At 36.7% G+C, this 57,671-nt stretch carries 45 protein-coding genes, 1 tRNA gene and 3 pseudogenes (1 of these 49 running past the window's edge); 28 read left to right on the top strand and 21 right to left on the bottom strand.

Annotated features, from left to right (window positions below):
- Positions 1–23: 23 nt before the first annotated feature.
- Together tldD and MF1_RS04490 are read right to left on the bottom strand one after the other, a co-directional pair.
- Complete coding sequence (tldD, locus tag MF1_RS04495) at positions 24–1,442, bottom strand: metalloprotease TldD (RefSeq protein ID WP_161510564.1); 1,419 nt, start codon at positions 1,440–1,442, stop codon at positions 24–26.
- 101 nt (positions 1,443–1,543) lie between these two features.
- Positions 1,544–2,122, bottom strand: coding sequence for an invasion associated locus B family protein (locus MF1_RS04490; protein ID WP_240532101.1), 579 nt, complete (start codon positions 2,120–2,122; stop codon positions 1,544–1,546).
- Between the two features lie 357 nt (positions 2,123–2,479).
- Here MF1_RS04490 and cyoE point away from each other — a divergent pair, with 357 nt between their 5' ends.
- From cyoE to rnhA, 4 genes and pseudogenes are all read left to right on the top strand, one after another.
- Positions 2,480–3,415: a heme o synthase gene (gene cyoE / locus MF1_RS04485; protein WP_161510563.1), complete on the top strand. Its 936-nt coding sequence runs from the start codon at positions 2,480–2,482 to the stop codon at positions 3,413–3,415.
- Between the two features lie 181 nt (positions 3,416–3,596).
- Positions 3,597–4,619 (top strand): 4-hydroxy-3-methylbut-2-enyl diphosphate reductase, encoded by a 1,023-nt coding sequence (gene ispH / locus MF1_RS04480; protein ID WP_161510562.1) that lies wholly within the window; start codon positions 3,597–3,599, stop codon positions 4,617–4,619.
- Positions 4,620–4,655: 36 nt separating this feature from the next.
- A pseudogene (locus tag MF1_RS04475) lies at positions 4,656–5,611 on the top strand (homoserine kinase).
- A gap of 5 nt (positions 5,612–5,616) precedes the next feature.
- Positions 5,617–6,084 (top strand): ribonuclease HI, encoded by a 468-nt coding sequence (gene rnhA, locus MF1_RS04470; RefSeq protein ID WP_011179154.1) that lies wholly within the window; start codon positions 5,617–5,619, stop codon positions 6,082–6,084.
- A gap of 51 nt (positions 6,085–6,135) precedes the next feature.
- Here rnhA and MF1_RS06915 read toward each other — a convergent pair.
- Positions 6,136–6,875, bottom strand: a pseudogene (locus MF1_RS06915) (protein-disulfide reductase DsbD domain-containing protein); the annotation flags it as partial.
- A 71-nt stretch (positions 6,876–6,946) separates the two neighbouring features.
- Between MF1_RS06915 and MF1_RS04465 the strand changes: the two are divergent.
- Positions 6,947–7,531: a YqgE/AlgH family protein gene (locus tag MF1_RS04465; RefSeq protein WP_014923873.1), complete on the top strand. Its 585-nt coding sequence runs from the start codon at positions 6,947–6,949 to the stop codon at positions 7,529–7,531.
- A gap of 47 nt (positions 7,532–7,578) precedes the next feature.
- On the opposite strand, the gene MF1_RS04460 is transcribed toward MF1_RS04465, so the two are convergent.
- The 7 genes and pseudogenes from MF1_RS04460 to MF1_RS04425 form a co-directional block, all read right to left on the bottom strand.
- The gene (locus tag MF1_RS04460; RefSeq protein ID WP_011179156.1) at positions 7,579–10,464 is read right to left on the bottom strand and encodes an EAL domain-containing protein; all 2,886 of its coding nucleotides are present in this window, start codon (positions 10,462–10,464) and stop codon (positions 7,579–7,581) included.
- A gap of 451 nt (positions 10,465–10,915) precedes the next feature.
- A complete protein-coding gene (locus tag MF1_RS04455; RefSeq protein WP_014923874.1) occupies positions 10,916–12,190 on the bottom strand; it encodes a M16 family metallopeptidase in 1,275 nt (424 codons plus the stop codon).
- Positions 12,191–12,248: 58 nt separating this feature from the next.
- A pseudogene (locus tag MF1_RS06910) lies at positions 12,249–13,495 on the bottom strand (PALP domain-containing protein).
- A gap of 588 nt (positions 13,496–14,083) precedes the next feature.
- Positions 14,084–14,449 carry a hypothetical protein gene (locus tag MF1_RS04440; protein ID WP_014923877.1) on the bottom strand — a complete coding sequence of 122 codons (366 nt, stop codon included), beginning with the start codon at positions 14,447–14,449 and terminating at the stop codon, positions 14,084–14,086.
- Positions 14,450–14,690: 241 nt separating this feature from the next.
- Positions 14,691–15,053, bottom strand: a complete 363-nt coding sequence (locus tag MF1_RS04435) for a hypothetical protein (protein ID WP_161510561.1) — start codon at positions 15,051–15,053, stop codon at positions 14,691–14,693.
- Between the two features lie 197 nt (positions 15,054–15,250).
- Positions 15,251–15,598, bottom strand: coding sequence for a hypothetical protein (locus MF1_RS04430; protein WP_161510560.1), 348 nt, complete (start codon positions 15,596–15,598; stop codon positions 15,251–15,253).
- Positions 15,599–16,651: 1,053 nt separating this feature from the next.
- Positions 16,652–17,347, bottom strand: a complete 696-nt coding sequence (locus MF1_RS04425) for an HAD family hydrolase (protein WP_161510559.1) — start codon at positions 17,345–17,347, stop codon at positions 16,652–16,654.
- Positions 17,348–17,703: 356 nt separating this feature from the next.
- On the opposite strand from MF1_RS04425, the gene MF1_RS04420 reads away from it, so the two are divergent.
- Entirely contained in the window at positions 17,704–18,840 is a 1,137-nt protein-coding gene (locus MF1_RS04420) for a site-specific DNA-methyltransferase (RefSeq protein ID WP_161510558.1), read from the top strand.
- A gap of 52 nt (positions 18,841–18,892) precedes the next feature.
- On the opposite strand, the gene mutY is transcribed toward MF1_RS04420, so the two are convergent.
- Complete coding sequence (gene mutY / locus MF1_RS04415) at positions 18,893–19,999, bottom strand: A/G-specific adenine glycosylase (protein ID WP_161510557.1); 1,107 nt, start codon at positions 19,997–19,999, stop codon at positions 18,893–18,895.
- A 158-nt stretch (positions 20,000–20,157) separates the two neighbouring features.
- Between mutY and MF1_RS04410 the strand changes: the two genes are divergently transcribed.
- From MF1_RS04410 to ppdK, 3 genes are all read left to right on the top strand, one after another.
- On the top strand, positions 20,158–20,658 hold the full coding sequence (locus MF1_RS04410; protein ID WP_014923881.1) for a DUF721 domain-containing protein: 501 nt from the start codon (positions 20,158–20,160) through the stop codon (positions 20,656–20,658).
- A gap of 82 nt (positions 20,659–20,740) precedes the next feature.
- Positions 20,741–21,397 (top strand): DsbA family protein, encoded by a 657-nt coding sequence (locus MF1_RS04405; protein ID WP_161510556.1) that lies wholly within the window; start codon positions 20,741–20,743, stop codon positions 21,395–21,397.
- Between the two features lie 170 nt (positions 21,398–21,567).
- Positions 21,568–24,234 (top strand): pyruvate, phosphate dikinase, encoded by a 2,667-nt coding sequence (ppdK, locus tag MF1_RS04400; protein WP_161510555.1) that lies wholly within the window; start codon positions 21,568–21,570, stop codon positions 24,232–24,234.
- A 221-nt stretch (positions 24,235–24,455) separates the two neighbouring features.
- On the opposite strand, the gene MF1_RS04395 is transcribed toward ppdK, so the two are convergent.
- Positions 24,456–25,289, bottom strand: coding sequence for a peptidoglycan-binding domain-containing protein (locus MF1_RS04395; RefSeq protein WP_161510554.1), 834 nt, complete (start codon positions 25,287–25,289; stop codon positions 24,456–24,458).
- A 1,007-nt stretch (positions 25,290–26,296) separates the two neighbouring features.
- Between MF1_RS04395 and MF1_RS04390 the strand changes: the two genes are divergently transcribed.
- From MF1_RS04390 to MF1_RS04380, 3 genes are all read left to right on the top strand, one after another.
- Entirely contained in the window at positions 26,297–26,635 is a 339-nt protein-coding gene (locus MF1_RS04390; RefSeq protein ID WP_161510553.1) for a hypothetical protein, read from the top strand.
- Positions 26,636–27,095: 460 nt separating this feature from the next.
- Entirely contained in the window at positions 27,096–27,473 is a 378-nt protein-coding gene (locus MF1_RS04385; RefSeq protein WP_011179168.1) for a DUF5330 domain-containing protein, read from the top strand.
- 111 nt (positions 27,474–27,584) lie between these two features.
- A complete protein-coding gene (locus MF1_RS04380; RefSeq protein ID WP_011179169.1) occupies positions 27,585–27,995 on the top strand; it encodes a SufE family protein in 411 nt (136 codons plus the stop codon).
- A 100-nt stretch (positions 27,996–28,095) separates the two neighbouring features.
- On the opposite strand, the gene MF1_RS04375 is transcribed toward MF1_RS04380, so the two are convergent.
- A complete protein-coding gene (locus MF1_RS04375; protein ID WP_011179170.1) occupies positions 28,096–28,533 on the bottom strand; it encodes a Ros/MucR family transcriptional regulator in 438 nt (145 codons plus the stop codon).
- A gap of 891 nt (positions 28,534–29,424) precedes the next feature.
- On the opposite strand from MF1_RS04375, the gene MF1_RS04370 reads away from it, so the two are divergent.
- Positions 29,425–31,518, top strand: a complete 2,094-nt coding sequence (locus MF1_RS04370) for a S9 family peptidase (RefSeq protein WP_161510552.1) — start codon at positions 29,425–29,427, stop codon at positions 31,516–31,518.
- A 95-nt stretch (positions 31,519–31,613) separates the two neighbouring features.
- Here MF1_RS04370 and MF1_RS04365 read toward each other — a convergent pair whose 3' ends face one another.
- Positions 31,614–32,216: a superoxide dismutase gene (locus tag MF1_RS04365; protein WP_011179172.1), complete on the bottom strand. Its 603-nt coding sequence runs from the start codon at positions 32,214–32,216 to the stop codon at positions 31,614–31,616.
- Between the two features lie 1,008 nt (positions 32,217–33,224).
- Between MF1_RS04365 and MF1_RS04360 the strand changes: the two genes are divergently transcribed.
- A tRNA-Gln gene (locus tag MF1_RS04360) sits at positions 33,225–33,299 on the top strand.
- A gap of 318 nt (positions 33,300–33,617) precedes the next feature.
- Here the strand turns inward: MF1_RS04360 and MF1_RS06905 are convergent.
- Both MF1_RS06905 and MF1_RS06900 read right to left on the bottom strand, forming a co-directional pair.
- Positions 33,618–34,094 (bottom strand): ATP-binding cassette domain-containing protein, encoded by a 477-nt coding sequence (locus MF1_RS06905; protein ID WP_161510551.1) that lies wholly within the window; start codon positions 34,092–34,094, stop codon positions 33,618–33,620.
- Positions 34,095–34,268: 174 nt separating this feature from the next.
- Positions 34,269–34,676, bottom strand: coding sequence for a 6TM ABC transporter family protein (locus tag MF1_RS06900; RefSeq protein ID WP_244614181.1), 408 nt, complete (start codon positions 34,674–34,676; stop codon positions 34,269–34,271).
- 201 nt (positions 34,677–34,877) lie between these two features.
- Here MF1_RS06900 and MF1_RS04345 point away from each other — a divergent pair, with 201 nt between their 5' ends.
- Complete coding sequence (locus MF1_RS04345) at positions 34,878–35,156, top strand: hypothetical protein (protein WP_161510550.1); 279 nt, start codon at positions 34,878–34,880, stop codon at positions 35,154–35,156.
- A gap of 957 nt (positions 35,157–36,113) precedes the next feature.
- On the opposite strand, the gene MF1_RS04340 is transcribed toward MF1_RS04345, so the two are convergent.
- The 4 genes from MF1_RS04340 to MF1_RS04325 all read right to left on the bottom strand — a co-directional run bounded on the left by MF1_RS04340 (position 36,114) and on the right by MF1_RS04325 (position 40,811).
- Positions 36,114–36,899, bottom strand: a complete 786-nt coding sequence (locus tag MF1_RS04340; protein ID WP_161510549.1) for a DUF1499 domain-containing protein — start codon at positions 36,897–36,899, stop codon at positions 36,114–36,116.
- 615 nt (positions 36,900–37,514) lie between these two features.
- Positions 37,515–38,054, bottom strand: coding sequence for a DUF1254 domain-containing protein (locus tag MF1_RS04335; RefSeq protein ID WP_014923889.1), 540 nt, complete (start codon positions 38,052–38,054; stop codon positions 37,515–37,517).
- Positions 38,047–38,643, bottom strand: coding sequence for a DUF1214 domain-containing protein (locus MF1_RS04330; protein WP_011179176.1), 597 nt, complete (start codon positions 38,641–38,643; stop codon positions 38,047–38,049). The genes MF1_RS04335 and MF1_RS04330 overlap by 8 nt, the downstream gene beginning before the upstream one ends.
- Before the next feature lie 17 nt (positions 38,644–38,660).
- A complete protein-coding gene (locus MF1_RS04325) occupies positions 38,661–40,811 on the bottom strand; it encodes a transglycosylase domain-containing protein (protein ID WP_014923890.1) in 2,151 nt (716 codons plus the stop codon).
- A gap of 366 nt (positions 40,812–41,177) precedes the next feature.
- On the opposite strand from MF1_RS04325, the gene MF1_RS04320 reads away from it, so the two are divergent.
- The 13 genes from MF1_RS04320 (at position 41,178) to MF1_RS04260 (ending at position 57,506) form a co-directional block, all read left to right on the top strand.
- Complete coding sequence (locus MF1_RS04320) at positions 41,178–41,414, top strand: hypothetical protein (protein WP_042995333.1); 237 nt, start codon at positions 41,178–41,180, stop codon at positions 41,412–41,414.
- Positions 41,415–41,432: 18 nt separating this feature from the next.
- On the top strand, positions 41,433–42,101 hold the full coding sequence (locus MF1_RS04315) for a response regulator transcription factor (protein ID WP_011179179.1): 669 nt from the start codon (positions 41,433–41,435) through the stop codon (positions 42,099–42,101).
- The gene (locus MF1_RS04310; RefSeq protein WP_042995335.1) at positions 42,098–43,522 is read left to right on the top strand and encodes an ATP-binding protein; all 1,425 of its coding nucleotides are present in this window, start codon (positions 42,098–42,100) and stop codon (positions 43,520–43,522) included. The genes MF1_RS04315 and MF1_RS04310 overlap by 4 nt, the downstream gene beginning before the upstream one ends.
- Positions 43,523–43,788: 266 nt before the next feature.
- Positions 43,789–44,526, top strand: a complete 738-nt coding sequence (locus MF1_RS04305) for a tetratricopeptide repeat protein (protein ID WP_161510548.1) — start codon at positions 43,789–43,791, stop codon at positions 44,524–44,526.
- A 372-nt stretch (positions 44,527–44,898) separates the two neighbouring features.
- Entirely contained in the window at positions 44,899–45,378 is a 480-nt protein-coding gene (gene ccmE / locus MF1_RS04300; protein ID WP_161510766.1) for a cytochrome c maturation protein CcmE, read from the top strand.
- A 7-nt stretch (positions 45,379–45,385) separates the two neighbouring features.
- Positions 45,386–47,374, top strand: a complete 1,989-nt coding sequence (locus MF1_RS04295; RefSeq protein ID WP_161510547.1) for a heme lyase CcmF/NrfE family subunit — start codon at positions 45,386–45,388, stop codon at positions 47,372–47,374.
- The gene (locus MF1_RS04290; RefSeq protein WP_161510546.1) at positions 47,371–47,829 is read left to right on the top strand and encodes a cytochrome c-type biogenesis protein; all 459 of its coding nucleotides are present in this window, start codon (positions 47,371–47,373) and stop codon (positions 47,827–47,829) included. Before MF1_RS04295 ends, MF1_RS04290 begins: the two co-directional genes overlap by 4 nt.
- Before the next feature lie 184 nt (positions 47,830–48,013).
- On the top strand, positions 48,014–49,525 hold the full coding sequence (locus MF1_RS04285) for a Do family serine endopeptidase (protein WP_161510545.1): 1,512 nt from the start codon (positions 48,014–48,016) through the stop codon (positions 49,523–49,525).
- 80 nt (positions 49,526–49,605) lie between these two features.
- The gene (locus tag MF1_RS04280; RefSeq protein ID WP_011179186.1) at positions 49,606–50,292 is read left to right on the top strand and encodes a response regulator transcription factor; all 687 of its coding nucleotides are present in this window, start codon (positions 49,606–49,608) and stop codon (positions 50,290–50,292) included.
- A complete protein-coding gene (locus MF1_RS04275; RefSeq protein WP_161510544.1) occupies positions 50,289–51,671 on the top strand; it encodes a sensor histidine kinase in 1,383 nt (460 codons plus the stop codon). Before MF1_RS04280 ends, MF1_RS04275 begins: the two co-directional genes overlap by 4 nt.
- A 102-nt stretch (positions 51,672–51,773) precedes the next feature.
- Positions 51,774–54,698, top strand: a complete 2,925-nt coding sequence (locus MF1_RS04270; protein WP_161510543.1) for a bifunctional [glutamine synthetase] adenylyltransferase/[glutamine synthetase]-adenylyl-L-tyrosine phosphorylase — start codon at positions 51,774–51,776, stop codon at positions 54,696–54,698.
- A gap of 1,028 nt (positions 54,699–55,726) precedes the next feature.
- On the top strand, positions 55,727–56,584 hold the full coding sequence (locus MF1_RS04265) for an outer membrane protein (RefSeq protein ID WP_161510542.1): 858 nt from the start codon (positions 55,727–55,729) through the stop codon (positions 56,582–56,584).
- A gap of 397 nt (positions 56,585–56,981) precedes the next feature.
- Positions 56,982–57,506, top strand: coding sequence for a methylated-DNA--[protein]-cysteine S-methyltransferase (locus MF1_RS04260; protein ID WP_042995338.1), 525 nt, complete (start codon positions 56,982–56,984; stop codon positions 57,504–57,506).
- Positions 57,507–57,513: 7 nt separating this feature from the next.
- Here MF1_RS04260 and MF1_RS04255 read toward each other — a convergent pair whose 3' ends face one another.
- Positions 57,514–57,671 carry the 3' end of an ATP-binding protein gene (locus MF1_RS04255; RefSeq protein WP_161510541.1) on the bottom strand. It continues 2,164 nt past the right edge of the window, so only the last 158 of its 2,322 coding nucleotides appear in the window; its start codon lies off the right edge, out of view; it ends in the stop codon at positions 57,514–57,516.

The following is a 57,671-nucleotide window of genomic DNA, read 5'->3' as shown; positions in this document are numbered from 1 at the left end:
AATGAAGTGCATAGAACATAATTTTATGAAAGTGCTGTTCCACCAATTGTCATATTATTGATTCTCAGATGCGGTTGTCCGACTCCAACAGGAACATTTTGTCCTGCTTTTCCGCACATACCGATCCCACTATCAAGTTTGCTATCATTCCCAATCATTGTAATACGTTTCATGGCTTCTGGTCCATTTCCGATAAGGGTTGCACCTTTAATTGGTGCTACAATTTTGCCATTTTCTATTCGGTAAGCTTCGGTACATTCAAAGACGAATTTTCCGGAAGTAATATCAACCTGTCCTCCACCGAATGAGACAGCATAGATACCGCTTTTTAGTGAGGATAAAATTTCTTCAGGTGTTTTATCGCCTCCTAGCATGATCGTATTTGTCATCCGTGGCATTGGTGCATGTGCATAGGATTCACGTCGTCCATTTCCAGTTGGATTAACGCCCATAAGTCGAGCATTTAGCCTGTCTTGCATAAAACCAATAAGTTTACCATCTTCAATAAGAACATTATATCCTGATGGTGTGCCTTCATCATCGACAGTGAGTGAACCACGGCATTTTGGAATTGTACCATCATCAACAATTGTCACACCTTTTGCTGCAATCTGTTTTCCTAAAAGTCCAGCAAAAGCAGATGTTTTTTTACGGTTGAAGTCCCCTTCCAATCCATGGCCTACAGCTTCATGAAGCATAACACCGGGCCATCCATTGGCTAAGACAACATCAAATGTTCCTGCTGGTGCTGCTTCTGCTTCTAGGTTTATGAAAGCCATACGCAAAGCCTCATCAGCAGCCTTTTTCCAATTTTCTTCGCTAATAAATTGGCTAAATGCTTGCCGTCCACCACATCCATAGAAGCCATTTTCACGCCGTTCACCTTCAGCTGCGACCACAGCTATAGAAAGCCGTACAAGAGGACGGACATCACGAACAAGATATCCGTCAGCACGTAAAATTTCGACATGTTGTAGTGAGCCGGAAAGAGAAACAGTAACTTGATGCAATTTATCATTTTTTTCGCGTAAATAGGTATCAATTTTTTGCAAAAGTTTACTTTTTTCTTCAAATGATGGAGTATCCAGGGGATTATGTGGTTGATAGAGTCTTTTGTTTGTTTGTTGAGGTGCTGCGCTATAAGGTCCTCCATGATTATTATAGGTAACAGCTTTAGCTGCTTCACTGGCGCGTTTGAGCGCAGCAGCTGATAATTCACTAGAGTGAGCATACCCAGTAGCTTCTCCTGCAACAACGCGCAGACCAAATCCCATATCTTGATGAAATGAGCCATTTTTAAGCTGTCCGTTATCAAATAAAAGCGTTTCGCTTTCTGTATACTCAAGGTAAAGTTCGCCATCATCAGCATGATGAAGTGATTCTTGCACAAGTGATTGCACTTTAGATGAGGCAATATCAAAATGATCAATCAGGGATTTCATTGTGGTTATCCTATTTTATTTATATCTGAAAGATTTCTATTTTTGAGAAACTATAAAATGAACTTTGAAATGCTTTGATTCATTAATATGTATAAATTTGACTAAGTTGGTAAATTTGTATAGGCATCATTAAGTCCCTGAAGGTCAACGGGGGTTCCGATTCCTTGTTCGGGGGTTGTGAAGATAAAATAGGTTGCTATTTTACCTTTTAAAAAGAGTTGTAATATGTCTTTTTTAAGAACAGCTTCAGCAACGCAATTATCACCGAGACAACGGCGATATTCCATTTTACCTAGATCTTTATCGTCAATTTTAAGTCCAACACCAAGGCGTAGTTCAACGCGAATCGGAACGAAAACACGCATCAAAGCACCTTGATTTTTAGGAAGTTTATAAAACGTAACGCGCAAGGTAATATCAGGGCGATTTTGTGTGTGTACGTTTTGCACAACTTCACATTGTATATTAGGTGTACCTGGTGGCAGAGAACAAACCTTTGTCCATGCGCCGTAGCTTTTTGGGGCAGGGACAGTTTGCATGTTAGATGTTTGTGCGACAGCGTGCTTGATAGAAACATTATAGAGTGTGTAAATAACAGCACAAAAAAAGAAAGTTTTTTTTAGCAATTTATAAAGTACCACAGAAAGCCTTACCTGAATCCACACGATGCTATCGTGCATAGAGTTACATAAAAAGTGAATTTTCGAACTAAAATTATAACACAAAACCATTCTCTACCAAAACATATTAATCCATAGACATGAAAGAAAATAAAAAGTAAAAAACAGTATTTTATAGGAGAAAAAGCTTTTGGCATTGCTTTAGAATGTTTGCTGTAATGTATTTTGTTTTTGTGATAAATTTTAAAATGAAAGAAAAAATGTATTTTTATTACAAATGTTTCTCTCTTTTTTTAATGGATATATGTATAAGAGAGATATCCTCTATGTTTTCAAAATACGCATATTAATTGGTCATTCTCATATGCCAGAAAGTATTTGTTTGTGGACGACAGAGATTGAAGGTCTTTGAGCAGAATGTTTGTTTCAAGAGAATTATCGGATGCAAGTGGTAAATCAATTCCACCAAAATCTGGTATTTATGATTATATCACATTATTAAAACCACGGGTTATGTCACTTGTTGTCTTTACAGCTCTGGTTGGATTAGTTGTATCACCTGTTTCTATAAATCCATTGTATGGTTTTTTAGCAATTTTGTGTATTGCCATAGGCGGTGGTGGTGCGGGGGTTCTTAATATGTGGTATGATGCTGACATTGATGCAGTGATGAAACGTACCAGAAATCGTCCCATTCCTAGTGGTAAAATCAGTTCCAGAAAGGCATTTGTTTTTGGCATGGTTCTTTCTATGCTTTCGGTGTTGATGATGGGGAAACTCATTAATTGGTTTGCAGCATTTTTTCTTGCCTTCACAATCTTTTTTTATATCGTTATCTATACAATTTGGCTAAAACGAAGAACGCCACAAAATATTGTTATTGGTGGTGCAGCTGGAGCTTTCCCACCTATGATTGGATGTGCTGCGGCAACCGGTACAGTGAATATTGAGAGCTTTTTATTATTTTTAATCATTTTTATGTGGACCCCGCCGCATTTTTGGTCTCTTTCTCTTTTTTCGTCTCTTGATTATGGTGCAGCAGGCATTCCAATGATGCCTAATGTACGAGGCGAGCGTTCAACAAAAAAACAGATCTTATTTTACACTATTCTTATGACAATATCCGCCGCTGGACCTTTTATCATCGACTTTGCGGGAATTTTCTATGCTATTTTTTCGACGATTTTGAGCGTTATCTTTATTTATTTTGCCTTTCGTTTGTGGAAAGCTGATACGTATGATGCAACTATTTTGATGGCAAAAAAAACATTTTTCTTTTCGTTATTTTATTTAGCAGCTATATTTGGAATTCTTTTGATTGAATTTCTTGTTTGGTATTTTATTATCCTTTAGTGTAATGAAATTAAAGAGAAACTTTTTAAAGAGCCGTCTGAATGCCGTAAAGGTATTTTATAGAGAGGGGCTGTGACAGAAAAGGATAATATTTTCAATTTTTCTCTTTACACTGTTTATAGAGTGCATAAAAATAGCCTGTTTGGCTATATGATCAAAGTTATAAAATTAAGGTGGGTTTATGTCTGTGCCTTCCCCTTTAATAATACGTCTTTGTAGTCCGCGTGGATTTTGTGCAGGGGTTGATCGCGCTATACAGATTGTCCTTCTTGCATTAAAAAAATATGGTGCTCCAGTTTATGTTCGTCATGAAATTGTGCACAATCGCTATGTGGTTGAAGGATTACAGCAACGAGGAGCCATTTTTGTGGAAGAACTTGATGAGATTCCAGAAGAACATCGCAATCAGCCTGTTGTATTTTCTGCGCATGGTGTCCCAAAATCTGTACCAGAACAGGCTAATCGTTACAATCTGTTTTATCTTGATGCAACATGTCCGTTGGTTTCTAAGGTTCATAAACAAGCGATGCGACATCAACGTCATGGCCGTCATGTTATATTGATTGGTCATGCTGGTCATCCTGAAGTGATAGGAACAATGGGACAGCTTGAAAAAGGAGCTGTTACTTTGATTGAAACGATAGAAGATGCTTTGCATTATCAGCCAGATGATCCAGATAAATTGGGGTTTGTGACGCAAACAACACTTTCTGTTGAAGATACAGCAGGGATTCTTGATGTATTACAGAGACGTTTTCCTGCGTTGGAACCACCGGCTGCCGAATCAATTTGCTATGCTACGACGAATCGCCAAAATGCTGTTAAAGCGGCGGCACTGGGGAGTGATTTATTTTTGATTGTTGGTGCACCGAATTCTTCTAATTCACGACGTTTGGTAGAAGTTGCTGAGAGATTTGGTGCGCGGCAGTCTATTTTAGTTCAACGGGCTGATGAAATTGATTTTGATCGTCTGGGTCCTCTTTCTGTTGTGAGTCTTTCAGCAGGGGCTTCTGCGCCTGAAATTATTGTTGATGAAATTATTTCAGCTTTTCGTGAACGTTATGATGTTACAGTAGAATTGTCTGAAACAGTGGTGGAAAGGGAGACATTTTTGGTCAATCGGGAATTGCGCAATGTTATTTTAACGCCTCAAGATATGGCTTTTGTGAATGGTCAGTCTGAAACGCTAAAAAACAAAAACTAGGATACATAAATGCCTACAATGAAAGCAGAATAATGGCTGGTCTATACAGATATTCATTCAAATGATTTGAAGGCATTTTTGACAGGTTACTCGATCGGTTCACTTCTCTCATATCAAGGCATAGCAGAGGGGATCGAGGGCTCTAATTTCTTGCTTAATACAACAGAAGGTAGATGTATTTTAACGCTTTATGAAAAACGTATTTCAAAAGATGATTTGCTTTTTTGTAGTTTTATGCGGCACTAAAAGAGCCAGGGAATCCCTTGCCCTCAACTGGTTATTCAGAATGATGGGACAACGATCGGTGAATTAGCAGGAGGTTCTGCTACTGTTATTACTTTTTATTTTAGGAAGGGATGTGGGTTCGTCAATCAGATGTCTGTTGTTGCTACGAGGTAGGGGTTAGTTTAGCATAATTACATTTAGCAAGAAAGGATTTTTCACTTATATCTTCGGAATACTCTTTCTCTTGTGGATTGGAAGATTTTATGGAAAAGCTGCCAAACGAGAGAAGATGTGTTGCTTAAAAAATTTGGAAAAAATTGATCCCGAATTAGCTTTTCTAGAAGAAAATTGGCCGTCGAATTTGCCAACAGGCATCGTTCACGCTGATTTATTTAATGATAATGTGTTTTTTAAAATCATAGTCTTTCTTATATTATCGATTTCTATTTTGCTTGTAATGACTTTTTGGCTTATGACTTGGCAATCTGCTTGAATGCATGGTGTTTTGAATATTACATCCCTATAATCTTATCAAAGCACGTGTGCTATTAGAAAATTATCAAAAAATGAGAACATTGGTTCCTTTAGAATTGAACACGATTGTTCCGTTGGCGCGTGGTGCGGCTTTAAGCTTTTTACTCACACGCTTTTATGATTGGTTTAATATACTGCTCGGTAGTTTTGTTGTTAAGAAAGATCCATAGGAATATTGGCACAAGCTTTGTTTTTTAGTAAATACGGGTTCGCTGTGTAAGCTAGGGTTTTGAATTTCATGTTAAATCAACAGAAAGTTGTTGAAATTTATACAGATGGTGCTTGCTCTGGTAATCCTGGAGTTGGAGGGTGGGGAGCGATTTTACGCTGGAATGGTCATGAACGTGAACTTTACAGTGGAGAAGTGCAAACGACCAATAATCGAATGGAATTGATGGCAGCGATTTGTGCGTTGAAGGTACTTAAAGAGGCTTGTTCGGTTGATCTTTATACGGACTCGGTTTACGTGCGCAATGGTATATCCTTATGGCTTGAAAGATGGAAAATGAATAATTGGCGTACGACGTCAAAAAAAACTGTTAAAAATATCGAGTTATGGAAAGCTCTTGAAGATGTTTGTTCTCTTCATACTATTAGATGGCACTGGGTAAAAGGACATGCTGGACATCCAGATAATGAGCGTGCAGATGCACTGGCACGTAAAGCAATTACTGAATATCGCAAAAATGGGTACTTTTCGGCATAGCCTTTTGGGGGAAGCTTTCTCTTTTATCACGGAGTAACGAGAGGGTTTGCTTGCTTGCAGATGGAGTGTGAATGTTCCACTTAAGGCGTGATCTTTAAAGAAAACTGTATAAAAAATTGTTTGGTTTGTTTTCTTTGGTATGAAATGGGTGGGAGCGCTAAAGAGCATATACTCGATGTTCTCACTTATTTTAACTCATTATGTGTTCGTTGGGCAAGGCATCCTGAGCTTTCTTTAACAAGGATAAAAGGAGGTGTTTGTTTTTTGAATGGATGAAGAAAAAGTAAAGTTAATAGTAAACGGAAGGCAAATTTTATTACATAATCCAAGAGTTAAAGAACCAATGAAATTATTACTTGCATTGGAGATAGTAAAAGGCAATAGAACTTTATTTTTAACCTATTGGCCAGTTGTTTTCTGTTTCATAAAGCTGTGGGTGGTGTGGGATAAAATATTTCATAAGAAACCTGTCGCTTGAAATTAAAAAATGGTGCCATACCTGAATTGCCTGGATTACGCCAGTATGTTTTCCATCCAGATTTAAGCATAATTTCAATAATGCCGTTTCTTATTCCAGATAGAGATGGTCTGGTGAGAGCTAGTCTGATGCGTCTTCCATCTGATTTCATACCAAAGTGTTACAAAAAGATATGATTTTTATTTTTTTGAATGCTAACTGAGAAGTTAAGTAATCCTAAAATTAAGAATGTTAAGCTTAAAGTAACTAAAAGTTTTTTATAAAATAAAATTGAAATACTTTGTAAATTTATAAAGATTTGAATTTTTTTCATTTGCGCTTTATTTTCTTTTTGTAGTAACTGTTTTGGATTTTAACATGCAATTTATGGAGAATAACAGATTAATGAAGCAGCGTGATGGCTTTTTAGGTGGGCAATTACTCATAGCAATGCCTGGGATGAATGATAACCGTTTTATTCGTTCTGTAGTTTATGTTTGTGCACATTCTGATGCTGGTGCTATGGGGATTATTCTCAATCAATTGCACCATATTGATTTTCCTGAGCTCTTGCTTCATCTTGGGGTGATAAGCGGCGTTCAAAAAAAACATCTTTCTGAGCCAATAAAAAATTTTCCTGTACGTTATGGCGGACCTGTTGATCCTTTACGTGGTTTTGTGCTCCATTCGGATGATTACACTTGTAAAGAAACTGTTCTTATTGCAGAAAAAATCTGCTTTACTGCAACTATTGATATTTTAAAAGCGATCAGTTGTGAACAAGGTCCTCAACATGCACTTATAGCGCTAGGTTATGCTGGATGGAAACCGGGACAACTCGAGACAGAAATTTCTACAAACGGCTGGTTGATCAGCCCCACATCGCCTAGTTTTCTTTTTGAAAGCGATTTAAGTCGTAAGTATGATGAAAGCTTGATTCGCATGGGAATTAACCCAACCTATCTTGTTTCTGAAATGGGTCATGCGTAGAGAGTGTTACGATTTTCCGAGTTTTTTATTCAACAGTTTTCTCTCTACTATGTCTTTATTTTATAAGGGAAGTGGTTTTGAACGAGAGTGATTAGCTCTTCGATAGCAATTGGCTTAGTAACAAGTGTACTTTGAACATATTTACAGCCTTCTTGGCGCAGGAAGATCGCTTCTTTTTCATTTTCAACGCCTTCTGCGATAATTTGCAAATTAAGATCAATTGCCATATTGATGATGGACTTGAGAACAAGTTTTTTCTTAGGCGAATCGATAGAGATAAGCGAACGATCTAATTTAACCATATCGAATGGATAACGGACGAGATAGGCAAGTGATGAATAACCGGTTCCAAAATTATCCAGTGCCAGATTCATGCCTAGTGTTTTAATTTGTTCAAGAAAGTGCGCCGATTGTTCAGGATTTTTTCTCAAGACAAATTCTGATATTTCTATCATCAAGCTCTCTTTGTTGAGCGGGTGGCGAAGCAGAGTGGAGCGCAATTGATTTATGAAACGAGGATGAATCATTTCTGCACTTGGTAAATTGATTGAAATAAAGAAAGATTGTTGGAGGAATTTTTCTTGTACATTTATAAGATCAATAACGGCATTATCGATGATAAATTGTGCCAAATCCATAACGATTTGTTCATTTTCTACGATCTTGATAAAATCAGAAACATTTAAATTTCCATAATTTGGATGGTGCCATTCTAAAATTGTTTCAAAACCAATAATTTGTCCATCTGATAAATTAAGAATAGGATGGTAGAGGATTTTTATTTCATTACGTTTTATAGCATAATGAATGTCTTGCCCCATGGTGTTATGCCCGAGGTCCAAACTACGAAAATTGGGGCGAAAAGGTTCAATATGATTGCCACCCATTTGTTTTGCGCGGATCATCGCCAGTTCACTATCATTTAAAATATCTTTAGCAGTTGATCTGCTTTCACTCCATGTGACTAGTCCAATTGATGTTGAAAGCGTTATTTTTTTTTCTGTAAGTGAAATAGGTGCTGAGATTGTTTTGTGTAGATGATCTGCAAATGCTGCAATTTTCTGTGGTTCAGTTTCACTGAGTAAAATGATTGCAAAACGGTCTGCGGAAAGACGTGATAAGGTATCTTGAAAGTTAATAAGACGGCTCAAACGGCGTGCTATAATGAGCAGTACAGTGTCGCCAACAGCTATGCCTAATTTACGATTAATTTGACGGAAATTATCAAAGTCAATCATAAAGACGCTTGGTCTAACTTTGATATTTGCTTTAGCCAAAGAGGTATAGTTTTGTAGTCTGTCAAAAAAAATTTGTTGATTAGGGAGTCCCGTTAAGCTGTCGTGAATTGCATCATGCAATAATCGTTCTTCGGCTTTTTTGTGGTTAGTAATATTGACAATGCTCCCAATAACACGCGTAATTTTTCCATCTTTTTGCATAGCTGGACGTGCGCGGAGAGAAAACCAATGATAATAACCACCACCGGCAGAAAGCCGAAAAATTTGATCAATGCGTCCCTTTTTATTTTTTAGAATGATATCCAGGACAGCTTGAAAGCGCTCACGATCATCGTAATGTAAAGCTGAAATCCAGTTGCGCATAGTACCATTGAGTTTTTTGGTTTCAGTTCCAAAGAGGGTCTTCATGTCTGGATGCACAACAATGCGGTCACGTTCGACATTCCAGTCCCAAATAATATTTCCAGCTCCCTTTGCTGCCAGCACTTGTTGTTCAAGGTCGGAAAATATTCCTTCATGGAAAGCGTCATTGGAAAAAGTTTGTTGCATGACAGTAAAGCTAATGAGAAGGACGATGAGCACTAAACCACCTGCTAAAGCTGGTTGGATAATGTCATTATTTAAATATCCTGCTATGCATGCATAGGCTCCAAAACACCAGAAGCTAATGAGTAACCATGTTGGGATAAGCATGATTGCGCGGTCATAGCTTCGGATCGAAAAATAACTGATTAAAACTATACCAAGCACAACGGTGAGGCCAAATGATAAGCGCGCGATTCCAGCTACTCTTGTTGGGTCGTAAATAGCAAATGCTCCTAAACCACAAAGAGCGATAGTCCATGCGATTGCACCATAACTGAAGCGATAGTGCCAGCGATTAAGGCATAGGTAGGTAAAAAGGAAAATGAAGAATGTGGCGGCAAGCGCTACTTCTGTACCAGCACGCCAGATTGGTTGTGTTGTTAATGTAACTGCAAAGAATTTATTTAAAAAGTTGAAGTCGATGCCAATATAAAAAAGAACCGCCCAGGCGACAGCAGCTGTTGCAGGAAAGAGACCTGTTCCACGAATGACAAAAAGGACAGTTAATAGAAGCGCTAAAAGACCTGATATACCAAGAAGAATACCATGATAAAGCGTATAAGAATTAATTGCATCTTTATAAGCTTCAGGTTGCCATAAATAGATTTGTGGCAAATTTGCAGAATTAAGTTCTGCGACAAATGTAATAACAGCGCCAGGGTTAAGTGTAATACGAAAGATATCAGAGTTTACACTGGATTGACGATCAAGAGAAAAACCTTCACTTGGAGTGATGGATTGAATTCGCGCTGATCCAAGGTCAGGCCGAAGAAAACCAGAGTACGCCATGCGATAATGTGGGGCAACGATAAGACGATCAATTTGTTCATTTGTGGGATTTGCAAGAGAAAATACTGCCCAATTTCCAGAAAAATTTTCACTTTTTGCCTGTACCTCAATACGCCATACGATACCATCTGGTCCTGGCACTGTACTTGTTTGAAAGATAGAGTTGTTCGTATGATAAATTTCGATTGCTTTTGAAAGATCAAGAGCGGCATCCTGAGAGGAAATTTTAACAGGCTCAATTGCTTGTACTGATGTAAGGTGGACAAAAAAGCTGACGATTACAACAAAGGTGATATTAATTATTTTACGCAAACTCTTCACAATATTTTACTCTCAGTCTTTGTTTATAATGTTTAATTTTAATTTATCTTTTCAAGAAAATACGTCCACCTTTTATAATTTATTCTACATAACGAGCGGTTATCGTTTCCTTTTGAAAAAGTTATGTGATTTGCACAAAGATAGGTTAGATATCTGTTTGCTTTAATGAAACCTTGAAACCGATGGAATTTTATTTTTGGAGAAAGAAAATTGAAGCCATTGATTTTCAGATTTCACAGATATAATTCTCTTACTAGATCCTTTATCACATGAAGCGTGAATTGAATAGTTTTGTACGGCTCTTTGATAAATATTTTCCAAACTTTCAGGAAGAAGAATTTTTGTGGTAAATTTTGTCATATAATACGTGCATTATTATTTCATCTCCTTTTTAAGGTAACTTTCTCATAGCCATAGATGCACTAAAGCGTTTGAAAAAAATTATTTAGTCTTACTTTATATTGGGTGAAAGTGTTGATGTTAAATCATCAAAATTCATGAGGGAGCCAACAGGTCCGACAGCTGCTAATGTTGGAGTGGAATTGATAAAAAGACGATGAGCTAAATCAGTTAATCTTGCGGGCGTAATAAGCTCTAAGCGTTCAATTGTTTCAGATAGAGGAATTGGTCGGCCATAAAGAAGCATTTGGCGGGCAATGAGATTGGCTTGGCTAGATGGATTTTCCTGTGACATTGTAAGGCTAGCACGATATTGTGCTCGTGCTCGTTGAAGTTCACTCGCATGGATGTTTTTGCTTGCCTTAGAGAGCTCATCGAGAATCACAGGAAGAAGTTCTTTGAGTCCCTCTTGTCCGGTGGCTGCGTGAACGCCAAAGAGTCCGGTATCTGAAAACCCCCAATGAAAAGCATAAATAGAGTAGCATAATCCACGTTTTTCTCTCACTTCTTGGAAGAGGCGCGATGACATGCCTCCACCAAGAATAATTGAAAGAATTTGGGCAGCATAAAAATCACGCGCATGATAGGCGCGTCCTTCGAAACCGAGAACAACTTGCGTATCCATTAAATCGCGATATTCACGAAAATCGCCGCCAACATAATTGGCAAGGTTAGTGAGGGGTGCTATTGAGTGGGAACGAAAAGTGCGAAAATGACTTTCGACTTTTTGCAGGAAATTTTCGTGCTCTACAGCGCCTGCCGCAACTACAATCATACGGTCTGCGCTGTATTGTTTATCCATAAAACTATGGAGGTCAGCAGATGTAAATGATTGAACTGTTTTAGGGGTTCCTAAAATAGAGCGACCAAGAGATTGATGACGAAAGGCTGTTTCAGTAAAGTGATCAAAAACAATATCATCAGGTATATCACGAGCGGCACCAATTTCTTGAAAAACCACTTGTTTTTCCCGTTCTAATTCATCTTCATCAAATTTTGAATACATCAAAATATCGGCTAAAATATCAATGGCAAGCGGGATATCATTTTTGAGTACGCGTGCAAAATAGGCAGTTGTTTCCGTACTTGTGGTGGCATTGATTTCACCACCGACATCTTCAATATCAGTTGCAATCTGAAAGGCTGTACGGTTTTCCGTTCCTTTGAAGGCCATATGTTCAAGAAGATGAGCGATGCCATGTTGCGAGAAGGTTTCATTGCGTGAACCGACTTTAACCCATATTCCGAGCGCTACACTGTCAATTTGTTGCATTGTATGTGTGGCGATAGTCAAACCATTACTTAGGCGACTGATATCTACACCCATGTGTTTACGACTCCGTTAAACAAGCCAAATACCTCATTATAAAAGTATTGGAATATTTTTAATTTGAATTAATGCAGCTAACCTTAATAAGATGCAGCAATTTTAAAGAAATGTAATCTTTTACTATTTTTTCATCATTAGCAAGACCTATGAAGCATTTTTCGCGTTCCATAAAATCGTTTCAAGATGGCAATGGAGTATCAATTCCACAGGGATTTTTGATTGCATCAGGAAATTTGGTAGGATGAGCAGTCGCAAGGACGATCATTGGAATATGTGTTTTTTTGTTTTCCCGAGTTACTCTTAAGGGCAGCAGCTGTACGTGGATCAGCGAAATAGCCGCTTTCTTGATAAATATTATCAATTGTTTGCGCTGGTTCAACTATACTACTTTTTCCGGCAGAAAACAGGGGGGAAATACTTTTGAAGTGTTTTTCATTAAGATTAAAATGTCTTGATTTTTGCAAATTTTCCATTGCATTGCGAATTTCATACTGGATCATGATTGCTACTTTCAAACATCAAGCGTTCAAAATTAGAAGAGACTTGAATATACATAGAAGGTGATATTATGTGGGTTATTGGCCGTATTTCATAAGTGCCGCTGGTCAATGTGCGTGCGAGGATGTCATTATCATTCGTCGGAATGATCAATTGTGCAATGGGTAACTCCATACCGGTAGCAACATAACCCGCAAAAATATCACCGAAATTTCCAGTACAAACAGCAAATGAGATAGGTCTGTCAGGAGCACTTAGGAAGAGTGTAGATGAAGATAGTAAACAATTTGCGCCATCATACACGCCCTTTAGCAAACAAAATAAAAATTTCTGAATGTTCTTTTCCAGTGAAGGCTTAGGCTTGTTGCAGCACTACTTGTATTACCTGATGTGGCCACCAATAATCACTGCGTGCCTATTTTTTAGTGAGAATGTAATCCATCAGTTTAGAAAGAAATTCATTGCCACATTTTTAAATGCCAAAATAGGATCATGAAAAAATTCAAGAATAAATTCATCTGCACCAGTTTGCAGCAAAAGATAAGTTGCTGGATGACGAAAATAGTATGAGATTCGGCAATCATATTCTTAAAAGGTGTATATTCAATCTTATTACTCAAAGGGTCAAAGAAGTGTTTTAGCGGTTTTTGTGTAAGATTATCCACGGAGCGCTCGTAATGCATCAAGTGATAATTGAGGAAATTTTTCTGGAAGATAAGGAGCTCCATCGCTCGCTAACTCAGCCATGATAGTTTTAGTAAAGCCTAAAACAGAAGCCTCATCTTTCGTGCTGATATATTTCATATTTTTAACAATATTTAAATTATTAAATGAGTGAAAGTTTGTTTGCTTATGCTTATAAATAGTTAAAAGCAATGGCATTGGCTATTTCGAGAATTGAGATATAAAACACCAAATATTCAGGAAAAGTGTGTCATAGTTCAAGAGATTTATCTCTGTTATTCGTTCATTTATTTTAAATTTATGCTGCTTTATTTAGGTTCTTGAATATTGGGAATTAAGATATAGGATAGTATTTTGTGAAGAGCTTTTTTTGCAGAAACGCAATTGCTCGTGTCCATTTTTTTCTTTATTTTATTAAAGACTTATATGAAAATCAAGTTCTTCCAGCTATGATTCATATTAGATGGTTTATGAGGAAATTTCATGGCGTGTATACACTATGCATTTGAAGTTATCTTTTTCAGTATAAATATCAATTTTTATGCCGATATTAGCATTGTGCTACATAGCATTGTTGATAATGAGAAAATTTATCGATAAAAAGCACAAAAAACAGCTTCCCAATTACTTTAGGGAAACTGCAATTTAAATACTCTCTTTATTTAATAAGAGAAAAGATAATCGGATAGATTTGGGGATTGTTTAACTTTACTTATTACCGGCTATCCAACCGATTACCGCGCTGAATATAGCCATAACAAATCCACTCAATGCTCCAAAACCTAAAGCTCCTGCTGAAGTAAAAACTCCTAATTTGAGGGGCGTAAACAACGATACCTTCTCAACTTTTCCTGCGAAGTCAGTTTCATTTTCTGCTCCATGATTTAAACTTGGAACATAGAGAGCAGCCATATTGATTGCTTGCTTCTTTCCTTGTTCTATTACAGAAACAGAAGTGTTTACTGTTTGAGGGCTATTTCTTAAGTGAGTTGCATGAACATTTGCAACTTGTGAAAGAGAAAAAGCACTCGCGATTAAAATACTTAACCCATAATTTTTAAGTAATTTTTTCATAATTTCACCTCAAATATTTTCTACATTTAATTCAAATGAGCAAGCGAAGCGGTGGAGTTTATGAACGCAATGAAAGGAAAAAAAAGCGTTTATAAACTTTGCTGCTTACGGTGAAGGAACTCGCTATATGTTTTTCGCCAAAGAAACAGCACATAGCTCTACTATCTTTTGCCATCTTTCTATTGGAAAATCTTTTTATGAATTTCCAACATTGAAATGGAAGATTTTATGAGTTCTGATATCAGGATCCTTTGATAGCTGCTATTATTTTGAATACTATCCACCCTAAAAATATGCTTATTGTACCTGTTCCATATCCAGCTAACATCCCAATACCGAAATTCCCTAATGTAATGGATTCAGCTACCTTCTCAACTTTTTCTTCGAAGTCAGTTTCATTTTCTTCTCCATGATTTAAACTTGGAATATAGAGAGCAGCCATATTAATTGCTTGCTTCTTTCCTTGTTCTATTACAGAAACAGAAGTGTTTACTGTTTGAGGGCTATTTCTTAAGTGAGTTGCATGAACATTTGCAACTTGTGAAAGAGAAAAAGCACTCGCGATTAAAATACTTAACCCATAATTTTTAAGTAATTTTTTCATAATTTCACCTCAAATATTTTCTGTTATAAATATAAATTAGCAGATACATCGAAAAAGCCAGTAAATGCAGATCTTGTCTTGATATATTTACACGACGGTTATTGCTTGCGATAAGGAACATATGCTTCATTATATGCTTTAAAATAGTTAGTAGACACATAAGGACGCTATTTCTTAGCACTTTACACTGGGCAATCTTATTTGAAGAGTGATGCTATTTTCGCTATCCAGTCGATTAGCGTTCCTATTATACTTATTGCGTATCCAACAGCTGCCACTCCCATAGTTATGGTGAGAGGTTCAAGCACCTTCTCAACTTTTCCTGCGAAGTCAGTTTCATTTTCTGCTCCATGATTTAAACTTGGAACATAGAGAGCAGCCATATTGATTGCTTGCTTCTTTCCTTGTTCTATTACAGAAACAGAAGTGTTTACTGTTTGAGGGCTATTTCTTAAGTGAGTTGCATGAACATTTGCAACTTGTGAAAGAGAAAAAGCACTCGCGATTAAAATACTTAACCCATAATTTTTAAGTAATTTTTTCATAATTTCACCTCAAATATTTTTTATTTTTAAATTAAATGAGTAAACGCATGAATGAATACAGTAAAAATACCTTACGTATATAAACAAATTGTGTTTACACATCAATTAATATATAATCGTATATATAACATTATGTATATTTAGTCAATAAATAAAAATTCATAATGAATTTATAATTATTTTAATTTTGAATAGATTATAAAAACAAGAAAGAGATTTTAAAATATTAGCTATGTATGCCTTTTAAAAGGCGTGAATTTTTAATCTGTATCACGCATTTTTTATATAAATTGTAAATTTTCTTTAATTTTAAACGTGTCTTTATATTTTTTATTTAAAAATCATAGAAAATTAAATGAATTGATTCTTGAGTAAATTTTAGAATTAAAAAATATATTAATTTATAATGAAAAATATTAATTATAGAGGTAATAAGCGTAAAGTATCACATTTTTATTTTATGAAGTTTCAAAATATTAAAATATATAGTATTGGTGATATTTTAAGGTTATATGTGTTTTTTTAATATATTGATTTATAAAATGGAATTTTAATAATTTTTTTAAAATTTGATAAGATACTTGATCAATACTCCATTTATTCGCAAATGTGCAGTAAAAATGGGACATGGAAAATATAATATGACGGTTAATAAAAAAGTTCTTGGAAAATCATATTAAGTTTATTGATGGAATTTTATCCATAAGGGTAACTGCTATGAGTTATGTGCTTTTAAAAGAAGAATTGTATTAAGATCTTATTTGTAAGTTGTTTTTGTTCATGCTCTTAACAAAAGGAGGCAAAGTTTATTTCTAAGAGTATCAATTTCAGGGTAGATTGAAACAAAATGTATCTTTTGCACAATAAGCAGAGCCAAAATTGCATAGAGATAAAGGTTTTACTCATATGACAATGGTGTCTATTAATTATTTATCATACGCCTCAATGCAGTTATATTTTAGCTCTTAGAGGTGTGTTTTAATTGAAATAAGGGCATCTTAGTAAAAATATCACTGAGAAAGTTTTTGAGTTGATATACGTCTAAGAGACATTTTATGATGAATTTTGCCATATTGCCATTGCTTCTAAGACTTCGAGTAAATGCGCATGTTTGGCGATAGATGTTTCGGCGCCGGCATCTACAAGTGCATTAGAATGGCTAAGATAACTGTGTGATCCTCCCGTAAAACCGATGACACGCATGCCTGCTGCAGTTGCGGCGTGTACGCCATGGATAGAATCTTCTATGACAATAGTATTTGAAGGCTTTGCATGTAATAGATGTGCGGCAAAAAGAAAAACATCTGGTGCAGGCTTTGCTTTTTTTGTTCCAACTTCAGGCGCAGAAAATATTTTATCTTCAAAAAGATCATAAAGACCGACGGTGGTAAGCATTTCTTTTATATCTACGCTCTTTGCATTAGAGCAGATACAACAGGGATAGCGAGATTTAACTTTCTCTACTGCTTCTCTTATGCCATCAATGGCACGTAATTCAGTTTTTATTTGTGCACGAAACAGATTTGACATTTGATCTATGAGATGAGCAGAAATTGGTTTCTCTGTTTCTTGTTCAATTCTTTTAAGAATATCGCGAAAAATAAGCCCTGTATAACGTTCACTCAATTCTTCAGGTGATATTTCATATCCAGTTTGTTTAAGTAATTGAGATCCAATTTTTGCTGCGAGATATTCAGAGTCTACTAAAACTCCATCACAATCGAAAATAATGAGATTTATCTGAGGCATGAGATATTCCTTTACATGTTATTTATAGCTTAAGAACTTGCTTAAAAATGATATTGAGAAGGCTTTGTTTCATAAAAACATGCATTGAAAATGATTCCTATTTGTTTGATAAAATAAAGGGAAGGATAAGGATATGTGAAGAGTACATTGAAAGAAAGATAAGGAGTTGTCAGTATGAAATTGCTTTGTTTTTCTTAAAAAAGCAAAAACAAATATCCATTTTGCAGAAACGCCTTATCAATTTTGAATGAACTTAACAATACATTTACTCTATTTTGTAAATATAGGTCAGTAAATGCAAGCCTATAAGTCATTTTGATTATGGGATAATTTCAGTTCATTTTGTTGGGTATTTCATGTCAGTTATTCAGCTTCAAAAAGATTTCATTCGGACTTCTTCTCAGACGTCGTGGCGTAATAAAATTTTAAAAGGAGATTGTGTTGCAGTGCTGGAAAAACTGCCCAAACATTCTGTTGATGTGATTTTTGCAGATCCTCCTTATAATTTACAATTGGATGGTGCTTTATACCGTCCGGATCATTCACTTGTTGATGCCGTTGATGATGCCTGGGATCAATTTGAGAGTTTTGCTGCCTATGATGCCTTTACACGGGCATGGCTGCTCGCATGTCGTCGTGTATTAAAACCCCATGGGACGCTTTGGGTTATTGGATCTTACCATAATATTTTTCGGGTTGGTACGGCATTACAAGACTTAGGTTTTTGGATGCTTAATGATATCATTTGGCGCAAAAATAATCCCATGCCTAATTTTCGCGGGCGTCGCTTTCAAAATGCTCATGAGACACTTATTTGGGCTGTCCGAGATCAAAAGGATAAAAAATACACATTTAATTATGATGCCTTAAAAGCCGGGAATGAAGATGTACAAATGCGTTCAGATTGGCTTTTTCCTCTCTGTACGGGTGCTGAACGTTTAAAAGATGAGGCAGGGCGTAAATTACATCCAACGCAAAAACCACAAACTTTATTAACACGTATTATTATGGCTTCCAGTAAGCCGGGTGATATTATTCTTGATCCGTTTTTTGGTTCGGGAACGACAGGCGCTGTTGCCAAACTTTTGGGGCGTGATTTTGTGGGTATTGAACGCGAGCAGCAATACATTGATGCTGCATATGAAAGGATCGCTGCAGTTGAACCTTTAAATAAACCAGAATTAGGGATTTTGGATAGAAAAAAAGCAGAACCGCGTGTAGCATTCAACAGCCTGCTTGAAGCAGGTTTACTCTGTCCTGGAGAAGTTCTTTATGATCGGAAGAAGCGCGTATCTGCTATTGTAAGAGCTGATGGCACTCTCATGTATAGTGGTGAAGTTGGTTCTATTCATGCAATGGGGCGAAAGGCTCAAGATTCGCAAAGCTGTAATGGTTGGACATTTTGGTATTACGAGGAAAATGGACGGTTGAAATCAATAGATGATTTAAGAATGATAATACGTTCACGAATGTTAAAAACTGGTATTTCGTGAGAAATGAATCAGTTCATGCTGAATGAATATTTCGTTTTTTCAGCAGATAGCGTCATTTTAACTTGAAAGGATTGGGAATTGCCAAGGCAATGGCTTTTTTCATAACTGTAGGAAGTGCCTGTTCGGCAAGATGATGAATGTCGCACCACCAGCCATTTTCACATTTCATTTCTTGAACACCACTGATATAGTAAACGTCAAGTTTCAAAGAAAAATGGGTAAAAACATGCGTAATTTGTCCTTTGAATTGCCAATTGGCAGTAAAGGGTGCGTTTTGGAGTCCGTTTTCGTTGTTTATTCCAATATTGTTCGGGATTTGGGTCATCCCATCAAGGAGTTTTTTACCCTGTCGTTTTTCTAGATAAATTTGCTGCTTTTCATTAAGCACAACAAAAGCGATACCAGTGTTTGAAGGGCGTTCTTTTTTAGGTGCTTTGACTGGAAAGGACTCTACTTTTTGCATCTTTTCTGCTTTGCAGAAACTTTGAAGAGGGCAGAGTAAACAGGATGGTTTGCGCGGTGTACAAATTGTCGCCCCTAGATCCATCATGGCCTGAGCAAAGTCACCAGGGCGATTGAAAGGAGTGATTTTTTGTGTTTTCTCTTTAATTTCGGCTTTTGCTTTGGGCAATATTGAGGTGATAGCAAATAAACGGGTTACAACGCGTTCGACATTACTATCAATTACAGCTACAGGGTGGTTAAAAGCAATTGCGGCGAGTGCTGCAGCAGTATAGTCCCCAATACCGGGTAGAGTACGCAGTACTTTTACAGACTGTGGAAATTGTCCTGCGTAGGTTTCGACAAGCTGCTGGGCGCAATTTTTAAGGTTGCGTGCGCGTGAATAATAGCCGAGGCCAGCCCATGCTTTCATGATGTCATCTTGTGAGGCTTTCGCTAAAGAAGAGAGGTCAGGCCAAAGTTTCAGAAACTTTTTAAAATAAGGCTTAACAGCTTCGACAGTTGTTTGTTGAAGCATGATTTCAGAGAGCCAAACGCGATAAGGATCAGGGCGGATGCCTTGCCTTTGTTCCTCAGGGGTAATACGCCATGGTAAATGCCGATGCTTTTGATCATACCAAGAAAGAAGGTGTGAAGAAATTTCATGCATGATTGTTGTTAGCAACAGGAAGATATAAAATGCAAAGGAAAAAAGCATTTATTTTGCAAATCATGGTTCATTTTTTCCCCTTAGTTATTGTTAGTTACGTAAGTATCTAATTTTGTCGATATTTCATTAATTTTTTAAGATAAGAGTTCTTAGATGAAAGAAAAAATTGTTATAATTTGTAAATATTTTGGTAATGATTTAGAAAAATGAGCAAACAATTCCAAAAGCGCCATTTCTATTCTCTTTCTGAGACAGTATCCAAAATGATTGATCCAGTTTTACGCAAACGGACAGGACTCAATGTGGCACTTCTAGAGCATTGGCCAGAGATTGCAGGTCGTGATATTGGTGAACATACAGTACCACTCAAAATTATTTGGAAATGTCGCGTAGATCAAGATAGAATGTTCCAACCTGCAACACTTGTTGTGGCTTGTGAAAGATTTGCTGCGTTAAAATTGTTGCATGAAACAGATGAATTGCTCCATAGAATTAATGGTTTTTTTGGATATGTTGTTCTTGACCGCATCAAGATTGAGCAAAGATGCGTTTCTGTTCTGAACGATCACCTGCAGACGAAGTTAGCTTTGAGTGAAAAAGACAAAAAATGCGTGGAAAAAATGCTTGAGAGGGTTGAAAATGAAAGCTTACGCCAATCACTTTATGAACTTGGCTGTTGCATTTTTGCAGAAAAAAAGAGTAAATAGAGTAGAGTATCTTCCCTATTTTTCTTTAGTATAAAGAGTATAGGGTTCTTATTTGTTTAATAACAACAGAAAAGTATTATTTATGATAAAATGTCGTTCCTTTTTGCCTTTCGCTATAATTTTTGCCTTAATGACAATTGTACAAATTAGTGCGACTGCCATTTTAGCTGCTGAAGTTAAACCAGTTTCACATGTTGATATGGCCGAGGTCCTTCAACCAGGCAAGGTTAAGGATAGGGTTGAGGGAGAGGCGAATGCACCAGTGACAATTGTTGAATATGCTTCATTGACGTGTGCGCCTTGTGCGCATTTTTATAATGATGTACTTCCCCAAATTCGTAAAAAATATATCAAAACAGGAAAAGTAAAACTTATTTTTCGAGATTTTGCTTTTGATCCTCGGGCAACAGCAGGCTTTATGTTGGCCCGGTGTGCACCAGAAGATCGCTATTTTCCTTTGATAGAAGTCTTATTTCAGAAACAGCATGAGTGGGTTTGGGAACAAGACGCTCTGACACCATTGAAAAAAATTGGCTTAATGGCGGGTTTTACCGATGAAAGTTTTAATGCTTGTCTGAAAAATCAATCCATTTTAGATGAAGTGAATATGTCTTTTGAGCGTGGAAAAAAACTTGGTGTTACAGCAACACCTACCTTTTTTATTAATGGTAATAAATATACAGGTGTGATGTCGGTAGAAGCCTTCTTTTCGGTGATTGATAGTTTTCTTAAAAACTAAATTTTCTGTATTGATATCTGTGATCATTATTCTTCTTTTGGGGGAGAATGGTTTTTGCAGTTGATGAAACAATATTTCTTTGGTTTAGCCAATTTTGAATCAAATCATTACTGTTGATGATTAGCCTGGCTCAAATGATGTTTTGATGCTGATATGGGAGGATTTGTACGATGACAAAATGGGTTTACAGTTTTGGTGATGGCAGTGCAGAAGGAAGTGCAAGGGCACGTAATCTTCTCGGTGGCAAAGGGGCTAATTTGGCAGAAATGAGTAATATTGGTCTGCCTGTACCTCCGGGATTTACTCTTACGACAGAAGTTTGTAATTTTTATTATGCACATGGTAAGTTATATCCAAAAGAATTACAGGAAGCTGTCGAACAAGCACTTAAGCATATTGGTGAACAAACAGGATGTGAATTTGGTAACGAAGAAAAGCCACTTTTACTCTCTGTTCGTTCAGGAGCTCGGGCTTCTATGCCAGGAATGATGGATACAGTGCTTAATCTTGGCATGAATGATGCAACTGTGAAAGCAATTGCTTCACAAGCCAATAATGAACGCTTTGCTTATGATAGTTATCGCCGGTTTATTCAAATGTATTCGAATGTTGTTTTGGGATTAGATCATTCGTATTTTGAAGAAATTCTTGATGATTTAAAAGTACGAAATAATTATGTTGTCGATACAGAAATCACAGCAGCTGATTGGAAAGATGTTATTGTTTCTTATAAGGCATATATTGAGGAAAAGTTAGGCAAACCTTTTCCGCAAGATCCTAAACAACAGTTGTGGGGGGCGATCGGAGCGGTTTTTTCAAGTTGGATGACAGCCCGTGCAATCACTTATCGTCGATTACATAATATTCCTGAAAGTTGGGGAACAGCAGTTAATGTACAAGCGATGGTGTTTGGCAACATGGGAGAAGATTCAGCAACAGGCGTTGCATTTACACGCAATCCATCAACTGGGGAAAAAGAGCTTTACGGTGAGTTTTTATTTAATGCACAGGGTGAAGATGTTGTGGCGGGCATTCGAACTCCTCAAAATATCACAGAAAATGCGCGTATTGTTGCGGGTTCAAATAAGCCATCTTTAGAAAAAATTATGCCAGAGGCTTTTGGGGAGTTGTGTCAGATCGTGCAGAAGCTTGAACAGCATTATCGAGATATGCAAGATCTCGAATTTACAATTGAAAAAGGTAAATTATGGATATTGCAGACTCGTTCGGGAAAACGAACAGCACGTGCGGCCCTAAAGATGGCAATTGAAATGGTTGAGGAAGGGTTGATAAGCCGTGAAGAGGCGGTAATGAGGATTGATGCAAAATCGCTTGATCAACTTCTACATCCGACACTTGATCCTAAAGCAGCGCGTTTTGTTATCGCACGTGGTTTACCCGCTTCTCCGGGGGCGGCAACTGGTGAAATTGTTTTTACTTCGGAAGAGGCAGAAACTGCATCGGTGGAAGGGCGCAAAGTTATTTTGGTGCGCATAGAGACAAGTCCAGAAGATATTCATGGTATGCATGCAGCAGAAGGGATTTTAACGACGCGCGGTGGTATGACAAGTCATGCTGCTGTTGTCGCACGTGGTATGGGAAAGCCGTGTATTTCTGGTGCAGGGAGTGTACGGATTGATTATAACACAAATACAATGTTTGTTTTAGGGCAAAGCTTTAAGAAAGGAGATGTCATTACGATTGATGGTGGAAGTGGGGAAATTTTTAAAGGGAAAGTTGCGATGTTGCAACCTGAGCTTTGCGGGGATTTTGCAAAATTAATGGAGTGGGCTGATGAAATGCGGCATATAAAAGTTCGTGCCAATGCTGAGACACCGTCTGATGCACGTATGGCGCGTTCGTTTGGGGCTGAGGGTATTGGCCTTTGCCGTACAGAGCACATGTTTTTTTCTGGTGAACGTATCGTCGCTGTGCGTGAAATGATTTTAAGTGATGATGAAAGCGGCCGTCGTAAAGCGTTGGATAAGCTTTTGCCAATGCAGCGCTCAGACTTTGTTCAATTGTTTGAAATTATGTGTGGTTTGCCTGTTACTATCCGCTTATTGGATCCACCATTGCATGAATTTTTGCCAAAAACGGATGCAGAAATTCTTGATGTTGCAGCAATTATTGGAGTTTCTCCTGAAGTGCTTGCTGAACGTGCACAGCAGTTGCACGAATTTAACCCTATGCTTGGGTTACGGGGATGCCGTTTGGCTATTACTTATCCAGAAATTGTGGAAATGCAGGCACGGGCAATTTTTGAAGCAGCAGCAGAAGCGGCTCAAAAATCTGGATCTCCTGTCATGCTTGAAATTATGGTACCACTTGTTGCACTTAAATCTGAACTCGATTTTGTGAAAGCACATATTGACCAGGTTGCTTGTGAGGTAATGAAGGAAAAGAGAAGCACTATTCAGTACATGGTTGGGACGATGATTGAGCTTCCAAGAGCAGCTCTTCGAGCAGATGAAATTGCGAAAACTGCAGAATTTTTTTCATTTGGAACAAACGATCTGACGCAAACCACTTTTGGAATTTCGCGCGATGATGCCGCTCCTTTTTTAGAAACGTATTTTCAAAAAGGACTTTTGGAACAAGATCCTTTCGTATCTATAGACCGTGATGGAGTAGGGGAACTTATTTCTATTGCTGTACAGCGCGGACGTTCGCAACGTGCAAAAATTAAACTAGGAATTTGTGGTGAACATGGAGGCGATCCTGCTTCTATCGCTTTGTGTGAAGAAAATGACTTAGATTATGTTTCCTGTTCTCCTTTTCGGGTGCCAATTGCGCGCTTAGCAGCAGCGCAGTCGGCAATTGCAAAAAAGACATAGGAGTTTTGGAATATTTTTGTTGTAGGGCTGTTGTGGTAGGCTAAATAAATTGTTCCGTACCCGTCATTTTCTTCATTAAAGGAAAAAATCTGGGATACACTATGAGTTGTATGTGAGAGAGAAAGTGTGTCTTTGATAAATTTATGAGAAAAACTATCAGACAGAGTAGCATAATTATTCACATGCTTTCAGTATTTACTTTATAAGATAGGTGATGACCTTCAATTCAACAAACCAACTTCATGCATTTTTATCAAAACTGCATGATTGATTTTACCCGTTATGGGAAGACCAAACATTTTTTGAAATTGTTTTAAGGCTTCTATCGTCTTCTGGTCTTCTACACCTGTGACAATAACCTCTTGATTACCAAAAATACGTAAGGCTTTCTGCACTTTTATAATATCTACAACAGGAGGTTCTAAAACAGTTTCAGTTGAGTGAGGCAGATCTTTTGTCTTTGTTATTTCATTTTCCATCTCCATTTCGCTACGCTCAATTAATAGTGTAATTTCATCTACTATGGGTTTTGATAAAACACTGTTTTGTATTCCGTCAGCAGTTTGTTGTTTCCATAGTGCTATTGCACGGCGTGTTTTAGGTCCCTCTAGTCCATCTAAAGGACCGTCATAAAGTCCTAGTTTTGCTAGCTTCTTTTGTATTTCTAGCGTACTTTCTGATAGAGAACGTGAAGGTGAATTTTTGTGTAGATGATTTGGAGGAAGTACAGAAGTAACACGTCGATTTTCTTGAAATTTTACTTCTTTTGAGGACAAAGCGGAATTTTTTTCTATAGTTGGAACGGATGTGAATTTCATTTGAGTAAATATATCTTGGTGTATTTTTATTTGCGAAAATAAAGCATTAAATGAAAAAAATCCAAAACTAATAGTGAAAATAATAAATCCCAAAGAAAACAAAGTATTTTTTTTTGTATAGAAATAAAGTCGTTTTAATATCCAAAAAAGCAAACGACAATTTATGAGAAAAAATATTACAAAAATATTACGTTTTTGTTTGAGTTTTTCTTTGCGTATCTTTCTTTTTTTTTTCATTATTTTATTTTTATTTCCAATTACGATTGTTTCTTACACAGAAAGGAATATAAATTATTCTCATTTCCAGGGAGAGGGAGATACATCTACATTTTTGCTCTCTCTCCTTTCAAATTGTTAAAATAAATAAAATCGCCATATTAAAATTATCATTTTATAAAACAGTGGCCTTTATCTACTTTTCTCAATCTTATCATCGCTTATAATCAATTCTCCGTGATCATCTACGACAGTTTATACATCATCTTATTAACCCTTTTTGCACATATATTTGATAGCATGTGCAATAAGTTGAGACATCTTATAATGCTGGGAAGCCAATGTCGGCATCCTTCTCTCAAATGTCTTGCATATATGAACTTACGCCTCCCTGTAACGGTGTGATCAGCGTAGTTGCTATAATAGCATCTCATGTGCCGATATAAATCCACTCTACTAATATTCGATAAATTTTGTAAACTTTATCTAGAGTTATTCTCAATAAAAATATCTGCAAGATGATAGTCAACAGCCTGCTCTTCTCAATTTTATATTGGAGCTCTCTTGTCGCAACAGAAAATTGTAACAGGTGCTACAAAGAATTCTGAGCTTCACCCATTAACATAGTTATTATCTTATTATTTTTCTATTGTAATGTACTCACTTTCATTAGAGTGTGATGAGAGTGGTGAGTCCATATATTTTCAATGGCTCTTCTTTGACTATGCAAATTTTATATTAAATTGCTTGATTCTATACCCTTAAGTAGAATTTAAAAAAAAGGTGGAGTGGTGGTAACGTTCTATTTATAGAAAATAGGAACGTTCCCAGGGAGAGGTCTGACATCAGTAGCTAAGATTGGCAAAAGATTTATCGTTTATTGAGAGTAAGTTTCTGACATGCGCGTGAAGAATGAAAGCATTACTTGACGTTTTGGTGAAGGCTTTCATTTTATTTTAAAAACAGTAGCTTAATGATGAGAATTTTCTCTTTTCTTCAGGTAAATAGCACTCTTATTGATAAACGTTATGAATTTTGGTGTCAGAAAGGGATTTCGAATTCGGTTTTGGAAGCGCTTTCCAAGAACGATAGGTTATGATGGTGAAGCTGTGAGAATTGATGCCGCTGTTGTTAGGCTTCCTCATTATGTTGGAAGTGTTATTATATATTGGGCTGCAAGCTACAGAGGAGACCAATATGAGAAGGAGGTGTTGGGAAAAAGCAAGCCAAGATTCGACCCTGAAGAATCAGGCTATGGTGGATGTTTTGAGCGAAGTTTTACATTTTTTCTTACTTCAGGAAATTGGAATGATATAACTAAAACACATCAGTTTTTGGAGGGGGTGAAAAGACCTAGTTATTGGTGATCAAGGTTATGTTTAGAGGCAAAAAGAGAAGGGGTGAAGAAGCAAAATTGGATCTTTATTCTATTCTTCCTTCCCGCTCAAAGAGAAAAGCATCGCATAACGATGATGAATATCTTTAGAAAGAATGCCATTTTATCGAAAGCTTTTTCTATAAACTCAAATACTTAAAACATATCTTTTTGTTTCTATAAAAAAGTTTTTTCTTTTATGGGATTTCTGGTTTATAATTCAACTGTCTTCCGATTTAGAGAATGAGATGCACAGAATCTAACGAAAAGATAATACGTCCTGTTTTTGCACAGTCGCATCCTATATTTTTAACAATATAGTTAATAACACAAATCTGATAAACGAGAGTTCAGTTTCATAAGATATTAATTTTATAAATTTTTTATAAAGAAGAAGAGTACAGAATACAGCTTTTATTTCGTTTGCAATTATCGTATACCAAATTCTGCGCATGATACGTTTTTTGATTAAATTATCATTTTTTTTGTTTTTTGTTTTTGTTGTTGTTTCATTCTTTGCAGTAAAGCCAACTGGTAACCATTTCTTTACTCAAAGAGAGAATGAGACAACAATGAGCGATGTCATGACTGCTTTTAAAGACACTTTAAATGATTTAGGAACATTTTGTGAACGTAATATAGAAGCTTGCAAAGTTGGAAAATCCTTTCTAAGCTCACTGAGTGAACGTGCATATTATGGTGCAAAAGCGGCCTATGAGTATCTGGGAAGTATATTAGGTGACAAGAATATGGCTCAGCCAGAAAATACTTCTCCTAAGGTGGATGCACAAAAACGCACACAAAGACAGAATTATCCAACACTACCTTGAAATAAAAGTTTTTAACGCTCACTATGGTTTTATGCTAAGAGGAATAAACGCTTTTTTTGTCAATCAAATGCATCGACATGATTATCAAAAAAACAAAACGGAACTGAGGTTATGGCAGAAACGATCGATGATATTATAGAAAACTTTTCTCTTCTAGATAACTGGGAAGATCGTTATCGTTATGTAATTGAACTTGGCCATGAATTACCGCCTTTTCCAGAAAGCGCCAGAAACGATTCTCATAAAGTTCCTGGTTGTGTAAGTCAAGTGTGGCTTTTATCTTCACGTGATAATTCTGAAAATCCAATATTAACGTTTCAAGGCGATTCTGATGCCCACATTGTGCGTGGACTTATCTATATTCTTTTCGCCTTCTATTCAGGAAAAAAAGCTTCGGAGATTCGTGATGCCGATGCTGAAGGATTCTTTGAAATACTTGGTTTAAACGAAAATCTCACACCACAACGATCAAATGGTCTTAAATCGATGATTGAACGGATTCGTAACGAGAGTCATTTATGAATCAAACTCTTGTAACAAAAACTATCCAAAACTTTCATAGAAAATATGCCTGCTAAAAAGCACTTTGTATATACTGGATGTAACCATTTTTAAAATGCGATTACTTGGTTTTCTTCCGTTTGCTTTTGCGTCCAAGCCCCATTTCTTTCGCCAAAGCTGAGCGTGCCTTTGCATAATTAGGTGCAACCATAGGATAAGAACTGTCCAACTGCCACTTTTCACGATATTCTTCTGGCAACATTCCATAATGTGTCATGAGATGGCGCTTCAAAGACTTAAATTTCTTCCCGTCTTCAAGGCAGATGAGATAATCGGGAAAGATCGAACGTTTTGGGTTAACGGCAGGTCTTTGCTTTTCAACTTCGACTTCTGTTAACTCTACGTTCCCTGCTTTACGGAAAGCGGCATGAACATCAGTAATCAAACTTGGCACTTCAGTGGGGCGGATCGAATTATTACTCACGTAAGCAGCAACAATATCAGCAACTAATGTAATAACTAAATTGCTTTCAGTCTCTAAGACTGGACGATGTTCCATTCTTTTTTCCTTTAATTTAAAATCGAGATATTATTGGCACTCATACTCATAATAGAGATCCCATGCACGTAGGTTTCATATTGTACAAAAATCTTTTTTGTCAATTCAATTATTCTATAAAATCGTCAAAACACAAAAAAATCAAATAAATACCTATTTTTGGTCATAATATCTTATAAGAAGAACTGAATTATTTTCTGCTAGAATATAGTTTTTTGATAAAATATTATACATAATATTGAAATATATCATAAATATAAAAAATAATATAGAATGAATTTATTTGTTTTTTATCAAAAATAGAAATAAAAATTTAAATTTAAAAATGTAATAAATAAAATAAGTTTTGTATTTTATGTATTTATAATATTATTATTTATATTTATAAATTTACTTTTTTATTATCATAAGGTGATTTTTTATAAATATAAAAAATATTTTAAAAGATTTTTAAAATTCAAAACAATATATTTAATAAATTAAAAAATTAAAATATCTTCTAAAGATATAGAATATAATAGAATGATATACAATTATATATAAGCCTGCCACCACAGGATCTTTTCATCGTAAAATTATACATCCTGAATAAATTTTTTTCCTAAAATAAATTTTATTGTGTATATCCAGAAACAAGTTCTACTGTTTGAAAAAAAATTCAATTCTGCTACCAAAGAACTTAGTTTTTTTAACATGTCTATCAGCGACGTTATCCTCATAAGGATAGTACTTGTGATATGCAACAAACAGAAGTGCAGAGTGTCATTGTGGAAATTGTCGCCGTTATATTTTTGCAAATGAGTGGAGCTTATAGATTTACGCATTTGCATAAATGATATGATTCTAACATAGAAACGAAAAAACCATAGAGATATTTTAATAGGATTGTGTATGACCTGCTATTCTGTACTTCCACCTAAAGCATCCAAAATTGTTTATAAAGACGTGTATCACGGTATTTGTCGCGATGATCCCTATCACTGGTTGCGTGCATCTAATTGGCAAGACGTTTTTAAAAATCCTAGTTGTCTTGACGAAAATATTAGGCTTCATCTTGAAGAAGAAAATGCTTATCAGGCTGCTCAAATGGCTGATACCAAGCCATTACAAGATTTGCTTTTTGCCGAAATGAAAAGCCGCATCCCAGAGAATGACAGTTCCATTCCTATAAAACATGGCCCTTTTGCTTACGGATTCTGTTATGTTACCGGCGGTCAGCATCCACATTATTTTCGTACATCAAGGAATGGTGGGGAAAAAAATGTTTACCTTAATGGTGATGTTTTGGCTGAAGGGAAAGAATATTTCAATTTTGGTTCGGTTCAAGAATCTCCTGATCATACACATGTTGTCTGGACTTATGATGACAAAGGATCAGAATTTTACAGAGCTAAAATTCGTAATTTGGAAACATTGTCTGATTGCACGGAAACAATTACTGATACATCCGGACAGATTGTATGGGATGCTAAATCTGAAGGTTTTTTCTATACTAAGATGGATGAAAACCACCGGCCTTCTGAGCTCTATTATCACCGATTAAATACTGATCAATCGCAAGATAAGCTTATTTTTCGGGAAGATAATCCAGGATTTTTTTTACATGTAAGCGGTTCAAAGCTTAATGATGTTATTTATATTAATCTTCATGATCATGAGACATCAGAAATTTGGCTGATCCCTGCTAATGCACCTCTCACTGCTCCCCAATGTGTACGGAAGCGACAAAAAGGTATTGAATATTCACTTACAGAAGGTGGTGATGTCTTTTATATTCTTACCAATTTAGATAATGCAAAAGACTTCAAAATTATGTTAGCGCCGTACACATCCCCACAATCAGAAAATTGGTCTGAACTTGTGCTACATCAGCTTGGCTGCTTGATCATAGCCCATGATGCTTATCAAGATTTTCTTATCTGGCTCGAGCACTTTGAGGGGCTTCCCCGTATAAAAGTAATGGAGCGTACCACCAAACAAATTCATTCCATTTCTTTTTCAGAAGAAGCTTATTCGTTAGGTCTCCAAGGCGCTGCAGAATATAACAGCCAAACCATTCGCTTTTCCTATTCATCTATGACAACACCTGATCAAGTTTTTGATTATGAAATGAAAAGTCGCAAACGAAAGCTTTTAAAGACGCAAAAAATTCCCTCAGGGTATAATAAAGATGAATATATAACGCGACGCATGACAGCAATTGCAGACGATGGTGAGAAAATCCCTATTTCACTTTTATATCATAAAGACACAGTTCTTAATGGCAGTGCGCCTTGTCTTCTCTACGGGTATGGTGCCTATGGAATCTCTGTTCCTGTCAGTTTCAATAGCAATATACTTTCTTTAGTTAACAGAGGTTTTATTTATGCTATTGCCCATATTCGTGGAGGAAAAGAAAAGGGGGTTGAATGGTATGAAAAAGGAAAACATCTTTTTAAATACAATACATTTACGGATTTTATTTCTTGTGGCCGCTACCTTGTAAAGAATAAATTTACTGCTCATGACCGCCTCATCGCTCACGGTGGCTCAGCAGGAGGGATGTTGATGGGTGCTGTTGCAAATATAGCTCCACAGGATTTTGCTGGAATTGTAGCGAATGTGCCTTTTGTGGATGTCTTGACAACTATGTTAGACGCTTCACTGCCACTAACGCCTCCAGAATGGCCTGAATGGGGGAATCCTATTGAATCACAAGAGGATTATAATCTTATAGCCTCTTATTCGCCTTATGATAATGTCAAAGCTCAAGAATATCCTTCTATCCTTGCGATTGCAGGATTAACTGATCCTCGTGTAACCTACTGGGAGCCCGCAAAATGGGTAGCAAAACTACGCGACTTAAAAACGGATGATAATGCAATTTTATTACGCATTAATATGGATTCAGGTCATGCAGGTGCGGCTGGACGTTTTTCAAAACTAGAAGAAATTGTGTATATCTACGCATATATCCTAAAAATAGCGGGAAAAAACTGCTGCTAACTTGAATATCTTTTCTTTTTGAAAGGCTCTATAATTTTATGAATTATGGAGCCTTTAAATATAACATAAAAAAAATTATGCGATATGCAAACAGCTTAAAATCCACAATCTTCATAAAGTTTTAAAACATAGTCCCAATTAATTAAATTATCCACAAAAGCTTCAAGATATTTTGGGCGCGCATTGCGATAGTCAATATAATAGGAATGTTCCCACACATCAACACCCAGAATAGGTTGCGCATCATGAACTAAAGGATTTTCACTATTAGATGTTTTCATAATTTCAAGTTTACCATCTTTAACAGCCACCCATGCCCATCCAGAACCAAATTGGGCAACGGCGGCGGCAATAAAATCTGCCCGGAACTTATTATAACCACCCAGATCAGATTCAATAGCTTTTGCTAATTTTTCAGGCAGTTTTTGACCACCACCACCTTTTTTCATCCAATGCCAAAAATGATTATGGTTGTAGTATTGGGCTGCATTATTAAACAAACCAATATTCTGTCCAAAGCTTTTTTTAACAATATGTTCAAGGCTTTCATTTTCTAAGCCTAAATCTTTCACAAAATTGTTGGTATTGGTAAGATAAGCGAGGTGATGCTTATCATGGTGATATTCAAGTGTTTCGCGTGACATATAAGGCGAAAGGGCATCATAATCATAAGGCAACTTAGCCAATTCAAAAGCCATTTAAAAATCTCCTCGATTCTAATTGTTAAGCTCATTTCACAAATCTAATTTGCCATTTACAGCGTATAAAATCAAATATTGAATATTGTTTGTATCAATTTCGTTTTAATGAGTAATCTCTTCGTAAAGGTGCTTTTTCTGGATGTAGTATTTGCTTAATTACTCAAAATATCGTTGATTTATTTATGCTGCTTCTGAAAAAAATCACAAACTCGTCGTGTCATAGAAAACGCAAATATCTTTTTTAAAGAATGAAAAGTAAATTAAACAGCTATTAGTTTGTGCATGGCTTATCTAAAATATTTCTTCAACACTATGTAACCTATCTTCCTTAATTTTTTACAGATTTTCTTAGCCTATTTATCACGGAGTATTTTACCATTTTTATCACGATTTTTTCAATGGCGTGTTAGCGGTTGTTTTTTGCAGGTGCCACTTTTTGCATAGACCTACAATATTTCATAAGTCGAATTGTGGCCAACAGTTTGCGTATATTGGCCAAAAGTGAGATTTGCCACGATAATCCAATTATGTTCGTCATATATTATAGGCATAATCTGTGAGTGGGGGAGGGAAAAGATGAATTTTTGAGTGCTGAATATCTGGAAATCAGGAATCCGGTCAGAAGATAAAAAAATCATCAAATTTAATTTGAAGAGCTTAAATTTCAATGCATCAAGAAAAGAGGTGATAATAAGGCATAGTCGGTGACAGAATATTAAATACGTTAGTAAAATGTAAATTCGAATTTTATGCCGTTAGTGGAAAATGGAGTAAGCAGGTAGAATGGCAAAACACAAAAAATGCAAAATAACAAACGGATAATCAGCTCTTGTTTTAGGGATGTAAATTAGCACAAATTTCTATTGTGAATTTTGCATCAACGTGAGACTCAGCAGATTTTAAAACTTTATGATAAAAAGATTAAGAGCTTTGATTTTCAGATATTGCGCACATTCACGGGAATCGCTATAAGATACGCGGATGTATGTAAGCATATTCTTCTTTTGGGGTATAGCCAAGCGGTAAGGCACCGGTTTTTGGTACCGGCATTCCCTGGTTCGAATCCAGGTACCCCAGCCACATATAAAATCAGAAGCTTATGAGTTTACAGAGAAGTTCAGAAATCTTGCGTCCTTTGATAATTGGTTTATTTTTAAGGGGTGGCATATTGTTTTCGATAGAGTTGAGTTGAGAAGCGCTTTGATTGGCAAAACTGTTACTCCTACATTTGTGAACGAATTGGTGCTAACTTTCTCGACTCTGTGCTGATTTTTAATCTCCGTTCTCTCTTGTTTTTTACTCCAACAAGCTGCTCTAAAAGGAAGCTGTGACACCAATTTGGTCTCACTACAGTTTTAATGTCTCTATGGGTGGCTTACCCATTCTTACTGCATTGTTTTAAACCTTTGCTTTTTGTTTTCTATCCTCTAAAATTCTCAGTGCGGATATTGTTGGTCCGTTAACATTTTCCGTCTCATCCAAATGGCCAGCCCTTGAGGAAATTGAGCAAGGAAGATCATGACAAGCACTTTCCTGAAATGCGGCGTTGATTTCAATATTGCTAGCATCTGGTTTGGCAAGATGCATATTTTCAAGAATAGTTCCGGAAAAAAGACAAGGGTTTGGGAGAAAATACACGATTATTTTACGCATGCTACGGATATCGAAATTCTGTAAAGATTGGTCATTAATTAATATCTGTCCACTTGCTAGGGAATAAAGCCTATAGATGATTTTAGCTAAAGTTGATTTTCCACAGCCTGAAGGACTAAGCAGCATAATGGGTTTCCCAGGTTGTAAACAGATATCAAGATGGTTGATAATAAGCTTCTCTCCATAAGAAAAACAGATATCTTTAGCTTCAAGATGAGGCATCTCGGTAAGCTGAAAGGATGTTTTTTTTCTTCCTATTCCGATGGAGAGTTAAGAATATCATCCAAACGAAAGCGGGAGATTTTTTTTAAGTGTTGCCATTCTTCCCATAAAGACGCGAGGCTTAAGATAGGACTAGAAACATTGCTGGCAAGAAGATGAAAGGCGATAAGTTGTTCAAGTGTGATCTGATTTTGAAGCACTGCTTGAGCACCAAAAAAGTAATGGAAGTGGCGAAAGGGTCACCAAAATATAGCTTAAAGCACCATTTAAGAGATGAAACTTGCTGGTTGTACGGCTTTGATCCAAACTGCGGGCTAAAGTTTCTTGTATGCGTATCGTATGGGCTAGCTCTTTTACGTATGTTTTGATGACTTCAAGATTAGTAAAATTTTCAATAAGGTGTGATTGAGCTTGTAGAATAAAAGTATGGCGCAATTGGTGGTGCAGAAAGGGACCGATGGAAAAGAGTGCTGCGAGAAAAATGATCGCAAAGAGAACATTCAGAACGGTTGTTGCAATGGTTCCCGTTAGAAACCTGCAAATTTTATCAACTGCTCCGATTCGTGTGGATAGTTCCCACACTTGTCAAGTGCGTAAAGCGGGCAAAGAGAGGCTTAACGCAGGGGTGTAAATACGTCGCCCAAATTCAAATTGGAAGCAGATTGGCTAACTAAGCTCCTAAATAGCCCAATAGAGTGCTAAGAGCTGTGCTAAACAGCATGATAGCCATTTAAAATGTATCATTATGATACGTTTTTATAAATGATGATAAGGAGGATTGATATGTTTGATTCACGTTTAGTTTATAATTTAGATGATTCAACACCTATTTATAGCAGAGCATATAGCGTTATTGATTTTGATTATCACGTGAATATAGTGGGTTTGCAAGGAGCAGTTATGGAAGAAGAAGGCCGAGCAATGGGGGGCTATAATTCTGATAAGGTGCATTTTAAGGTGCATTTTAGGTGTGGCCTCATAGGTGCTGGAGGAGGATTCTTAGGAGGTGTGATGCTTGGGAGTTTGCAGAGCAAGCCTGAGAGTGTTGATTCTAACTTATAGAGAATAACTATAAAAATATCTGTGAATTTAATAATTTTGTAAACATAGCCGGAAAATTATCAAAATTGGATGTCTATATAAGATGTATTTCAGAGATATCTATTATTTATTAATAGATATTTTATTTTGTTTTTTTATGACGGATATTCTTTATAAAATTGCATCATCATTGATTATAACAATTATCGTTGGTTTTGTATGATTATTTTTGGGGAGCTTTAATGGTCGAAGTTTAAAAGAATCTGCAAAAACATTTTTACCAATAACTGGTATGTTGTTTATTGTTGATTTTTTCTGTCGATATATTGGATTACATCAATTTTTATGAAAAAAAGATTTCAGAGAATTTATTCTTGATTTTTGCATTCATAATGCTTTACAGGGAACCTTCCTCTCAATTTAAGTTTTAATATTTTGTGATCGAACTTTCTCATAAAATTGTGGTATCTTTGATTGTAACACTTATCAGTGGACTTTTTATTTATTTTATTACGGAAATTTAAAGGTGATAGTTGGAAAAATTCTATAAAAAGATTATAAGAAATAATCATTTTTTTATTACTTTTTTATTTAAATATACTAATTTACATCAAATTTTAGATAAGTATATTTTAATATCTTGATGAATTTCTTTTCTTATTGCAAGAAAATAAGCCTGTAAGGGATATTTTTTAGCTTATTATATCAATCCTATTTATTTCCTAACCGTATGATAAGTTTTTTCATATCTACAATTAACTTATTATCCTGTATAAATTTAAAATTCTAATTCAAATATTTTGATCCAGGTTATCACAAGATAAAAAGAGCTTTAAATTGCTTTGGGATTGTTAAGAGATTGTCCATATGCTTATAGCTTTTGAAAGAAGATAACCGATTTATTCATTTTGCGTATCACAAAATTTATTTTAGAAATAAGCGGTGTTACTAAATAGAACCTCTTATCCTCTTCAGTTTTTATTCATCATCTTGAGAAAGGGGAAGTGAAGCGATTTCTGTATCAAGTGCATTCATAAAATCGATAATAAAAGCGGCATTGGTACCAAAATCTCTTGGCAAATAACGTGAGGCAGAACGCATATCAACAAAAGTTGTATCACCTTCATCGGTTAAACGTATCACAATGTCTGAAATAAAACCAAGGTAAAAAGTTTTTGCTATTGTTTCAATATAAATCTCATTTTCTTCACCTTTAAATTCCCGTTGAGCCACAACGGGCCAACCGGAAGCTTCTAAAACATTGAGAACTGAATTGCGAATATGATCAGGTGAGCCATCATAACGACGTCCCGCCATTTCCGGCCATTTTGACATTTGTAATGCCGCCTGTTCAATCAAAACACTTTTGAGCGGCAAAGCATCGATGGGACGTATAGTTCGAAAAAAAGCCGGTGGTCTTCGGGTATCAGTAGAAACATCGTGAAGAGCAGGAAAAGCAAACCAAAGTCTAATAAATAACACCAATGGTGTGGCAGTGATCAATGAATAAATGATCCCTCTTAAAGCTTTCATTCCCCCCAGAGCGCCATACACCCATAAATTGTAAAATGCTTTGACAGCAAGAAAAAGAGAAACAATAATACAGCAAGCAGAGATTATAATCAAAATCATAAAATCGGTTACATTAATCATGGAAAAGCGCTGTAACAGTATTGAAAACAGCAAAATAAAGAATGCTAACCCACTAAAACAGGGAGACCATACTGCTGCCCTTGAGATTAACCGAACATATGTCTTCTTCATGAAACTTTTTTCCCCTCAAACATGGACCATAAGCAAAATTTTCCTCAGACTTCATGTCTGATGGAAAGATTCCAGTCATATGACAAAAGTAAAGCACTTATTTTTGAGGTCAAGGATGCTTTGGACTCCATCAACTTCTGGTAGTCATTCTCGCTAATTGGGATGGGGTAATTTTATTCCCTTTATAAATTGATTGAATTTTATGGAGAACAGTTTTTATCACATAGGAATAGGTTAGATGACAAGCTTTATGGTTGATATGAATGTATTTGTTCAAAACTTTTGGCTGTTTACTCTTTTTTAGCCGAATAGAAGTTTTCCTATCGAATATGATACGATTATTTTTGTGCAAAGAGGTTTTATTCTATTTCAAACCAATGGGCTGATTTATTTCGTTTAATCATTTAGCAGATTAGTGTCCCAGCAAAAAAGTCTGCAGATCATTTTTGATGATTTGTACCTCAATAAAAAATTCAGGTGTTTTAAAATTGGAATAAGGATTGCATTCTAGTTTTAATGTTTAGCCGATTGGGTTTAAAAATTATAATATTGGGGTACGCTTTCGTCCATTTTTATAAAGTGTGAGCTGTTGTACAGTCGGAAGTCTGTGTGATTTTATTCATTGAATATTCGACAAGTTGCGGATGAGAGGAAAGCTTCGCTTTCTTTCTTTGCAAGTAAAGAAGGAGCAAAGATTCGTAAGATAGCAAAACCTTCATTCAAATTTTTAGAAACTAAAACTGAACTGAAATTGTTTTTAGACTTTGACTGTTTGAGTTCTATTATTTCTATAGGTTTTCCAATAATAAGATCAAGTGTAGCATGAGGAGCTGTTCGGTCATTCAGGCTGTAGAAAATAATTCCATCACGTGTGTAGGCTGATAGTGACCAAAATTGTGTTGTCTTCAAAGCCTTTAAATGAACAGGCCCATTTTCGAGATCAAATCTGCAGGCTTTAAGAAGAAAGAGCGGATCAGCAGACTGCTGAATAGGATTGTTGGGCTCCAAATCGACAAATTGATAAGGGGCTCCTGATTTTTTAAGTTGTATCCATATATTATTTTGCTCCCAATAGGGTATCAAAAATAAAACGCAAATATGGACAATGAGAGCACCAATGATTGCAAGAAGTGCGGCGTGAATGAATCTAGTCACAGTTTATTTGCTTTGATGAAACTTGTTCGACAGATGGCATCATGAGCTTGTGTAATGCCGTTGCAGAGATGATTGGGGTATCGTATAAAGTAAGAATAAGTCCGAATTCCTTTTGACTGACCGTTGCAAGCCAATTGCCGCTTTGCGGTGTTGGTGAGATGTTGACATGTAATGAGCCATCACTTTCATAGATAACATTGTTGGTATAGAGTTCAAAAGGTATTTCCTTAGGTGAAGTATAGGGTTTGAGAAATTTATCAGCTGTGTAAAGAGTAAAGAGACGGGCTTCAGGGATGTGGCCTTTGAGCAAATAATGGCAATTGGAGTGTAGCGGACGCCCGTGGTTATCTTTCCAAATTTGAAAAATGAGGCCTTCTGTGCGTCCAATTGAAATGTCGCCTCGTTTAGCAGTGCGTGCGCGGGTATAGGGATCAGTATTGGCGGTCCCCGCTTGTGGGTAAGCGCTCCATTCCCCAATTGTAAATTGCCCAAAATGATGAAAGGAATTAAGCATGTAATCGACGCTCAATATTCCACATAAAATAGAAGAAGCGAAGATGAAAAAGGAAACAATAATATGAGGAAACATGATAGAATATCTCGGATTTAAAATGTTGAAGCTCCAATGGTTCTCATCTTCAAGGAGATTGCAGCTGGATTTTTTAGATCTTTATTAATCAGACGCACAATATTCAATGTTTCAGGGGAAAGAGTAGAGGGTATTTTGGATGCAAGCTCACAATCATCATGGGAAGAAAGAGGGGGGAGCTGATAAGGGAGAAGCGAATCTTTGACACCATAAAGCTGTTTGAGCATGATATTTTGGTGTGCAGACAGCATGATGCGATGCCATATCATGGCGGGTATGCCGCCACCAAAAGCCCGATTCATCGGTGAAAAATCATCATTACCCATCCATACAGCTCCAGTATAGTTACCGGTAAAGCCAACAAACCATGCATCGCGATAGGATTGTGATGTTCCAGTTTTTCCAGCAACAAGGGTCATGGGGAGAGCAGCACGTTTACCCGATCCTCGTGTGGTGACACCAACCATCATTTGGTTCATATAAGCCGCTGATTGTTCGCTGAGTACTCGATGTGGTTTATCACCGTTATGCTCAAAATCCCACACTACATGCCCATCTGTTGTTCTGATTTGTGTGAAACCATGGCGATTACCAGCCATGCCTCCATTAGCAAAGACATTGAAACCGGTTGCCTGATCCATGGGTGTCATATTGGATGTGCCCAGAATCATGGTTTTATGTGATAAAATATGAGCATCAATACCCATATTTTTGATTAGATTTATGATTGGTTGGGTGTCTCGGTTAAGGTATTGATATGTAAGATAGACAGGCACTGTATTGATAGAAAAAGCTAAAGCAGTTGCTAAATCGATTTTACCGAGATAACGACCAGAATTATTTTTTGGTGACCAGCCTCCCCAATTGATGGGAGAATCTAAGACTATTGTTGAAGGAGACAGACCACGTTCCATTGCAGCTGCGTAAACATAAGGTTTGAATGAAGAACCAGGTTGCCGTCCGCCTTGTGTTGCTCTGTTAAATTGGCTTTTGCTATAATCCAATCCTCCAACAATTGTACGTACAGCTCCATTATTGTCAAGTATGACAGTGGCAGCTTGTGTTACGCGATATTGTTGACCATATTGGTGCAAATGATATGTGATTGATTCCTCGGCTACTTTTTGGATATCTGGATCAAGAGTAGTTTGAATGATCAAACTATGGCTTGGAAGTTGGTCACGCATTTTTTTGATTTCGTCAAATACCCAATCAAGAAAATAATCAGGTTGGTTACTTTTTATTTTTGTAAGAGCACTGGCAGGATGGCGATGAGCGTTGATAATTTGGCTCTCAGTCATGAAGCCACTATCAACAAGGTTAGAAAGTACCACATTGGCACGTGTTTGGGCAGCAAATAGGTGATTATGAGGAGCGTATTTGGTTGGAGCCTTGAAGAGTCCTGCTAGCATAGCGGATTCGCTAAGGGATACATCGCGTATGTTTTTACCAAAATAAAATTTCGCAGCTGCTGCGATACCAAAATTGTTTCCTCCCATGTATGCGCGGTCAAGATAAAGTTGCAAAATCTGTTTTTTGCTGAAGTTTGCTTCTAACCAAAGGGCAAGATAAGCTTCCTTGATTTTGCGTGTTATGGTTCTTTCATTTGTTAAGAACAAATTTTTAGCCAGTTGTTGTGTAATGGTTGAACCACCTTGAACCACACTTTTAGCTTGCATATTGTGTAAGATTGCTCGCGTGAGGCCTTGCAAATCAATACCCCAATGATCGAAAAAACGACGGTCTTCTGTTGCGAGGACTGCTTTAATGACATAATCAGGCATTTCTTCAATAGGGACAGGTATAGCTGGCAGTGCACCACGATGACCGATAGGATTCGCATATCGATCTAGAAAAAGAATGGAAAAATTCTGAGGAAAATACCAATTTTTTTTTGTTAATTCGAAAACAGAAATGCCGGCGATGGTGAAAAGAGTAAAACCAATCAATCCTAATGTAAGTGTTTCATCAAGAATTTCGATTATAAATCGTTTCCATCCTCGTATATAAAAGCATTGTGAGATAATTTTTGCCCTGTTCCAGAAAAAACTGTTAGCAGAGCGAATGTGATAAAGTGCTGTGTCTAATAGTGCATCTAGTTCAATAAGTGCAGGACTATGAAATGGTTTATTCTGTTGTGCTTTCTTTTTTTTAAAAAAGTCAAACATTTAAAAGAGCCTATGAAAAAGTGATGCAACAAAAATCTGTAATGATTATATGGAATAAAAGCCCTTTTTTGCTACAGTTTTAACAAAAAAAGATCTTAATTTAATGAAAGAGTTCATTTTAGGACTACGATAATTTATCTTCTGTAGATCAATCCTCAGCTTTTATTGTTTGTTTAAAAATCTTCTCTTCCAATTGTTGTAATAATCCTTAAAGCAGATTTTATTTTGAAGTTGTTAAAATTGGGGGTAATATTGAATGATTATTCTGTTACACAAAGTGGAGGTTGTGCCTTATGAGTAATTTTTGAATAGGCAAAAAAGACGTTGTTCATTCTATATTCACCTAAAATAGATTATAAAATATCTATGATGAAAAAAGTTTTCTTGTTTATATTGATAGCAGTCTTTCTAAATGCCGATTCTGTTATAGCTGCTGAGTGTGCTAGAGTTGGTAAGGAGATTGCGAACCAAAAGAAGGCGGTGTTAGTACGTTCAACTCCCGTTGTTCAGGATGGAAGGGAGATGTGTGTAGTTGTGGTCGTAGTGCCTGCTCGTGATGGTAAAAAACTGCACCGTGTTGAAGTTTCTATTCCTGCCGATTAATCCTTGGCAGATGTTGCGATGCGTATTTTAATTGTTGAAGATGATCGGAATCTGAATCATCAATTAGCAGAGGCTGTGAGAAGTGCGGGATATGTCTCGGATAGTGCTTTTGATGGTCAAGAGGCTTATTTTTTAGGAAGCACAGAGTCTTATGATGCTGTGATTCTTGATATCGGTTTGCCGCTTCTAGATGGAATTTCTGTTGTTGAAAAATGGCGCAAAGAAGGGCATCTTATGCCTGTTTTAATGCTAACGGCGCGAGATCGCTGGTCTGATAAGGTGTTTGGCATTGATGCAGGTGCTGATGATTATGTTGTTAAGCCCTTTCATTTGGAGGAATTGATGGCACGGTTGCGGGCGTTAATTCGTCGATCTGCGGGGCATGCGACAAGCGCGTTATGCTGTGGTGCAGTTTTGTTAGATACGAAGACTTCTCGTGTTTTTGTTGATGGTCAATTGATTAAATTGACATCATATGAATTCAGACTTCTTTCGTATCTTATGCATCATTGCGGTAGGGTGGTTTCAAAGACGGAGCTTACTGAACATCTTTATGATCAGGATTTTGACAAGGATTCGAATACGGTTGAAGTTTTTGTAGGGCGGTTACGTAGAAAACTTGGGGTGGATGTAATTGAGACCATTCGTGGAATGGGCTATCGTGTGAGAATACCAGGTGATCAATGATTGTTCTAAAGAACAATAGCCGGCTTAAGAATGTATTTTTTTTAATCGGTAGATCTCTCAGCTTACGCGTTATGATCTTATCAACATTATGGGTCATTATTTCGCTTTCATCGATTTCTGCAGTCAGTATTTTGTTTTATCGACGCTCAAGTGAACAAAGCCTAGAGCGTATCCTTTTTGCTCAACTTTACAGTCTTATTGCGGCAGTGACTGTGTCAAGTGAGGGGAATTTGAAAGGAAATTTGGGAATTGATGATATTCGTTATTCAGACCCAACATCGGGTTGGTATTGGGAAGTTGTTGCTATATCATCTAATCTACAAGGAAGACTGACTTCTCCATCATTGGGAAGCAGGAAAATATTTTCACCCAGTGATGTCGATATACCTTTTGATAACAATTTTTTTCGCTCTTATCGGATAAAGGGGATCAACGATCAGAAGCTACAGGTGATTGAGAGTGATGTTGTGCTTGATAATCAGAATCATGTTGCGCGTTTTCGTCTCGTTGGCAATATTGATGAAGCACATGCACAAGTGCAGGAGTTTAAGCGGACTTTGCAAATTTTTCTTTGGAGTTTTGGTATAGGCAGTGTTCTTATCAACTTTGCTATTATTCTCTTTAGTTTTCAACCGTTGAAGCTTATCCGACAAGCATTGAATGATATTCGCGAAGGAAAAGTTCATTACATGAGTACGGATTTAGTAAGCGAAGTGATGCCGCTAGCACAAGAGATGAATACCCTTATTCATAATGATCAGCGTATTATCGAACGGTTTCGGACCCAGGTTGGTAATCTTGCTCATTCATTAAAAACGCCGTTGTCAGTTATTATGAATGAGGCTGATAAGATGTGCGGAGAACAGGCGATTTTATTGAGAGAGCAAACTAAAATAATGCAGGACCAAATAAATCATTATCTAAAACGCGCTCGCATTGCAGCACAACGCGACAGTGTCGTTTATCATACATCTGTTCGCAAAGTAGTTGACCGTTTGGTAAGGGTTATGAAAAAGCTTAATCCTGAGAAACAGTTTCAATTTGTCATGGATGCCGATGATATTATTTTTTCTGGTGAAAGGGAAGATTTAGAAGAAGTCGTGGGTAATTTGATTGAGAATGCTGCTCAGTGGTCTCGCAAAAAAGTTCTGATTTCTTGTTATTTAGAAAAAAATATTGAAGAAGCAGAATTCTTCAGTATCCTCGTAGAAGATGATGGTTTTGGTTTAACAGAAGAACAAATTGATGAAGCTTTTAAAAGAGGTCATCGATTTGATGAAAGTAAGCCCGGAACAGGTTTAGGGTTAGCGATTGTTTCCGATATGGTCAACGAATATGGCGGAAGCCTTTTCTTATCTCGTTCTGATTTGGGCGGATTATATGTGAGAGTTTTATTACCAAAGAAGGTAACTCTTTTATGAGAATGTATATATATTAAAATTTTTAAAAATATCGCAATATTTTTGCACATCATTTCAGAATGTTAAAGGGCGATATCTTTCTGCAATTAGAATATAGAGATAAAGTTTTATTTTTGTCCTTTATGCATCTTAGAAAAATTGATGATAAACTTTACCATACCACATATAAAAAATGGTTTTCCATCATTTTTTTATCAGTATTCTTGTGATTAAAAAGGGGAGATAATTGGTTACACTTTTTGATTCTTGTATTAATATCAAGTAATATGCCATTGCTAATTTGGGCTGCAATTTTTCTTCTACTTTTGGCGATTGCTGTTTTCTTTTCGCTGTGTTTTCCCTGTGCGCTAAAAAAGGAAAGGCGCGTTTCGATCATGGGTATTGATGGGAGTCGTATGTATGTGATTAAATCGGATAAACTTTACAAGCATTATGTAAATAGACGTGCTTTGAAACCTTTTAGTATTTTTTTTATTTTTCTTATTACCTGGAATGTTTACGCTCTAACAGGCAATCCAGAAGTTAAGAGTTATTTTTTTAGCGAATTAATGGATAAGAATCCAAAGATGCTTAGTAAGCGTGAACAGCTTATTCGTCTACAAGTGCTTTTTTTTCGTACCCCCAACGATGGCAAGTTAGCGGATGCGCTGGCGGTAGGATACCTCGAGGAAGGCTATTTTCGCGATGCAGTAAATATGTATTTGGATGCACTTCGCTTAAATGGAGAATCGGCTCCAAGGCTTGTAGGGTATGGTCTGGCATTGATTGGTTATGAGGGGGGAACAATTACACAAGAAGCACAAAATGCTTTTCAAAAAGCTGCAGATTTGGTGCCAAATGATTTTTATCCTCGTTTATTACTAGCTGAAGCACTTCATCAAGCGGGTAAGTCTGCACAGGCAGTCCAGTTTTTACAAAATTTCCTTAATACAATGCCTGAGGATTTTGCAGCACGATCGCGTGTTGAAGCAATGATTATTCAGTTACGTGATTTATCTGATTAGAATGCTCAGAAAGTGGTTGTGGACAGTTTAGATATTAAATCAGAAGGAGTATGAAAAAGCATTCAGAGAGGTGAATTAAAGTGGTGGTATCCTAGAAGTGGATGTTAAGGCCCATGATGGTTGAAGAACTGAGATAAAAATGAAGGAGCGCAACAAGGTGGTGAAGGCGTATTGTAAGTGAAAGTTGGTAGAAAAAATTCTTTTACAAAGAAGTAAGAAAGGCGCTGAGGAGGATTATTGGGGTGAGGAGAGGTATTGGATAAAAAATTGCACCCATATACAAGATGTGCGAAGCTCTTTAAAAGAAAAGGTATATATAGGTATTGATGCTTATATGAATGTGTTTATAAAAAGGATTTTCGTAGAGTGTCTATGAACAATCAATCTTTTAAAAATCCTCTATCATTGAAAGTTATTTTAAAACAGCGGAAAAGAAACCGATTGTTTTTGATTTTTTTATGCTTTTTCATCGTAGTAATTGCGATAAGTCTTATCATGTATGCAATGCGTAATATGGTGAGTTTTTTTCGAACACCATCTGAAATCACAAAAGAAGATATTCTCATAGGACGTCCTTTACGTTTAGGTGGTTTTGTTGAAAAAGGCACAGTTGAATATATTGGGAAGATGAAAGTTACTTTTTTCGTAACGGATAACGCAAAACATAAAAAAGTTGTTTTTATTGGCATATTGCCAGATCTTTTTCGTGAAGGGCAAGGCGTTGTCGTGGAAGGATATTTTAATAAACAAGGGCTTTTTGTAGGTAAGCGCGTTTTGGCAAAACATGATGAAACTTATATGTCTAAAGAAAAAGCTGATCGCTTGAACAAGCATCACACTGTGGAGAAATGATTCGATTGTGCTTGTTGAACTGGGTCATATTTTTTTAGCCGCAGCATTTGCAGTGAGTTTAATGCAGGCATTTTTACCTGCTTTGGGTGTTTGGTGGGAGGATCATTCATTGATGCGAACAGCAGTTCCCTTCACCTATATTACTTTTACATTATTGCTCTTATCTTTTTTGATTATTGTTCATGCCCATATGGTATCTGATTTTTCTGTTTTAAATGTTGTTGAGAATAGCCATTCTGAAAAACCAATGCTTTATAAGATCACTGGTGTTTGGGGAAATCACGAAGGATCCATGTTGTTATGGGTTTTAAGTCTTGCTTTTTTCAGTACATTGATGGCATTATTTAGCCAACATTTACCAGAACAGTTTAAGACATTAATTTTGGTTTGCCAAAGTTGGATTATAAGTGCCTTTCTTGTATTTGTTCTTTTTTTATCGAATCCATTTTTACGTATTAATCCACCGGCATTGCAGGGAAATGATCTCAATCCTCTTTTGCAAGATATCGCTTTAGCAATTCATCCACCACTTCTTTATTTAGGCTCTGTCGGTTTTTCTCTTTGTTTTTCTTTTGCAGTAGCTGCATTGGTTATGGGACATGTCGATGGACGTTGGGCGCATTGGGTTCGTCCTTGGCTTCTTCTTGCTTGGTGTTTTTTGACACTAGGCATTATGGTTGGGTCCTATTGGGCTTATTATGAGTTAGGATGGGGTGGTTATTGGTTTTGGGATCCAGTTGAAAATGCTTCGTTTATGCCCTGGCTTTCAGGAACAGCTTTTTTGCATTCTGCTCTTGTTCTGGAAAAGCGGGAAACATTAAAAAGTTGGACTTTATTTTTGGCACTTCTTACTTTTTCTCTTTCTCTTATGGGAACTTTTCTTGTTCGTTCAGGTCTTTTAGTATCTGTTCACAGTTTTGCCATTGATCCAGCACGTGGGCGGGCAATTCTTGCACTTTTATTCTTTTTCACCGGAGGAGCTTTTTTTCTCTTTGCTTTGCGCGTACCCATTTTAAAAGCAGGTAGATTATTTCGGCCAATTTCACGTGAAGGTTTTATTGTTTTAAATAATCTCTTGCTTACAACAATAACAGCGACAGTATTGATTGGTACGCTCTATCCTTATTTTATTGAGGCATTGACTGGAAAAAAAATTTCTGTAGGTGCCGCTTTTTTTAACATTACCTGTGGTCCTTTAATGATATTATTGTTGTTGTTGGTTCCGTTTGGATCAATGATGGTATGGAAAAGCGGTGATTTTCTTGGGGTTTTTGAACGGTTGTGGGTTGTTTGCGTATTAGCCTGTGTAGCCTGTTTTATAACGTTTTATGCAACATCTTTGCGTGATATTTTTGCAGCTTTAGGAGTAGGACTTTCAGTTTTTGTTTTTTTAGGCAGTTTAGCTGATCTTTGGAAGAAAAGTGGACATCACAAGTTAGCTTTGTCGGTGCGGTTTAAGAGATTTATTGGATTGCCATGGTCAGTTTTTGGTGCAGCAGTGGCACATATGGGATTAGCTGTTACATTGTTTGGTATTGTCTGTGTTGCGACTTTTGCTCAAGAGCGTATTTTAACCATGCACATAGGAGATAGGGTTACAATAGCGGGTAAAACTATTTGCTTTGACAAAGTGCATGAAAGCGCCGGTCCGAATTATTCTGCAATGGAGTTTAATTTTACAGTCTATGAAAACAAGCATGCAGTCCGCAACGTAATAGCATCAAAACGTTTCTATTCAAGCCAGAACATATCAACAACAGAAGTTGGTATTCAAAATCATGGCTTATTATCCCAATTATATATTGCACCGGGCCATATAGATGATCAAGGGCTTGTTGTGCATCTATGGTGGAAGCCTTACGTGATTTGTGTATGGTTAGGGGCAATAATGATGGCTATGGGGGGGTGTTTTTCTCTTTTTGGTTATTGGTTTCGCATTGGGTTGCATCGACGGATAGCTTCCCGCTTCAAGTTTTCTGAAAAGGCTTTGAGATGAAGAAGGAACTGTTTTGGGCTTTGTTTTTTTTAATTGCTATTTTTCCTTTACGATTAGCGATAGCAGTGGAGCCGGATGAAGTTTTAAAGGATGCAGTCCTTGAAGCTCGTGCACGTGATATTTCATCACATTTGCGTTGTCCGGTTTGCCAAAATCAATCAATTGATGATTCAAATGCTTCCTTGGCACGTGATTTACGGCTTTTGATCCGTGAACGTTTAAAAATAGGTGACAGTGATCAGCAGATCATTGATTTTCTTGTTGAGCGATATGGTGAATTTATCCTTTTGAAACCGCCATTTAATAAAACAACTTGGCTTTTATGGTTATCACCTTTGATAATTATAAGTCTTGGTGCAAGCGCTCTATTTTTTCGGATAAGATGGTACAAGCCCGAAAAAATAATTACTTTAAATACGGATAAAGAAAAACAGTCAAAGTCAAAATACCGTTGAGTTGACACAGATATTACAAGATTACGGGAAGAAAAATTGGAGTACGTTGAACCTAATAATTCAGCTTTTTCTGTGCTTAAATCTTACAAAACTTTAACAATTTAGACAGAAAACGGTAAGGTCTTTTGTTTTATAAGTGATTGGACTCTGGATAAAAATATGACTAAATAGGAGCATAGACTAAATGGTTAAAAAAACTTTCTTCCCAACATTAGCCGCAGTAGGTTTTTCTGCTGCTTTAGAAACTGCCCTGTTTTTTAGTGGGTGTGGATCAAGCTTGTGGATGACCGAAGCTCGTGCAAATTCTGTGTTTGCTTCGTTAGTGCAACAGCAGGGTTTCGCAAATATTGTTTCTCAAGTTAAACCTGCTGTTGTTTCAGTACAGGTGAAGAGCAATAAAAAGAAAAAAGAGTGGTTCTTTAGTGATTTTTTTAGTTTTCCAGGTCTTGACCAATTACCAGATCAACATCCCTTGAAGAAGTTTTTTCAAGAATTTTATGATCATGGTAAGCCTAGTAATAAGTCTTTGAAACGTCCGCATAGGCTTCGTCCTATAGCTTTTGGATCGGGCTTTTTTATCTCGTCTGATGGTTATCTGGTGACCAATAATCATGTGATTTCTGATGGTACAAGTTACACTGTTGTTCTTGATGATGGCACAGAACTGAATGCAAAACTCATTGGAACAGATGCGCGAACCGATCTTGCGGTATTGAAAGTAGATGAAAAAAGAACATTTTCGTATGTTGATTTTGGTGATGATTCAAAACTTCGCATTGGTGATTGGGTGGTTGCTATTGGTAATCCATTTGGCCTTGGTGGAACTGTAACAGCAGGTATTGTTTCGGCACGTGGACGCGATATCGGTACTGGCGTTTATGATGATTTTATTCAGATTGATGCTGCTGTTAATCGAGGAAATTCTGGAGGTCCAACTTTTGATCTTAACGGAAAAGTTATAGGAGTTAATACAGCAATTTTTTCTCTTTCTGGGGGCAATGTTGGGATTGCTTTTGCTATTCCGGCAGCAATAGCGAAACAGGTTGTGCAACAACTTATCGAGAAAGGTTCAGTTCAGCGTGGTTGGCTTGGGGTGCAGATTCAGCCTGTGACGAAAGAAATTTCTGATTCAATTGGTTTGAAAGAGGCTAAAGGCGCTTTGATTACTGATCCGTTAAAGGGTCCAGCCGCGAAAGCTGGTATCAAGGCAGGGGATGTCATTATTTCGGTAAATGGTGAAAAGATTAATGATGTCCGTGATCTAGCAAAGCGTATTGCAAATATTAAACCAGGAGAAACAGTAACATTAGGTGTTTGGAAATCTGGTAAAGAGGAGAATATCAAGGTTAAACTTGATACAATGCCTGACGATAAAGTTATGAAAGAAGACTCAAAATATTCAAATGGGCGCAATGATTCAAATGAAACATTGGAAGATTATGGTTTGATTGTTGCTCCTTCTGATGATGGGATAGGGTTGGTCGTAACTGATGTCGATTCAGATTCAGATGCTGCCGATAAAGGAATACGCCCTGGTGATGTGATTGTTACAGTTAATAATAAATCTGTTAAAAAGGTATCTGATATTACTGACACAATTAAAAATGCCCAAAAGTTAGGACGAAAAGCCATACTTTTACAAGTGCGAACAAATGATCAAAACCGTTTTGTAGCTCTTCCAATTTTCAAAAAATAACATTTTTAAAACACTAGGGCAGAGGTCTTATAAGCTTCTGTCCTACAACTTCATTTGATAAAATAACGGAGATGCGTTTTATGAAGATACTCGTTATAGAAGATGATCATGAGACGGGGCGTTATCTCGAAAAAGCTTTTGGGGAGTCAGGACATTCCGTTGATGTTGCGTACGATGGGGATACTGGATATGCTTTAGCTGAAACGGAAAATTATGACATTATGGTTGTTGATCGGATGCTTTTGCATCGTGATGGACTGTCTATTATTGCTGAATTGCGTGCTAAAGGCAATAAAACACCTGTTCTCATCCTTTCAGCTTTAGGGCAAGTGAATGATCGTGTGATGGGGTTGCGTGCAGGGGGTGATGATTATTTGACAAAACCTTATGCTTTTTCTGAACTTCTTGCCCGTGTTGAAGTCCTGCAACGGCGGAAAAATCCTAAAGAGGCAGAAACTGTTTATTGCGTAGGAAATCTTGAGCTCGATCGGTTAGCACATACAGTCAAACGGGGTGATAAAAATATCGTCTTGCAACCACGAGAATTTCGTTTACTTGAATATTTGATGCGATATGCTGGGCAAGTTGTTACTCGCACTATGCTTTTGGAAAATGTTTGGGATTACCATTTTGATCCACAAACAAATGTCATTGACGTTCATATATCTCGCTTAAGAGCAAAAATTGAAAAAGATTTTGATGTCCCACTTCTCCATACTGTACGGGGAGCTGGATATATGCTGAAAGCACCAGATAATAAAATATGAATCGTTTAATAAATATGATGCGCACAACTGCGCTAAGGCTTTCAGCACTTTATATTTTATTGTTTGGGTTAGTTGCAACAGGGCTTTCTATTTATATGACGGCGTTTTCTGTTTCATTGTTAACCGAGCAAACTGAACAAGCTTTGCGTGAAGAGCTAAGAATTATCGAAAACGCTTATAACTATGGTGGCCTCCCTTTATTAATACGCACTATTGATTACCGTTCACGACAACCTGGGGCTTTTCTTTATCTTGTTACTGATCCTATGGGACGCATTTTAGCAGGGAATGTTGCACGTATTGAGGTTGGACTTTTGAAGCATAATGGTTTTCTTTCGGATTCTTTTTTGTATTCGCGTTTTGGAGAAAATGACAAAACAAGTGAACATCGCGCTTTGGCAATTATTGTTGATTTGCCCAATGCTATGAAAATTCTTGTGGGACGGGATTTGGATGAACCAGAACGTTTTGCAGCGGTTATTCGTAAAGCGGTAATGATTGCTCTCGCAGCAATGGTTGGAGGGGCTTTACTCATATGGTTTTTTGTTGGTAGGCGCGCGTTGCAGAGGATTGATCGTGTAACGGCTGCTTCACAGCGCTTGATGGATGGTGATTTCAGTGGGCGTTTACCTGTTTCTGGGGTAGGTGATGAGTTTGATCGATTGTCAGCTAATCTTAATGTTATGTTAGACCACATTGAAGAATTAAATATTGGTTTGCGTCAAGTATCGGATAATATTGCTCATGATCTGAAAACACCGCTGACGCGTCTTAGAAATCGTGCTGAAGCAGCACTTTTGGGACAAAAAACGAAGCTTGAATATCGTCAAGCACTTGATGGTATCATTGCTGAATCAGATCAACTTATTCGTACTTTTAATGCTATTTTAATGATTTCGCGCATTGAGGCTAGCAGTGCAATTGAAAATCTTGAGACTATGAATATGAAGACGATCCTTGAAGATGCCGTTGAAATTTATGAACCTTTTGCTGAAGAGTCCGGTGTTTTGCTTTGGTTGGGCGATACATTTGATAAAGAGCTTAATTTGAATCGTGAGCTTATTGCACAATCAATTTTTAATCTTATCGATAATGCGATTAAATATGCATCTAAAGATGGAAGGAAGGCAAAAGTTTGCTTATCGATGGAATATCGTGGTGAACATTTGTTGGTTGTTGTTAGCGACAATGGCCCAGGAATTGCAGCGGACAAACTTGAAAAAGTAACAGAACGATTTGTTCGTTTGGAAGAAAGTCGGACACAGCCTGGTTTTGGTATTGGTTTAAGTATAGCAAAAGCTGTTATGAAACTTCACGGGGGTGAATTGTTACTTGAAAATGCAAACCCAGGGCTTAGGGCTATTTTATTATTTCCATAAAGGTGTTTTGTTTCATTGTTCTGTTTTTATATGTAACAACTGTTTTTTTTAAAATATCATGAAATAGTGAAGGAAGGTAGAGTACTTTTCACGGGAGTGTAGATGAAAAATGCTTTTTTAAAAACACACCTTTTCCCTTTATGTCCCCTTGATGAGAGTGGTTCCCAATGGCTGAAAGATATTGAAGAACAAGCCAGAAAGGAAAATTTAGAATCGCTTGTTTCCTATTTTTTAGCCAAAGGAAAGCAGGTTGATTTTATAAGTGCGGTTATGACTTTATCTCCTTTTTTGCGCGAGGTTTTGATCGCAAATCCATCATATCTCAGTCCTTTGTTATATGTTGATATAGAAACAAGGCTAAGCGAAATTATCGATGATGTTGCACTTATCGATAAGAGTGAATCTATAAATGAAACTGCATTGATGGCGGCTTTAAGACGCAAAAAACGGGAAGCACATATTCTCATTGCTTTAGCTGATTTGAGTGGTATTTTTACTTACGAAATTTCATGCACTTGGTTGACTCGTTTGGGAGAAGCGGCATTAGGTGTAGCGCTACGTTTTCTTTTAAGAGAAGCGCATGATCATGGTAAGATAAGTTTGTCAAGCCGTGATGATCCAGAAAAAGACAGTGGTTTAATCATTTTAGGGCTGGGAAAATTAGGGGCAGGAGAACTAAATTATTCTTCTGATATTGATCTTATTGTTTTCATTGATGAAATGTCACCTCATGTTGGTGATCTTTCTGAGAGTGTTGATGTGTTCTCTAAGATGGTACGTCGATTGATCCGTATCATTCAAGAACGTACTGCGGAGGGATATGTTTTCCGTCTTGATTTTCGACTTCGACCAGATCCAGGTTCAACTCCTTTGGCCTTACCGGTAAGGACTGCGTTACGTTATTACGAGGGGCGTGGTCAAAATTGGGAAAGGGCAGCTATGATTAAAGCACGTCCAGTGGCTGGCGATAAAAGGGCAGGGTTTAAATTTCTCAAAGAGCTTTTTCCTTATGTATGGCGGAAATATTTAGATTATGCTGCGATTGCTGATATCCATTCGATCAAACGTCAGATTCATGCGTGTAAAAATTATGGTCAAATTACTGCTTATGGCCATAATATAAAGTTGGGACGAGGTGGTATTCGTGAGATTGAGTTTTTTGTTCAGACACAACAACTCATTGCTGGTGGGCGCTTTCCGCAATTACGTGGACGTCAGACAGTTGCTATGTTAACAGAACTTCATACACTTGGTTGGATCAGTGAGAAAACGAGCGATAATCTCATAAAAAGTTATGCTTTTTTACGAAATGTGGAACACCGTATTCAGATGCTTGCAGATGAACAAACCCATCTTCTTCCAAATGATGTTTCTCAATTTACCAGTGTTGCATATTTGATGGGCTATCAAGAGAGTAGCAGCTTTATCCGCGATTTATTAAAAGTACTTCAGGTTGTTGAAAAACATTATGCGGCGCTGTTTGAAAACGAGCAAGAACTTGGTTTAGAAATTGGCAATTTAGTTTTTACAGGTGAAGAAGATGATCCAGAAACATTAATAACATTAAGCCGTTTAGGTTTTGAACGGGCGAGCGATATTTGTCGTATTATGCGCACACTTCATTGTGGGCGTTATAAAGCCACTCAATCTGCTGAAGCGCGTGAGAGATTAACAGAATTGACCCCAGCACTTTTGAAAGCTTTTGGTGCGATAAAACGGGCTGATGAAGCGATGTTGCGTTTTGATAGTTTTTTACAGGGATTGCCCTCAGGGATACAGCTTTTTAGTCTTTTGCAGTCTAATCCCTCTCTTTTGAATATGTTAGTGCTTATCATGGGTGCTGCTCCACGTCTTGCAGAAATTATTACACGTAAACCACATGTTTTTGATGGGATGCTAGATCCAACAATTCTTTCAGAGTTGCCAACAAAAACTTACTTAGAAAATCGGCTTGAATATTTTCTTGAAGGTGTAATTCCTTATGAAGAAATTCTCGATCATTTAAGGGTTTTTGCTGATGAGCAACGTTTCTTGATTGGTATTCGAATTTTGAATGGTGCAATTACGGGAGAGAAAGCAGGTTTTGCGTTTACTGCGCTTGCTGATCTTATGATTGCAAAAACGTTGGCTGCGGTTCAAAAGGAATTTTCTCGTATCCATGGCAATATTAAAGGGGGGCGTGTGGGTATACTGGGCATGGGTAAGCTTGGAAGTCGTGAATTAACTGCTGGTTCGGATGTTGATCTTATTTTGCTTTATGAACATGATGAGGATGCAGAAATATCTGATGGAGAAAAACCTCTCTATATTTCTCAATATTATACCCGTTTTACACAGCGTCTTATTGCAGCTTTATCTACTCTTACAAGTCAAGGTGTCCTTTATGCAGTTGATTTAAGATTGCGTCCATTAGGTAATAAGGGACCTGTTGCTGTTTCTTTTGAATTTTTTAGAAAATATTATCGCAAAGAGGCATGGATATGGGAGTATCTTGCTTTAACCCGGGCACGGGGTATAGCTGGAGATCCTAATTTTTTACAAAATTTAGAAAATGAAGTTTGTGCAATTATTGCTTTACCTCATGATAAGAAGGATGTCGCAAAAGCAGTACGTGAAATGCGGGCTTTGATTGAAAAAGAAAAACCGCCAGAAAATCGATGGGATTTGAAAATGATGTCTGGTGGTATCATGGATGTAGAATTCATTGCCCAATTTGCTCTTATTACTCATGTGATTGCGTTTCAAATTGGGGCATCTACTGCGGATATTTTGGCTCATTTACCCAACAGTGTTCTCAATCAGTCATGTATTGTTGACTTACATCGTGCCTATAGCCTTTATACAAATTTAAACCAAATGATACGGCTTTGCTTAAATGATGCTTTTGACCCTCATGATATGCCACCTGGATTAAGCGACCTTTTATTAAGCAGTGTTGGAGAACCTGATTTGCTTCGTGTTGAAAAATTAATTGAGGAAACGGCACAATCGGTATGTTCAATTTTTAAACAGATCATGAAACATTAAGTGTTATTTTATGATAAATTTTTTATGAGAAAATTGCTTCGAAGTGCGAGATAAAAATATCAAAAAGTACGATAGCAAGATATAGACATAAGAATGTGCAAAATACAAATATTATTCATAAAAATAACAAAATCAGTCATCTATTGTGAAAATATTTTTTATAAAGTGTTAATTTCATCGGTTTTTTTTAGTCTCTATTGAGAATTTTTGTCAATTTTTATCAAATACTAAAATAAGTTTTTTGTTTAACTTTTTTGTTAATATCGTAGTAATACAGTATTATTTATTTGCTTTAAAAGCACTTTGTGACGATTAGATCATTGATTTTAATAATACATTGTCTATTGCTGAAATTGTAATTTTTACATAATTTGTCTGTGTTATCATTTATTTTCACGGAGGTATGTATTGTTTTTTGTGCTGGTTGAAACAGCTTTCATGCTAAATTAGTGAGTTCTAAGTATTATGCTTCATTCAGAAAATTAAAATGCGCTTTTTTATACCTTTTAATGATGATATTATTTATCATCTTTTTGGGGCTAATATGTATTAATAATATTACATTGCATGTTGATAAACCCCTATCAAGTAAGACACCTTTACGCACTTAAAAATGCTAGGAGTTCTTTCAGAAAAACATGAGCATTGGCGTTTTTATTGCATAAATTGAGACAAAATATTAAAAAGGTTATAACTCTGTATTTTTTACCATATCAATAACGGAAGTATATTGAGCAAAGTGGGGTAAGAAATTTTATCAGTTTCGTTCACCAACTTCATTTTTTTCAAGAAATTGATATGATGGTTATTTATGTAGTGTTCGGCAATGGTGAAAGATATGAAGCGCATGAAAGCTAATGAATTTGCCTAATAAAGATTCAAACAATTTCTATAACATCATTGGTTAAAATGTGTTTGAATTTTCCAATGAGGAGGTTATTTTCCTTATAACTGTATCATTTTTACTATAGATTTTTTGGAAAAAATATGAAACCATGTTTGTAATATAAGTTTCTAGGGGAGCAATTATGGCTACAAAATATTTAATAACAACATCTATTTTTTCGTTAATTTCAATTTCTATAGCCCAGGCCGCGGATGTCATCATTCCAGAGCAGCCTGAGCCTGTAGTTGCAGTTCCTGCTTTTTCTTGGACAGGGTTTTACCTTGGCGGCCAAATAGGTAATTTTTCAAGTAAGGCTGCTTTAAGTTATTTAAGACACGAGGAGATAGGAAAATGGGCTTCAGTTAAAAAGGAACTTTTACCTAAACCTTCTGGTTTCGTAGGTGGTATTTATGGCGGTTTCAATTTTGATTTCGGCAAGGGTTTTGTTATAGGTGTTGATACGGATGTGATCTGGTCTAATAAGAAGGAAAGTAAAAATATCAATGAACCGATGAAACGTAGACCCGAAATATTATCAGAAGGGCAGGCAGGAACGAGTAAATCAGGGATAGAGCTTCCAGGGATAGAGTTTCCAGGGATAGAGTTTCCAAATTCTAAACCACCTTTTGAATATGAACGGATTATACAAGCTACTTTAAAGCAAAAATGGGCTGGTGCTACGCGGGTGCGAGTTGGTTTTGCTGGGGAGCGCTTGATGCCTTATATTGCTGGAGGTGTTGCTTATACGCAGATTCAAAATACTTTTGTAGCACCGCCTGATTTTATAATAATTGATTTTTCTAGATTTTTGCATGATGAAAAAAAGACATTTGTTGGTTATACTCTTGGAGGCGGTGTTGATTTTGCAATGACTGATAATGTTATTATGCGTGCAGAATATCGTTACTCAGATTTTGGTAAGAAAAAGTTCGGACAGGATAGAGTTGAAATCGGTTACAAAACCAATGATTTCCGTGTTGGTGTAGCGTACAAATTTTAATTTATTGCAGGATTAAATTTTTAAAAAGCCCCATTTTAGAGTGGGGCTTTTATTTTTTCAGATATATGCCGTAAATTATTCTTTTTTTAAGAGAGATACAATCGTCGCAATACTTTTTTCTGGATTTGCTTTTATGCTAAAATTACATGCTTTTAAGGTGATCATCAATTCACTTCTTATAGTCATGGGGTTTCATCAGGTATAAAGAGAGTTTAGCTTCTTATTATTCTGTTCATATTCCATTCCATAAAATGGTTGAAGTATGATTTTAGATTAATGGCTAAAGAGATGGAGATTTCAGGGTGATTTTGCTTCGCTTTGTAAAGAGAGTAATGGGAAAATTTTTTTTCTTTGTTTCATAATGTTCAAAATCTTTTAAAATATAAAAAAAGTCAAAATGTTGGACATTTCCAAAAAGAGAATATTCTGTCTGAAAAACGTATCAATAGGAATGCTTTTGGTGGCAAAGTCCCACAAAGGGATTTGTGATATAGCGTTGGGAGATACTACAGAACAATTGTTCCAGGAGGTTATGCTACGCTTTGGTGATGTACAACAAGTGGATGATGACAGAATATTTAAAAAAGAAGTTGCCCATATTATAGCAATGATAGAAACTCCTAAGTTGGTAAGGAAACATGATTTCTCCTTAGATATCAATGGCACGATCTTTCAGCAGAAAGTATGGGCAGCAGTATGTGATGTACCATGCGGTGAAACAATTTCATATAAGTTGTTAGCTCAACGTATCGGTATGCCCAATGCTTTTCGTGCAGTTGCTCATGCATGTGCATGTAACAAATTGGCATTAGTTATCCCTTGCCATCGTGTTGTGGGCAAGAATGGTTGTATATCTGGATATCGTTGGGGCAACGAACGAAAACAGATTTTGCTACAACGGGAGCAAAATGAGAACATTTAAAACGGATTTAATTTTGTTTGATTGGTATTGTAATCGTTACAGTTGTACCTTTCATTTCTTTAGAGATAATTTCAAGTTTTCCTTTGTGTAGTTCTAGCAAGGAGCGCGAGATTGCTAATCCAAGACCTGAGCCAGTGTAGGTTTTCGTGAGTTGGTTTTCAACTT

The organism is Bartonella quintana (assembly GCF_009936175.1).
Taxonomy (GTDB): Bacteria; Pseudomonadota; Alphaproteobacteria; order Rhizobiales; family Rhizobiaceae; genus Bartonella; species Bartonella quintana.
This window is presented reverse-complemented; position numbering and strand designations above follow the sequence as displayed.

Excerpts from the sequence above, each read along its gene's own strand:
- MF1_RS04265 (WP_161510542.1), top strand. The coding sequence starts at position 55,727 with ATGGCTACAAAATATTTAATAACAACATCTATTTTTTCGTTAATTTCA.
- MF1_RS04275 (WP_161510544.1), top strand. The coding sequence starts at position 50,289 with ATGAATCGTTTAATAAATATGATGCGCACAACTGCGCTAAGGCTTTCA.
- MF1_RS04330 (WP_011179176.1), bottom strand. The coding sequence starts at position 38,643 with ATGTTTCCTCATATTATTGTTTCCTTTTTCATCTTCGCTTCTTCTATT.
- MF1_RS04365 (WP_011179172.1), bottom strand. The coding sequence starts at position 32,216 with ATGGCTTTTGAATTGGCTAAGTTGCCTTATGATTATGATGCCCTTTCG.
- MF1_RS04305 (WP_161510548.1), top strand. The coding sequence starts at position 43,789 with ATGCCATTGCTAATTTGGGCTGCAATTTTTCTTCTACTTTTGGCGATT.
- MF1_RS04320 (WP_042995333.1), top strand. The coding sequence starts at position 41,178 with ATGATGAAAAAAGTTTTCTTGTTTATATTGATAGCAGTCTTTCTAAAT.
- MF1_RS04290 (WP_161510546.1), top strand. The coding sequence starts at position 47,371 with ATGAAGAAGGAACTGTTTTGGGCTTTGTTTTTTTTAATTGCTATTTTT.
- MF1_RS04340 (WP_161510549.1), bottom strand. The coding sequence starts at position 36,899 with ATGAAGAAGACATATGTTCGGTTAATCTCAAGGGCAGCAGTATGGTCT.
- rnhA (WP_011179154.1), top strand. The coding sequence starts at position 5,617 with ATGTTAAATCAACAGAAAGTTGTTGAAATTTATACAGATGGTGCTTGC.
- MF1_RS04410 (WP_014923881.1), top strand. The coding sequence starts at position 20,158 with ATGAGCAAACAATTCCAAAAGCGCCATTTCTATTCTCTTTCTGAGACA.
- MF1_RS04375 (WP_011179170.1), bottom strand. The coding sequence starts at position 28,533 with ATGGAACATCGTCCAGTCTTAGAGACTGAAAGCAATTTAGTTATTACA.
- tldD (WP_161510564.1), bottom strand. The coding sequence starts at position 1,442 with ATGAAATCCCTGATTGATCATTTTGATATTGCCTCATCTAAAGTGCAA.
- MF1_RS04260 (WP_042995338.1), top strand. The coding sequence starts at position 56,982 with ATGTTGGACATTTCCAAAAAGAGAATATTCTGTCTGAAAAACGTATCA.
- MF1_RS04380 (WP_011179169.1), top strand. The coding sequence starts at position 27,585 with ATGGCAGAAACGATCGATGATATTATAGAAAACTTTTCTCTTCTAGAT.
- MF1_RS04280 (WP_011179186.1), top strand. The coding sequence starts at position 49,606 with ATGAAGATACTCGTTATAGAAGATGATCATGAGACGGGGCGTTATCTC.
- MF1_RS04490 (WP_240532101.1), bottom strand. The coding sequence starts at position 2,122 with ATGCACGATAGCATCGTGTGGATTCAGGTAAGGCTTTCTGTGGTACTT.
- MF1_RS04465 (WP_014923873.1), top strand. The coding sequence starts at position 6,947 with ATGAAGCAGCGTGATGGCTTTTTAGGTGGGCAATTACTCATAGCAATG.
- ccmE (WP_161510766.1), top strand. The coding sequence starts at position 44,899 with ATGAACAATCAATCTTTTAAAAATCCTCTATCATTGAAAGTTATTTTA.
- MF1_RS04430 (WP_161510560.1), bottom strand. The coding sequence starts at position 15,598 with ATGAAAAAATTACTTAAAAATTATGGGTTAAGTATTTTAATCGCGAGT.
- MF1_RS04310 (WP_042995335.1), top strand. The coding sequence starts at position 42,098 with ATGATTGTTCTAAAGAACAATAGCCGGCTTAAGAATGTATTTTTTTTA.
- ispH (WP_161510562.1), top strand. The coding sequence starts at position 3,597 with ATGTCTGTGCCTTCCCCTTTAATAATACGTCTTTGTAGTCCGCGTGGA.
- ppdK (WP_161510555.1), top strand. The coding sequence starts at position 21,568 with ATGACAAAATGGGTTTACAGTTTTGGTGATGGCAGTGCAGAAGGAAGT.
- MF1_RS06905 (WP_161510551.1), bottom strand. The coding sequence starts at position 34,094 with ATGCCTCATCTTGAAGCTAAAGATATCTGTTTTTCTTATGGAGAGAAG.
- MF1_RS04370 (WP_161510552.1), top strand. The coding sequence starts at position 29,425 with ATGACCTGCTATTCTGTACTTCCACCTAAAGCATCCAAAATTGTTTAT.
- MF1_RS04385 (WP_011179168.1), top strand. The coding sequence starts at position 27,096 with ATGATACGTTTTTTGATTAAATTATCATTTTTTTTGTTTTTTGTTTTT.
- MF1_RS04390 (WP_161510553.1), top strand. The coding sequence starts at position 26,297 with ATGAATTTTGGTGTCAGAAAGGGATTTCGAATTCGGTTTTGGAAGCGC.
- MF1_RS04455 (WP_014923874.1), bottom strand. The coding sequence starts at position 12,190 with ATGGGTGTAGATATCAGTCGCCTAAGTAATGGTTTGACTATCGCCACA.
- MF1_RS04270 (WP_161510543.1), top strand. The coding sequence starts at position 51,774 with ATGAAAAATGCTTTTTTAAAAACACACCTTTTCCCTTTATGTCCCCTT.
- MF1_RS04315 (WP_011179179.1), top strand. The coding sequence starts at position 41,433 with ATGCGTATTTTAATTGTTGAAGATGATCGGAATCTGAATCATCAATTA.
- MF1_RS04405 (WP_161510556.1), top strand. The coding sequence starts at position 20,741 with ATGATAAAATGTCGTTCCTTTTTGCCTTTCGCTATAATTTTTGCCTTA.
- MF1_RS04325 (WP_014923890.1), bottom strand. The coding sequence starts at position 40,811 with ATGTTTGACTTTTTTAAAAAAAAGAAAGCACAACAGAATAAACCATTT.
- mutY (WP_161510557.1), bottom strand. The coding sequence starts at position 19,999 with ATGCTTTTTTCCTTTGCATTTTATATCTTCCTGTTGCTAACAACAATC.
- MF1_RS04420 (WP_161510558.1), top strand. The coding sequence starts at position 17,704 with ATGTCAGTTATTCAGCTTCAAAAAGATTTCATTCGGACTTCTTCTCAG.
- MF1_RS04345 (WP_161510550.1), top strand. The coding sequence starts at position 34,878 with ATGTTTGATTCACGTTTAGTTTATAATTTAGATGATTCAACACCTATT.
- cyoE (WP_161510563.1), top strand. The coding sequence starts at position 2,480 with ATGTTTGTTTCAAGAGAATTATCGGATGCAAGTGGTAAATCAATTCCA.
- MF1_RS04440 (WP_014923877.1), bottom strand. The coding sequence starts at position 14,449 with ATGAAAAAATTACTTAAAAATTATGGGTTAAGTATTTTAATCGCGAGT.
- MF1_RS04395 (WP_161510554.1), bottom strand. The coding sequence starts at position 25,289 with ATGAAAAAAAAAAGAAAGATACGCAAAGAAAAACTCAAACAAAAACGT.
- MF1_RS04285 (WP_161510545.1), top strand. The coding sequence starts at position 48,014 with ATGGTTAAAAAAACTTTCTTCCCAACATTAGCCGCAGTAGGTTTTTCT.
- MF1_RS04435 (WP_161510561.1), bottom strand. The coding sequence starts at position 15,053 with ATGAAAAAATTACTTAAAAATTATGGGTTAAGTATTTTAATCGCGAGT.
- MF1_RS04425 (WP_161510559.1), bottom strand. The coding sequence starts at position 17,347 with ATGCCTCAGATAAATCTCATTATTTTCGATTGTGATGGAGTTTTAGTA.